37 protein-coding genes, 2 tRNA genes, 3 rRNA genes and 2 pseudogenes (2 of these 44 only partly in view) are annotated in these 57671 nt (G+C 55.7%); 29 read left to right on the top strand and 15 right to left on the bottom strand.

Annotation, left to right across the window (positions count from 1 at the left end; all coding sequences use genetic code 11):
- Positions 1 to 350 carry the 5' end (the start) of an acyltransferase gene (locus ACQG1K_RS21545; protein ID WP_022649743.1) on the bottom strand. It extends 646 nt beyond the left edge of the window, so 350 of the gene's 996 nt are visible here — the first part of the coding sequence; it begins with the start codon at positions 348 to 350; its stop codon lies off the left edge, out of view.
- Between the two features lie 184 nt (positions 351 to 534).
- Between ACQG1K_RS21545 and ACQG1K_RS21540 the strand changes: the two genes are divergently transcribed.
- The 3 genes from ACQG1K_RS21540 to glyS all read left to right on the top strand — a co-directional run bounded on the left by ACQG1K_RS21540 (position 535) and on the right by glyS (position 3991).
- Positions 535 to 840 carry a YsaB family lipoprotein gene (locus ACQG1K_RS21540; RefSeq protein WP_022649742.1) on the top strand — a complete coding sequence of 102 codons (306 nt, stop codon included), beginning with the start codon at positions 535 to 537 and terminating at the stop codon, positions 838 to 840.
- Between the two features lie 160 nt (positions 841 to 1000).
- The gene (gene glyQ / locus ACQG1K_RS21535; protein ID WP_003860141.1) at positions 1001 to 1912 is read left to right on the top strand and encodes a glycine--tRNA ligase subunit alpha; all 912 of its coding nucleotides are present in this window, start codon (positions 1001 to 1003) and stop codon (positions 1910 to 1912) included.
- 9 nt (positions 1913 to 1921) lie between these two features.
- A complete protein-coding gene (glyS, locus tag ACQG1K_RS21530; protein WP_367076306.1) occupies positions 1922 to 3991 on the top strand; it encodes a glycine--tRNA ligase subunit beta in 2070 nt (689 codons plus the stop codon).
- A 189-nt stretch (positions 3992 to 4180) separates the two neighbouring features.
- Here glyS and fadA read toward each other — a convergent pair whose 3' ends face one another.
- Positions 4181 to 5344: an acetyl-CoA C-acyltransferase FadA gene (gene fadA, locus ACQG1K_RS21525; RefSeq protein ID WP_155025107.1), complete on the bottom strand. Its 1164-nt coding sequence runs from the start codon at positions 5342 to 5344 to the stop codon at positions 4181 to 4183.
- A gap of 9 nt (positions 5345 to 5353) precedes the next feature.
- On the bottom strand, positions 5354 to 7543 hold the full coding sequence (gene fadB / locus ACQG1K_RS21520; RefSeq protein WP_023307160.1) for a fatty acid oxidation complex subunit alpha FadB: 2190 nt from the start codon (positions 7541 to 7543) through the stop codon (positions 5354 to 5356).
- Between the two features lie 190 nt (positions 7544 to 7733).
- On the opposite strand from fadB, the gene pepQ reads away from it, so the two are divergent.
- The 11 genes from pepQ (at position 7734) to birA (ending at position 19275) form a co-directional block, all read left to right on the top strand.
- Entirely contained in the window at positions 7734 to 9065 is a 1332-nt protein-coding gene (gene pepQ / locus ACQG1K_RS21515; RefSeq protein WP_426721016.1) for a Xaa-Pro dipeptidase, read from the top strand.
- Positions 9065 to 9679, top strand: a complete 615-nt coding sequence (locus tag ACQG1K_RS21510; protein ID WP_015572737.1) for an IMPACT family protein — start codon at positions 9065 to 9067, stop codon at positions 9677 to 9679. Before pepQ ends, ACQG1K_RS21510 begins: the two co-directional genes overlap by 1 nt.
- Positions 9680 to 9720: 41 nt before the next feature.
- On the top strand, positions 9721 to 11172 hold the full coding sequence (gene trkH, locus ACQG1K_RS21505) for a Trk system potassium transporter TrkH (protein WP_022649737.1): 1452 nt from the start codon (positions 9721 to 9723) through the stop codon (positions 11170 to 11172).
- A gap of 10 nt (positions 11173 to 11182) precedes the next feature.
- The gene (hemG, locus tag ACQG1K_RS21500) at positions 11183 to 11728 is read left to right on the top strand and encodes a menaquinone-dependent protoporphyrinogen IX dehydrogenase (protein ID WP_022649736.1); all 546 of its coding nucleotides are present in this window, start codon (positions 11183 to 11185) and stop codon (positions 11726 to 11728) included.
- 355 nt (positions 11729 to 12083) lie between these two features.
- Positions 12084 to 13625, top strand: a 16S ribosomal RNA gene (locus ACQG1K_RS21495).
- Positions 13626 to 13695: 70 nt separating this feature from the next.
- A tRNA-Ile gene (locus ACQG1K_RS21490) sits at positions 13696 to 13772 on the top strand.
- Between the two features lie 42 nt (positions 13773 to 13814).
- Positions 13815 to 13890 (top strand) — tRNA-Ala (locus tag ACQG1K_RS21485).
- 171 nt (positions 13891 to 14061) lie between these two features.
- A 23S ribosomal RNA gene (locus tag ACQG1K_RS21480) occupies positions 14062 to 16966 on the top strand.
- Positions 16967 to 17037: 71 nt separating this feature from the next.
- Positions 17038 to 17153 (top strand): 5S ribosomal RNA (rrf, locus tag ACQG1K_RS21475).
- The 16S, 23S and 5S rRNA genes sit together here with 2 tRNA genes alongside, the layout of an rRNA operon.
- Before the next feature lie 134 nt (positions 17154 to 17287).
- Positions 17288 to 18316: a UDP-N-acetylmuramate dehydrogenase gene (murB, locus tag ACQG1K_RS21470; protein WP_063152554.1), complete on the top strand. Its 1029-nt coding sequence runs from the start codon at positions 17288 to 17290 to the stop codon at positions 18314 to 18316.
- Positions 18313 to 19275, top strand: a complete 963-nt coding sequence (birA, locus tag ACQG1K_RS21465; RefSeq protein ID WP_367076334.1) for a bifunctional biotin--[acetyl-CoA-carboxylase] ligase/biotin operon repressor BirA — start codon at positions 18313 to 18315, stop codon at positions 19273 to 19275. Before murB ends, birA begins: the two co-directional genes overlap by 4 nt.
- A 33-nt stretch (positions 19276 to 19308) precedes the next feature.
- Here the strand turns inward: birA and bcsG are convergent, their stop codons facing one another.
- Genes bcsG through bcsE form a run of 3 tightly spaced genes read right to left on the bottom strand, consistent with a single transcriptional unit; the run spans position 19309 to position 22734 of the window.
- Complete coding sequence (gene bcsG / locus ACQG1K_RS21460) at positions 19309 to 20988, bottom strand: cellulose biosynthesis protein BcsG (RefSeq protein WP_023298844.1); 1680 nt, start codon at positions 20986 to 20988, stop codon at positions 19309 to 19311.
- Positions 20981 to 21175, bottom strand: a complete 195-nt coding sequence (bcsF, locus tag ACQG1K_RS21455) for a cellulose biosynthesis protein BcsF (protein ID WP_022649733.1) — start codon at positions 21173 to 21175, stop codon at positions 20981 to 20983. Before bcsF ends, bcsG begins: the two co-directional genes overlap by 8 nt.
- A complete protein-coding gene (bcsE, locus tag ACQG1K_RS21450; RefSeq protein ID WP_367076332.1) occupies positions 21172 to 22734 on the bottom strand; it encodes a cellulose biosynthesis c-di-GMP-binding protein BcsE in 1563 nt (520 codons plus the stop codon). Before bcsE ends, bcsF begins: the two co-directional genes overlap by 4 nt.
- A gap of 174 nt (positions 22735 to 22908) precedes the next feature.
- Between bcsE and bcsR the strand changes: the two genes are divergently transcribed.
- The 9 genes and pseudogenes from bcsR (at position 22909) to ACQG1K_RS21405 (ending at position 38768) form a co-directional block, all read left to right on the top strand.
- Positions 22909 to 23097: a cellulose biosynthesis protein BcsR gene (gene bcsR, locus ACQG1K_RS21445; RefSeq protein WP_022649731.1), complete on the top strand. Its 189-nt coding sequence runs from the start codon at positions 22909 to 22911 to the stop codon at positions 23095 to 23097.
- 11 nt (positions 23098 to 23108) lie between these two features.
- Entirely contained in the window at positions 23109 to 23861 is a 753-nt protein-coding gene (gene bcsQ / locus ACQG1K_RS21440; protein ID WP_023298843.1) for a cellulose biosynthesis protein BcsQ, read from the top strand.
- Positions 23858 to 26472, top strand: a pseudogene (gene bcsA / locus ACQG1K_RS21435) (UDP-forming cellulose synthase catalytic subunit). The gene bcsQ and the pseudogene bcsA overlap by 4 nt, the downstream one beginning before the upstream one ends.
- 10 nt (positions 26473 to 26482) lie before the next feature.
- On the top strand, positions 26483 to 28906 hold the full coding sequence (bcsB, locus tag ACQG1K_RS21430; RefSeq protein WP_071993648.1) for a cellulose biosynthesis cyclic di-GMP-binding regulatory protein BcsB: 2424 nt from the start codon (positions 26483 to 26485) through the stop codon (positions 28904 to 28906).
- A 6-nt stretch (positions 28907 to 28912) separates the two neighbouring features.
- Complete coding sequence (bcsZ, locus tag ACQG1K_RS21425) at positions 28913 to 30019, top strand: cellulose synthase complex periplasmic endoglucanase BcsZ (RefSeq protein WP_045622444.1); 1107 nt, start codon at positions 28913 to 28915, stop codon at positions 30017 to 30019.
- A complete protein-coding gene (gene bcsC, locus ACQG1K_RS21420; protein WP_367076330.1) occupies positions 30001 to 33483 on the top strand; it encodes a cellulose synthase complex outer membrane protein BcsC in 3483 nt (1160 codons plus the stop codon). Before bcsZ ends, bcsC begins: the two co-directional genes overlap by 19 nt.
- 120 nt (positions 33484 to 33603) lie before the next feature.
- A complete protein-coding gene (hmsP, locus tag ACQG1K_RS21415) occupies positions 33604 to 35610 on the top strand; it encodes a biofilm formation regulator HmsP (RefSeq protein WP_367076328.1) in 2007 nt (668 codons plus the stop codon).
- A 159-nt stretch (positions 35611 to 35769) separates the two neighbouring features.
- Entirely contained in the window at positions 35770 to 37056 is a 1287-nt protein-coding gene (gene dctA, locus ACQG1K_RS21410) for a C4-dicarboxylate transporter DctC (RefSeq protein WP_022649724.1), read from the top strand.
- Between the two features lie 221 nt (positions 37057 to 37277).
- Positions 37278 to 38768, top strand: coding sequence for a M16 family metallopeptidase (locus ACQG1K_RS21405; protein WP_367076326.1), 1491 nt, complete (start codon positions 37278 to 37280; stop codon positions 38766 to 38768).
- Positions 38769 to 39268: 500 nt separating this feature from the next.
- On the opposite strand, the gene ACQG1K_RS21400 is transcribed toward ACQG1K_RS21405, so the two are convergent.
- Entirely contained in the window at positions 39269 to 40198 is a 930-nt protein-coding gene (locus ACQG1K_RS21400) for a sugar kinase (protein ID WP_022649722.1), read from the bottom strand.
- Between the two features lie 230 nt (positions 40199 to 40428).
- Here ACQG1K_RS21400 and pdeH point away from each other — a divergent pair, with 230 nt between their 5' ends.
- Together pdeH and ACQG1K_RS21390 are read left to right on the top strand one after the other, a co-directional pair.
- Positions 40429 to 41202 (top strand): cyclic-guanylate-specific phosphodiesterase, encoded by a 774-nt coding sequence (gene pdeH, locus ACQG1K_RS21395; RefSeq protein WP_015571521.1) that lies wholly within the window; start codon positions 40429 to 40431, stop codon positions 41200 to 41202.
- A gap of 65 nt (positions 41203 to 41267) precedes the next feature.
- Positions 41268 to 43310, top strand: a complete 2043-nt coding sequence (locus ACQG1K_RS21390) for an AsmA family protein (protein WP_367076323.1) — start codon at positions 41268 to 41270, stop codon at positions 43308 to 43310.
- 93 nt (positions 43311 to 43403) lie between these two features.
- On the opposite strand, the gene ACQG1K_RS21385 is transcribed toward ACQG1K_RS21390, so the two are convergent.
- From ACQG1K_RS21385 to ACQG1K_RS21375, 3 genes and pseudogenes are all read right to left on the bottom strand, one after another.
- Positions 43404 to 44726, bottom strand: coding sequence for an MFS transporter (locus ACQG1K_RS21385; protein ID WP_022649720.1), 1323 nt, complete (start codon positions 44724 to 44726; stop codon positions 43404 to 43406).
- Between the two features lie 260 nt (positions 44727 to 44986).
- Positions 44987 to 46012, bottom strand: a pseudogene (yhjD, locus tag ACQG1K_RS21380) (inner membrane protein YhjD).
- A gap of 50 nt (positions 46013 to 46062) precedes the next feature.
- Positions 46063 to 46962: a LysR family transcriptional regulator gene (locus tag ACQG1K_RS21375; RefSeq protein WP_032621978.1), complete on the bottom strand. Its 900-nt coding sequence runs from the start codon at positions 46960 to 46962 to the stop codon at positions 46063 to 46065.
- A gap of 119 nt (positions 46963 to 47081) precedes the next feature.
- On the opposite strand from ACQG1K_RS21375, the gene ACQG1K_RS21370 reads away from it, so the two are divergent.
- Together ACQG1K_RS21370 and ACQG1K_RS21365 are read left to right on the top strand one after the other, a co-directional pair.
- Complete coding sequence (locus tag ACQG1K_RS21370) at positions 47082 to 47840, top strand: SDR family NAD(P)-dependent oxidoreductase (RefSeq protein ID WP_367076321.1); 759 nt, start codon at positions 47082 to 47084, stop codon at positions 47838 to 47840.
- Between the two features lie 174 nt (positions 47841 to 48014).
- The gene (locus ACQG1K_RS21365; RefSeq protein ID WP_022649715.1) at positions 48015 to 48617 is read left to right on the top strand and encodes a response regulator transcription factor; all 603 of its coding nucleotides are present in this window, start codon (positions 48015 to 48017) and stop codon (positions 48615 to 48617) included.
- Here the strand turns inward: ACQG1K_RS21365 and ACQG1K_RS21360 are convergent.
- A complete protein-coding gene (locus ACQG1K_RS21360; protein ID WP_022649714.1) occupies positions 48596 to 48934 on the bottom strand; it encodes a lysozyme in 339 nt (112 codons plus the stop codon). The two genes, ACQG1K_RS21365 and ACQG1K_RS21360, sit on opposite strands and share 22 nt — an antisense overlap.
- Positions 48935 to 49005: 71 nt before the next feature.
- The gene (locus ACQG1K_RS21355; RefSeq protein WP_022649713.1) at positions 49006 to 49545 is read right to left on the bottom strand and encodes a GNAT family N-acetyltransferase; all 540 of its coding nucleotides are present in this window, start codon (positions 49543 to 49545) and stop codon (positions 49006 to 49008) included.
- A 146-nt stretch (positions 49546 to 49691) separates the two neighbouring features.
- Between ACQG1K_RS21355 and ACQG1K_RS21350 the strand changes: the two genes are divergently transcribed.
- Positions 49692 to 51278, top strand: a complete 1587-nt coding sequence (locus tag ACQG1K_RS21350) for an STY4199 family HEPN domain-containing protein (RefSeq protein ID WP_032626868.1) — start codon at positions 49692 to 49694, stop codon at positions 51276 to 51278.
- Between the two features lie 47 nt (positions 51279 to 51325).
- Here ACQG1K_RS21350 and ACQG1K_RS21345 read toward each other — a convergent pair whose 3' ends face one another.
- From ACQG1K_RS21345 to ACQG1K_RS21335, 3 genes are all read right to left on the bottom strand, one after another.
- Entirely contained in the window at positions 51326 to 52975 is a 1650-nt protein-coding gene (locus tag ACQG1K_RS21345; protein ID WP_063152548.1) for an alpha,alpha-trehalase, read from the bottom strand.
- A 182-nt stretch (positions 52976 to 53157) separates the two neighbouring features.
- Entirely contained in the window at positions 53158 to 54510 is a 1353-nt protein-coding gene (gorA, locus tag ACQG1K_RS21340) for a glutathione-disulfide reductase (RefSeq protein WP_271074493.1), read from the bottom strand.
- Positions 54511 to 54581: 71 nt separating this feature from the next.
- Positions 54582 to 55424, bottom strand: coding sequence for a 23S rRNA (adenine(2030)-N(6))-methyltransferase RlmJ (locus ACQG1K_RS21335; RefSeq protein WP_023298830.1), 843 nt, complete (start codon positions 55422 to 55424; stop codon positions 54582 to 54584).
- 208 nt (positions 55425 to 55632) lie between these two features.
- On the opposite strand from ACQG1K_RS21335, the gene prlC reads away from it, so the two are divergent.
- On the top strand, positions 55633 to 57671 hold the 5' portion of the coding sequence (gene prlC, locus ACQG1K_RS21330; protein ID WP_038416884.1) for an oligopeptidase A. It continues 4 nt past the right edge of the window; 2039 of the gene's 2043 nt are visible here — the first part of the coding sequence; it begins with the start codon at positions 55633 to 55635; its stop codon lies beyond the right edge, outside the window.

Genomic DNA, 57671 nt, shown 5'->3' with positions numbered 1-57671 from the left:
TGATAGAACACCGGTTTTTGCAACAAATTGAGCAGGGAACGTTCAGCATTAATTGAAGTGAACAGGATGATATAGAGCAGCGAAATGGCGCTGTAAAACAGCAAACAGGAGACAATACGGATGAAATGTCTCGGCTGCGCGCTACGCTCGCCAAAAAAGAGAAAACCGGAAATCATAAAGAACAGCGGGACGCTCACGCGTGAGGCTGAGTTCAGAATATTGGCGACATCCCAGTTAACAGGGCTGATACTGTGCGCGTTCGTGACATACCAGGTCGTAGTGTGGATCATCACCACCATCAGACAGGCTATTCCCCGCAGGTTATCAATCCAGTTAATTTTAGACTGCATCAGTTCCTCTGTATTCCTGATAAAGAAAGTGTGACTGCGATTGCGTAAAACTTTTCCCTTGGAAAATTCTGAGTTTAACCAGGCTGTCTTGTCGGGAGCTGGCGAGATTCGCAGAATGTTGAACATTAATCTATAAACGTGTTGCTACTAAAAATAACAGCCACTGACCAGGGCGGTAATAAAAATGATGATGAAGCGTGGGGCGTCACTCTTTCTGCTGCTTTTATTAGCAGGGTGCAGTGCTTCTCAGGAGGCTCCAGTCCAAAAAGCGCAGCAGGGGAAAATGAGCCCGGAGCGTTCCCTGAATATGGAACAGCTGTGCAGGGATCAGGCGGCTCACCGCTATAATTCCGAAGCACAGAAAATTCATATTAACGGCTTCGAGCGCTTTCAGGGCAGCTATGAACTGAAAGGCTATACGGCGCGTAAAGAGGGCTTTGTCTGCTCTTTTGATGCAGACGGCCAGTTTTTACATCTCTCAATGCGCTAAATTGCTCGTATAAGCAGCAACCAGAGCCTTCGCAGGTTCTGGCTGTAGGGCTTATTCCCCAATTTTCCCTAAACAACCCCGTTTCGTACTGTATATCTTGCAGCCAGCGGGTATACTGATCCCTTCCATTTAAAACCACACGTATCCAGCACGAAATACTATGCAAAAGTTTGATACCAAGACCTTCCAGGGCCTGATCCTGACCTTACAGGATTACTGGGCTCGTCAGGGCTGCACCATTGTTCAACCTTTGGACATGGAAGTTGGCGCAGGCACCTCACACCCGATGACCAGCCTGCGCGCGTTAGGGCCAGAGCCAATGGCGACCGCCTATGTTCAGCCATCCCGTCGTCCGACCGATGGCCGTTACGGCGAAAACCCGAACCGTTTGCAGCACTACTATCAGTTCCAGGTGGTGATTAAGCCATCACCCGACAACATTCAGGAACTGTACCTCGGGTCATTGAAAGAGCTGGGTATGGATCCGACCATTCACGACATTCGTTTCGTGGAAGATAACTGGGAAAACCCAACGCTGGGTGCCTGGGGTCTGGGTTGGGAAGTGTGGCTGAACGGCATGGAAGTGACCCAGTTCACCTACTTCCAGCAGGTTGGCGGTCTGGAATGTAAACCGATCACCGGCGAAATCACCTATGGTCTGGAACGTCTGGCCATGTACATTCAGGGCGTAGACAGCGTTTACGACCTGGTCTGGAGCGACGGCCCGCTGGGTAAAACCACCTACGGCGACGTGTTCCATCAGAACGAAGTGGAGCAATCCACCTATAACTTCGAATACGCGGACGTGGACTTCCTGTTCACCTGCTTCGAGCAGTACGAGAAAGAAGCCCAGCAGCTGCTGGCGCTGGAGACTCCGCTGCCTCTGCCTGCCTACGAGCGTATTCTGAAGGCTGCCCACAGCTTCAACCTGCTGGATGCCCGCAAAGCGATCTCCGTGACTGAACGTCAGCGCTACATTCTGCGTATTCGTACCCTGACCAAAGCCGTTGCTGAAGCTTACTACGCGTCCCGTGAAGCCCTTGGCTTCCCGATGTGCAACCGAAACAAATAAGAGGCGGCCATGTCTGAGAAAACTTTCCTGGTGGAAATCGGCACTGAAGAGCTGCCACCAAAAGCCCTGCGCAGCCTGGCTGAATCTTTCGCTGCGAACGTCACTGCTGAGCTGGATAACGCTGGCCTGGCGCACGGTAAAATTGAGTGGTTTGCTGCACCGCGTCGTCTGGCGCTGAAAGTGGCAAATCTGGCGGCGTCTCAGCCGGATCGCGAAGTTGAAAAACGTGGCCCGGCCATTGCCCAGGCGTTCGACGCGGAAGGCAAGCCGAGCAAAGCGGCTGAAGGCTGGGCGCGCGGCTGCGGTATCACCGTCGATCAGGCCGAACGTCTGACCACCGACAAAGGTGAATGGCTGCTGTATCGTGCCCATGTGAAAGGCGAAAGCGCGGAAGCGCTGCTGCCAGATATGATTGCGACCTCGCTGGCTAAGCTGCCGATTCCTAAGCTGATGCGCTGGGGCGCGTCTGACGTTCACTTTGTGCGTCCGGTTCACACCGTGACCCTGCTGCTGGGCGATACCGTTATTCCGGCGACCATTCTGGGCGTGGCGTCCGATCGCGTGATCCGCGGCCACCGCTTTATGGGCGAGCCGGAGTTCACCATCGACAATGCTGATCAGTACCCGCAGATCCTGCTGGAGCGCGGTAAGGTCATTGCTGACTACGAACAGCGTAAAGCCAAAATCAAAGCTGACGCCGAAGAAGCGGCGCGCAAAATTGGCGGTAATGCCGATCTGAGCGATAGCCTGCTGGAAGAAGTGACCTCTCTGGTCGAATGGCCGGTTGTGCTGACCGCGAAATTCGAAGAGAAATTCCTGGCCGTTCCGGCTGAAGCGCTGGTGTACACCATGAAGGGTGACCAAAAGTACTTCCCGGTTTACGCCAACGACGGCCAGCTGCTGCCAAACTTCATCTTCGTCGCGAACATCGAATCGAAAGATCCGAGCCAGATTATCTCCGGTAACGAGAAAGTGGTGCGTCCACGTCTGGCGGACGCCGAGTTCTTCTTCAACACCGACCGTAAAAAACGTCTGGAAGATAACCTGCCGCGTCTGCAAACCGTACTCTTCCAGCAGCAGCTGGGTACGCTGCGCGACAAGACTGACCGTATCGCGGAGCTGTCCGGCTGGATTGCCCGTGAAATTGGCGCCGACGTTAACCACGCTACCCGCGCGGGCCTGCTCTCCAAGTGCGACCTGATGACCAATATGGTGTTCGAATTTACCGACACCCAGGGCGTGATGGGCATGCACTACGCGCGTCATGACGGCGAAGCGGAAGACGTGGCTGTGGCCCTGAACGAGCAGTATCAGCCGCGCTTTGCCGGTGACGATCTGCCGTCTAACCCGGTTGCCTGCGCCGTGGCGATTGCCGATAAGATGGACACCCTGGCGGGTATCTTCGGTATCGGTCAGCATCCGAAAGGCGACAAAGACCCGTTTGCGCTGCGTCGTGCTGCGCTGGGCGTGCTTCGCATCATCGTAGAGAAGAACCTCAATCTCGATCTGCAAACGCTGACCGAAGAAGCGGTCCGTCTGTACGGCGATAAGCTGACCAACGCGAAGGTTGTGGATGATGTTATCGACTTTATGCTCGGTCGTTTCCGCGCGTGGTATCAGGACGAAGGTTACTCCGTTGATACCATTCAGGCGGTGCTGGCGCGTCGTCCGACCCGTCCGGCAGATTTCGATGCGCGTATGAAGGCGGTATCCCACTTCCGTACGCTGGAAGCGGCGTCTGCGCTGGCCGCGGCCAACAAGCGTGTATCCAACATCCTCGCGAAATCCGACGAGTCGCTGAACGAACGCGTAAACGCTGCAACCCTGAAAGAGCCGGAAGAGATTTCTCTGGCGATGCAGGTTGTGGTGCTGCGCGACAAGCTGGAGCCGTATTTCGCGGAAGGTCGCTACCAGGAAGCACTGGTGGAGCTGGCGGAGCTACGTGACGTCATCGATGCCTTCTTCGAGAAGGTGATGGTGAATGTGGAAGATAAAGAGCTGCGTATTAACCGTCTCTCGATGCTTGAGAAACTGCGTGAGCTGTTCCTGCGCGTGGCGGATATTTCGCTGCTGCAATAATGTAAAAAACCCGCCCCTGACAGGCGGGAAGAACGGCAACTAAACTGTCTCTCTTCGCCAATGGCGCCATAACTGCGTTGGCTGCGCTCGTTCACCCGAATCACTTACTAATGTAAGCTCATCGGGATTCGCTCGCTTGCCGCCTTGTTCTGACGTCATTGGCTTTAAGATACTTTTCCTTATTTACATTTACACTCTCTCAAACACCGTCGCGATCCCCTGACCCAACCCGATACACATCGTCGCCAGTCCGAACTGGGCATCTTTGCGTTCCATCAGGTTGATCAGCGTGGTGCTGATACGCGCCCCGGAGCAGCCCAGCGGGTGACCGAGGGCGATCGCGCCGCCATTGAGGTTAATCTTCTCGTCGATCTGATCCATCAGCCCCAGATCTTTAATGCACGGCAGGATCTGCGCGGCGAACGCTTCATTCATCTCAAAGAGGTCGATATCATTTGCGCTCAGCCCCGCTTTTTTCAGCGCCAGTCTTGACGCCGGGACCGGACCGTAACCCATGATGGAAGGATCGCAGCCCACTACTGCCATCGAACGCACGCGGGCGCGTGGCGTCAGGCCTAATTCGCGGGCGCGGCTTTCGCTCATCACTAACATGGCGGCGGCACCGTCGGACAGGGCAGACGAGGTGCCCGCCGTTACCGTGCCGGTGACCGGATCAAACGCCGGACGCAGGGTAGAAAGCGCTTCAACAGTGGTTTCAGGACGGATAACTTCGTCGTAGCTGAACTGCTTCAGTACGCCGTCTGCGTCGTGACCGCCGGTTGGGATGATCTCATTCTTAAAGGCACCAGACTGCGTGGCGGCCCAGGCGCGGGCATGCGAGCGCGCGGCAAAGGCATCCTGCATTTCACGGCTGATGCCGTGCAGACGGGAGAGCATCTCGGCGGTCAGGCCCATCATACCGGCGGCTTTCGCCACGTTACGGCTCATGCCCGGATGGAAATCGACCCCGTGGCTCATCGGCACGTGGCCCATGTGCTCCACGCCGCCCACCAGACAGGCCTGCGCATCGCCGGTCATGATCATCCGTGCCGCGTCGTGCAGCGCCTGCATCGACGAACCGCAAAGACGGTTGACGGTGACCGCCGGAACCGAATGCGGGATCTCCGCCAGCAGAGACGCGTTACGGGCGATGTTGAAACCCTGCTCCAGCGTCTGCTGGACGCAGCCCCAGTAAATATCGTCCAGCGCAGCAGGGTCCAGCGCCGGGTTACGCGCCAGCAGGCTACGCATCAGGTGCGCCGAGAGATCTTCCGCACGCACGTTACGGAATGCACCGCCTTTTGAACGGCCCATCGGGGTGCGAATTGCATCAACAATGACAACCTTTTCCATTGTGACTCCTTAAGCCGTTTTCAGCGTGCCAACCGGACGGGCTGGCTCAACTGCTGGATAGTAGGGTTCGTTATGGCGCGCTTTGTTACGCAGACCTTCCGGCACCTCATAAAGCGGACCGAGGTGCTGATATTGCTGAGCCATATCGAGATAGCGAGCGCTGCCGAGCGTATCCAGCCAACGGAACGCGCCGCCGTGGAACGGAGGGAAGCCGAGGCCGTACACCAGCGCCATATCCGCTTCTGCCGGGCTGGCGATAATGCCTTCTTCGAGGCAACGCACTACTTCGTTGATCATCGGGATCATCATCCGGGCGATGATCTCATCGTCAGTGAAGTCGCGTTTTGGCTGACTGACGTCGGCCAGCAGGCCATCCACCGCCGGATCTTCTTCTTTCTTCGGTTTGCCTTTGCTGTCTTCTTTATAGCGCCAGAAGCCCAGACCGTTTTTCTGCCCAAAGCGGTTGGCGTCGAACAGGGCGTCAATGGCGTCGCGATAATCTTTCTGCATGCGCTGCGGGAAGCCCGCCGCCATCACCGCCTGCGCGTGATGGGCAGTGTCGATGCCGACAACGTCCAGCAGGTACGCCGGGCCCATCGGCCAGCCGAACTGTTTTTCCATCACTTTGTCGATTTTGCGGAAGTCTGCGCCGTCGCGCAGCAGCTGGCTGAAACCGGCGAAGTACGGGAACAGCACGCGGTTAACGAAGAAGCCCGGGCAGTCGTTAACGACGATTGGCGTTTTGCCCATCTTGCTCGCCCACGCCACCACTTTGGCGATGGTTTCGTCGGAGGTTTTTTCCCCTCGGATCACTTCGACCAGCGGCATGCGGTGCACCGGGTTAAAGAAGTGCATCCCGCAGAAGTTTTCCGGACGCTTCAGCACGCTTGCCAGCTCGCTGATAGGAATAGTGGAGGTGTTGGAGGCCAGTACGGTCTCAGGACGCACCTTGTCTTCGGTTTCGGCCAGCACCGCTTTTTTCACTTTCGGGTTCTCGACGACCGCTTCAACCACCACGTCCACACGGTCGAAACCGCTGTATTCCAGTACTGGCTGGATGGTGGAGATCACGCCTGCAAGCTTCAGACCGTCAATTTTGCCGCGCTCAAGCTGTTTATTCAGCAGCTTGGCCGCTTCGGTCATGCCCAGCGTCAGGGATTTCTCGTTGATGTCTTTCATCACTACCGGCACGCCTTTCCAGGCAGACTGGTAGGCGATGCCGCCACCCATAATGCCCGCTCCGAGTACCGCCGCGTGTTTTGGCGTTTCAACGTTTTTGGTGAGTTGTTTGGCTTTGCCCTTCACGAACTGATCGTTAAGGAAGATACCAACCAGCGCGCGGGCTTCGTTGGTGTGCGCCAGCGGGACAAAGCTCTGGTTTTCCAGCTTCAGGGCTTCATCACGGCCCAGACGGGCTGCCGCTTCAATGGTTTTCACCGCCGTGATCGGCGCCGGGTAGTGTTTACCCGCCGTCTGCATCACCATGCCCTTGGCGATGGTGAAGCTCATGGTGGCTTCAATTTTGCTGAGCTTCAACGGCTCCAGCTTTGGCTGACGTTTGGCTTTCCAGTCGAGATCGCCGTTAATCGCCTGACGCAGAATGGCGACAGCGCCTTCAATCAGTTTTTCAGGCTTAACCACGCCGTCCACCAGACCGATTTTCTGCGCCTGTTCCGCGCCGACATCTTTACCTGCGGCAATGATTTCCAGCGCGCTGTCGGCACCCAACATGCGCGGCATACGCACCGAGCCACCAAAGCCCGGCATAATGCCCAGTTTGGTTTCCGGCAGGCCGATGCGCAGGTCTGGGGTCGCCAGACGGTAATCAGTGGCTAACACGCATTCGCAGCCGCCGCCCAGCGCGTAACCGTTAACGGCAGAAAGGGTCGGGACAGGCAGATCTTCCAGACGATTAAAGACGCTGTTCGCAAAGTGCAGCCATTGGCTCAGCTGTTCTTCGGGCACCAGGAACAGCGACAGGAATTCGGTGATATCCGCGCCAACGATAAAGGCCGCTTTGTTGGAGCGCAGCAGCAGCCCTTTCAAATCTGATTGCTTTTCAAGTACATCCAGCGCCTGGCCAAGACTGGCCACCGTCGCGGTATCAAGCTTGTTCACTGAGCCGGGGGCATCGAACACCAGTTCGGCAATGCCATCTTCCAGCCAGTCTACGTACAGGGTGTCGCCTTTGTAGAGCATGTCGGTCTCCTGAATCCAGCAATTGGATCTGGTCATACCAGATGAAACGGAGTGTGGAATTTATGTTAATAAAATGCAAATTAGTCATTAAGAAATTGCTGCGCTGATCACGGTCGGTGGAAATCACGCAGCCGGAGTGAGGTGTGCTAAGATGCGATGACTTGAGGTCAAAAAAACGAAAGGAAGAATGATGGACTCACTGGCTTCGCTTTATAAAAATCATATCGTTACCCTACAGGAACGTACCCGCGATGTACTGGCCCGCTTCAAGCTGGATGCCCTGCTGATCCACTCCGGCGAGCTGATGAATACTTTTCTTGATGACCACGCTTATCCCTTCAAGGTTAACCCGCAGTTTAAAGCCTGGGTGCCTGTCACGCAGGTTCCAAATTGCTGGCTGCTGGTGGATGGCGTGAACAAGCCGAAACTGTGGTTCTACCTGCCGGTCGATTACTGGCACAACGTGGAGCCGCTGCCGACCTCATTCTGGACCGAAGAAATTGACGTGATTGCGCTGCCAAAAGCAGACGGCATTGGCAGCCAGTTGCCAGCGGCGCGTGGGAACATCGGCTACATTGGTCCGGTTCCTGAGCGTGCGCTGGGTCTGGATATTCCGGCAGATAAACTCAACCCGAAAGGCGTGCTGGATTATCTGCACTACTATCGCGCCTACAAGACCGACTACGAACTTTACTGCATGCGTGAAGCGCAAAAAACGGCGGTGAATGGCCACCGTGCGGCGCACGAAGCGTTCCAGTCCGGTATGAGCGAGTTCGATATCAATCAGGCCTACCTGACGGCGACCGGCCACCGCGATACCGACGTGCCGTACAGCAACATCGTGGCGCTGAATGAACATGCCTCGGTTCTGCACTACACCAAACTGGATCATCAGGTTCCGGCTGAGATGCGCAGCTTCCTGTTGGACGCGGGGGCTGAGTACAATGGCTATGCGGCAGACCTGACCCGTACCTGGGCGGCGAATGCGGATACTGATTTTGCGCAATTGATCAAAGACGTGAACGACGAACAGCTGGCGCTGATTGGCACCATGAAGGCCGGAACCAGCTATGTGGATTATCACATCCAGTTCCATCAGCGCATCGCTAAACTGCTGCGTAAGCATCAGATTGTCAAAGACATGAGCGAAGAGGCGATGGTTGAGAACGATTTGACCGGGCCATTTATGCCGCACGGTATCGGCCACCCGCTGGGTTTACAGGTTCATGACGTCGCGGGCTTTATGCAGAATGATACCGGTACGCACCTGGCGGCACCGTCTAAATATCCTTATCTGCGCTGCACCCGCGTTCTGGCGCCGCGTATGGTATTGACCATCGAGCCGGGTATCTACTTTATTGAATCCCTGCTGGCGCCGTGGCGCGAAGGGCAGTTCAGCAAGCACTTCAACTGGGAGAAAATTGAAGCGCTGAAGCCGTTTGGCGGCATTCGTATCGAAGATAACGTGGTTATTCACGAGAACAGCATTGAGAACATGACGCGAGATCTGAAGCTGGCCTGATGGAAAGCTGGCTGATACCGGCCGAGCCGGTCACCTTTGTTGAGGAAATCAAGAAAAGCCGCTTTATCACGCTGTTGGCGCATACTGACGGCGTGGAGGCGGCGAAGGCGTTCGTCGAGTCCGTCCGCGCGCAGCACCCCGATGCCCGCCATCACTGTGTGGCGTGGGTCGCAGGGCCGCCAGACGACTCACAGCAGCTCGGGTTTTCTGACGACGGTGAACCGGCGGGTACGGCCGGAAAACCGATGCTATCCCAGTTGATGGGCAGCGGCGTGGGTGAAATCACCGCCGTCGTGGTCCGCTACTACGGGGGCATTTTGTTAGGCACCGGAGGGCTGGTTAAGGCCTACGGAGGGGGTGTCCAGCAGGCGCTTAATCTGCTGATAACAACCCGCAAAACGCCACTTACGGAATATACTTTGTTATGCGATTACGCCCAGCTATCGGGTATCGAAGCACTGCTTAAACAGTTTAACGGCGTCATCGCACACAGTGATTATCAGGCAATGGTGCAATTACGCGTGGCGCTTCCTCAGGCGGAACTGGCTGCTTTTTCAGCAAAACTCGCTGATTTTAGTCGCGGTTCATTGCAATTACTGCCGATTGAAGAATAATCCCCACCTCACAATTTTGAATACCTAAGGAAGCGGCAGAGATGCATTTTCGTGCCATTACCCGAATCGTTGGATTGCTGGTCATACTTTTCTCCGGGACAATGATCATTCCCGGACTGGTGGCGCTCATCTACCGGGACGGCGCGGGGCGTGCATTTACGCAAACCTTTTTTGTCGCGCTGACGATTGGCTCCCTGCTGTGGTGGCCAAACCGCCGTGAGAAAGGTGAACTGAAATCCCGGGAGGGTTTTCTGATCGTGGTCCTGTTCTGGACGGTACTGGGAAGCGTGGGTGCGCTGCCGTTTATCTTCTCTGAACAACCGAATCTCACCGTCACGGATGCGTTTTTTGAATCGTTCTCCGGATTAACGACCACCGGGGCCACCACGCTTGTGGGGCTGGATTCACTCCCGCATGCAATTCTCTTTTACCGGCAGATGCTCCAGTGGTTCGGCGGTATGGGGATCATCGTGCTGGCGGTGGCTATCCTGCCGATTCTGGGCGTCGGGGGGATGCAGCTTTACCGGGCTGAAATGCCTGGCCCGTTGAAAGATAACAAGATGCGCCCGCGTATTGCGGAGACGGCGAAAACCCTTTGGCTTATTTATGTCCTGCTGACGGTGGCCTGCGCGCTGGCGCTGTGGTTTGCCGGGATGCCTGCGTTTGATGCCATCGGGCACAGCTTTGCCACTATCGCTATCGGCGGGTTCTCCACCCACGATGCCAGCGTTGGGTACTTCGACAGCCCGACGATCAATACCATCATTGCCATCTTTTTGCTGATCTCAGGCTGTAACTACGGTCTACACTTCTCGTTGCTTAGCGGCCGGAGCCTGAAGGTGTACTGGCGCGACCCGGAATTCCGGATGTTTATTGGCGTCCAGTTGACCCTGGTGATCATCTGTACCCTGGTACTGTGGTTCCACGATGTCTATAACTCGGCGGTCACGACCCTGAACCAGGCCTTCTTCCAGGTGGTATCGATGGCGACAACCGCCGGTTTCACCACGGACAGTATTGCGCGTTGGCCGCTGTTCCTGCCGGTGCTGCTGTTGTGCTCTGCGTTTATCGGCGGCTGTGCCGGGTCGACGGGCGGCGGCCTGAAGGTGATCCGTATTCTGCTGCTGTTCAAGCAGGGGAACCGTGAACTTAAACGTCTCGTCCACCCGAATGCGGTTTACAGCATCAAGCTGGGCAATCGTGCACTGCCGGAGCGTATCCTCGAAGCGGTGTGGGGATTCTTCTCCGCTTATGCGCTGGTCTTTATTGTCAGTATGCTGGCGATTATCGCCACGGGCGTGGATGATTTCTCTGCCTTCGCCTCTGTGGTGGCAACGTTAAACAACCTGGGGCCGGGGCTGGGTGTCGTGGCAGATAATTTCGCCAGTATGAACCCGGTGGCAAAGTGGATCTTAATCGCCAATATGCTGTTTGGTCGTCTTGAGGTCTTTACGCTGCTGGTGCTGTTTACCCCAACATTCTGGCGTGAGTAAGGAGACATTGGTGAAAACGTTAATTCTATTCTCAACGCGTGATGGGCAAACGCGTGAGATTGCTTCATATCTGGCTTCTGAACTCAAAGAGCTGGGCATTTATTCTGATGTGGTGAACCTGAATCGCACTGAACAGATTGCCTGGCAGGATTACGACCGTGTGGTCATTGGCGCTTCAATTCGTTACGGTCATTTCCATCCGGCGCTGGATCGCTTTGTGAAAAAGCATACGGCGGAGCTCGCTAAGCTGCCCGGCGCGTTTTACTCGGTCAACCTGGTTGCCCGTAAAGCAGAGAAGCGTACACCGCAGACTAACAGCTATACGCGCAAGTTTTTGCTGAGCTCGCCATGGCAGCCCGATATCTGTTCTGTCTTTGCGGGCGCGCTGCGTTACCCGCGTTACCGCTGGTATGACCGCTTTATGATCCGCCTGATCATGAAGATGACGGGCGGGGAAACGGATACGCGTAAAGAAGTGGTTTATACCGACTGGGATCAAGTGGCCAGTTTTGCCCGTGAAATTGCACGTTTAACGGACGATTCGCGGGTTAAATAAGCGTTGAGTTTGAAAAGTGAGCGAACGAAAAGTTTTTTGTATTTAGTGCTTGTCACTTCAGAAGAACTTCCTATAATGCGCCTCCACTGACACGGAACAACGGCACGCAAGCCGCCGGGTCAGCAGAGAAAAGCAAAATAAACGCTTGACTCTGAAGCGGGAAAGCGTAATATGCACACCCCGCGCCGCAGCGAAAACGTAGCGGCACTGCTCTTTAACAATTTATCAGACAATCTGTGTGGGCACTCAAAGTGACATGGATTCTTAATGTCCTCGGACACTAAATGAATACCAAGTCTCAACGAGTGAACACGTAATTCATTACGAAGTTTAATTCATTGAGCATCAAACTTTTAAATTGAAGAGTTTGATCATGGCTCAGATTGAACGCTGGCGGCAGGCCTAACACATGCAAGTCGAACGGTAACAGGAAGCAGCTTGCTGCTTTGCTGACGAGTGGCGGACGGGTGAGTAATGTCTGGGAAACTGCCTGATGGAGGGGGATAACTACTGGAAACGGTAGCTAATACCGCATAACGTCGCAAGACCAAAGAGGGGGACCTTCGGGCCTCTTGCCATCGGATGTGCCCAGATGGGATTAGCTAGTAGGTGGGGTAACGGCTCACCTAGGCGACGATCCCTAGCTGGTCTGAGAGGATGACCAGCCACACTGGAACTGAGACACGGTCCAGACTCCTACGGGAGGCAGCAGTGGGGAATATTGCACAATGGGCGCAAGCCTGATGCAGCCATGCCGCGTGTATGAAGAAGGCCTTCGGGTTGTAAAGTACTTTCAGCGGGGAGGAAGGCGACAGGGTTAATAACCCTGTCGATTGACGTTACCCGCAGAAGAAGCACCGGCTAACTCCGTGCCAGCAGCCGCGGTAATACGGAGGGTGCAAGCGTTAATCGGAATTACTGGGCGTAAAGCGCACGCAGGCGGTCTGTCAAGTCGGATGTGAAATCCCCGGGCTCAACCTGGGAACTGCATTCGAAACTGGCAGGCTAGAGTCTTGTAGAGGGGGGTAGAATTCCAGGTGTAGCGGTGAAATGCGTAGAGATCTGGAGGAATACCGGTGGCGAAGGCGGCCCCCTGGACAAAGACTGACGCTCAGGTGCGAAAGCGTGGGGAGCAAACAGGATTAGATACCCTGGTAGTCCACGCCGTAAACGATGTCGACTTGGAGGTTGTGCCCTTGAGGCGTGGCTTCCGGAGCTAACGCGTTAAGTCGACCGCCTGGGGAGTACGGCCGCAAGGTTAAAACTCAAATGAATTGACGGGGGCCCGCACAAGCGGTGGAGCATGTGGTTTAATTCGATGCAACGCGAAGAACCTTACCTACTCTTGACATCCAGAGAACTTTCCAGAGATGGATTGGTGCCTTCGGGAACTCTGAGACAGGTGCTGCATGGCTGTCGTCAGCTCGTGTTGTGAAATGTTGGGTTAAGTCCCGCAACGAGCGCAACCCTTATCCTTTGTTGCCAGCGGTCCGGCCGGGAACTCAAAGGAGACTGCCAGTGATAAACTGGAGGAAGGTGGGGATGACGTCAAGTCATCATGGCCCTTACGAGTAGGGCTACACACGTGCTACAATGGCGCATACAAAGAGAAGCGACCTCGCGAGAGCAAGCGGACCTCATAAAGTGCGTCGTAGTCCGGATTGGAGTCTGCAACTCGACTCCATGAAGTCGGAATCGCTAGTAATCGTGGATCAGAATGCCACGGTGAATACGTTCCCGGGCCTTGTACACACCGCCCGTCACACCATGGGAGTGGGTTGCAAAAGAAGTAGGTAGCTTAACCTTCGGGAGGGCGCTTACCACTTTGTGATTCATGACTGGGGTGAAGTCGTAACAAGGTAACCGTAGGGGAACCTGCGGTTGGATCACCTCCTTACCTTAAAGAACCTGCCTTTGTAGTGTCCACACAGATTGTCTGATGAAAAACAGCAGTAAAAAATCTCTGCAGGCTTGTAGCTCAGGTGGTTAGAGCGCACCCCTGATAAGGGTGAGGTCGGTGGTTCAAGTCCACTCAGGCCTACCAAACTCCTTTTAAAGGATGAGCGGTACAGAGATTACAAACGATGGGGCTATAGCTCAGCTGGGAGAGCGCCTGCCTTGCACGCAGGAGGTCTGCGGTTCGATCCCGCATAGCTCCACCATCCTTTACTGCGAACACAAGAAAACTTCAGAGTGAACCTGAAAAGGTGCACTGCGAAGTTTTGCTCTTTAAAAATCTGGATCAAGCTGAAAATTGAAACGACACACAGCTCATGTGTGTTCGAGTCTCTCAAATTTTCGCAATCATGAAGTGAAACATCTTCGGGTTGTGAGGTTAAGCGACTAAGCGTACACGGTGGATGCCCTGGCAGTCAGAGGCGATGAAGGACGTGCTAATCTGCGAAAAGCGCCGGCGAGGTGATATGAACCTTTGACCCGGCGATGTCCGAATGGGGAAACCCAGTGCAATCCGTTGCACTATCGTTAACTGAATACATAGGTTAACGAGGCGAACCGGGGGAACTGAAACATCTAAGTACCCCGAGGAAAAGAAATCAACCGAGATTCCCCCAGTAGCGGCGAGCGAACGGGGAGCAGCCCGGAGTCTGAATCAGCTTGTGTGTTAGTGGAACGGTCTGGAAAGTCCGACGGTACAGGGTGATAGTCCCGTACACGAAAGCACACTTGCTGTGAACTCGAAGAGTAGGGCGGGACACGTGGTATCCTGTCTGAATATGGGGGGACCATCCTCCAAGGCTAAATACTCCTGACTGACCGATAGTGAACCAGTACCGTGAGGGAAAGGCGAAAAGAACCCCGGCGAGGGGAGTGAAAAAGAACCTGAAACCGTGTACGTACAAGCAGTGGGAGCCTCTTTATGGGGTGACTGCGTACCTTTTGTATAATGGGTCAGCGACTTATATTCTGTAGCAAGGTTAACCGTATAGGGGAGCCGAAGGGAAACCGAGTCTTAACTGGGCGTTAAGTTGCAGGGTATAGACCCGAAACCCGGTGATCTAGCCATGGGCAGGTTGAAGGTTGGGTAACACTAACTGGAGGACCGAACCGACTAATGTTGAAAAATTAGCGGATGACCTGTGGCTGGGGGTGAAAGGCCAATCAAACCGGGAGATAGCTGGTTCTCCCCGAAAGCTATTTAGGTAGCGCCTCGTGAACTCATCTTCGGGGGTAGAGCACTGTTTCGGCTAGGGGGCCATCCCGGCTTACCAACCCGATGCAAACTACGAATACCGAAGAATGTTATCACGGGAGACACACGGCGGGTGCTAACGTCCGTCGTGAAGAGGGAAACAACCCAGACCGCCAGCTAAGGTCCCAAAGTCATGGTTAAGTGGGAAACGATGTGGGAAGGCACAGACAGCCAGGATGTTGGCTTAGAAGCAGCCATCATTTAAAGAAAGCGTAATAGCTCACTGGTCGAGTCGGCCTGCGCGGAAGATGTAACGGGGCTAAACCATGCACCGAAGCTGCGGCAGCGACACTATGTGTTGTTGGGTAGGGGAGCGTTCTGTAAGCCGTTGAAGGTGTCCTGTGAGGGGTGCTGGAGGTATCAGAAGTGCGAATGCTGACATAAGTAACGATAAAGCGGGTGAAAAGCCCGCTCGCCGGAAGACCAAGGGTTCCTGTCCAACGTTAATCGGGGCAGGGTGAGTCGACCCCTAAGGCGAGGCCGAAAGGCGTAGTCGATGGGAAACAGGTTAATATTCCTGTACTTGGTGTTACTGCGAAGGGGGGACGGAGAAGGCTATGTCAGCCGGGCGACGGTTGTCCCGGTTTAAGCATGTAGGCGGAGGTTCCAGGTAAATCCGGTACCTTGTTAACGCTGAGGTGTGATGACGAGGCACTACGGTGCTGAAGTGATAAATGCCCTGCTTCCAGGAAAAGCCTCTAAGCATCAGGTAACACGAAATCGTACCCCAAACCGACACAGGTGGTCAGGTAGAGAATACCAAGGCGCTTGAGAGAACTCGGGTGAAGGAACTAGGCAAAATGGTGCCGTAACTTCGGGAGAAGGCACGCTGATATGTAGGTGAAGTCCCTGCGGACGGAGCTGAAATCAGTCGAAGATACCAGCTGGCTGCAACTGTTTATTAAAAACACAGCACTGTGCAAACACGAAAGTGGACGTATACGGTGTGACGCCTGCCCGGTGCCGGAAGGTTAATTGATGGGGTTAGCGGCAACGCGAAGCTCTTGATCGAAGCCCCGGTAAACGGCGGCCGTAACTATAACGGTCCTAAGGTAGCGAAATTCCTTGTCGGGTAAGTTCCGACCTGCACGAATGGCGTAATGATGGCCAGGCTGTCTCCACCCGAGACTCAGTGAAATTGAACTCGCTGTGAAGATGCAGTGTACCCGCGGCAAGACGGAAAGACCCCGTGAACCTTTACTATAGCTTGACACTGAACACTGGTCCTTGATGTGTAGGATAGGTGGGAGGCTTTGAAGCGTGGACGCCAGTCTGCGTGGAGCCAACCTTGAAATACCACCCTTTAATGGCTGGTGTTCTAACGTAGACCCGTAATCCGGGTTGCGGACAGTGTCTGGTGGGTAGTTTGACTGGGGCGGTCTCCTCCCAAAGAGTAACGGAGGAGCACGAAGGTTGGCTAATCCTGGTCGGACATCAGGAGGTTAGTGCAATGGCATAAGCCAGCTTGACTGCGAGCGTGACGGCGCGAGCAGGTGCGAAAGCAGGTCATAGTGATCCGGTGGTTCTGAATGGAAGGGCCATCGCTCAACGGATAAAAGGTACTCCGGGGATAACAGGCTGATACCGCCCAAGAGTTCATATCGACGGCGGTGTTTGGCACCTCGATGTCGGCTCATCACATCCTGGGGCTGAAGTAGGTCCCAAGGGTATGGCTGTTCGCCATTTAAAGTGGTACGCGAGCTGGGTTTAGAACGTCGTGAGACAGTTCGGTCCCTATCTGCCGTGGGCGCTGGAGAATTGAGGGGGGCTGCTCCTAGTACGAGAGGACCGGAGTGGACGCATCACTGGTGTTCGGGTTGTCATGCCAATGGCACTGCCCGGTAGCTAAATGCGGAAGAGATAAGTGCTGAAAGCATCTAAGCACGAAACTTGCCCCGAGATGAGTTCTCCCTGAGACTTTAAGTCTCCTGAAGGAACGTTGAAGACGACGACGTTGATAGGTCGGGTGTGTAAGCGCAGCGATGCGTTGAGCTAACCGATACTAATGAACCGTGAGGCTTAACCTTACAACGCCGAAGCTGTTTTGGCGAAGAGAGACAGACACGATTTTCAGCCTGATACAGATTAACAGAATTTGCCTGGCGGCTTTAGCGCGGTGGTCCCACCTGACCCCATGCCGAACTCAGAAGTGAAACGCCGTAGCGCCGATGGTAGTGTGGGGTCTCCCCATGTGAGAGTAGGGAACTGCCAGGCATCAAACAAGTGAAGAGGCCATCCGAAAGGATGGCCTTTTTGCGTTTCTGCACCTGCTTCCTTTCCATAAACTAATCACCCATCCCTTCGTATATACGGTAAACTATCCCGGTTTTTGCATCAGGATAGCGTCTATGAATCACTCCCTTAAGCCCTGGAATACCTTTGGTATTCAACGGAATGCTAATCAAATTGTACGTGCCGACAGTGCTCAGCAGTTGCTGAATGCCTGGCAAAACGCAACAGAAAACGGTGAACCCGTACTTATTCTGGGCGAAGGAAGTAATGTCCTGTTTCTCGATGATTTTGCGGGGACGGTAATCGTTAATCGCATCATGGGGATTGAGCGTAATGAGAGCGCTGACAGCTGGCATTTACACGTGGGTGCTGGCGAAAACTGGCACCATCTGGTGCAATATACCCTTGAAAAAGGGATGCCCGGACTGGAAAACCTGGCCCTGATCCCGGGCTGTGCAGGATCATCTCCTATTCAAAACATCGGTGCCTACGGCATCGAACTGAAACACGTCTGCGAATATGTCGACTGCATCGAACTGGCTACGGGAAATGCTCAACGCTTAACCGCAGAGCAGTGCCGTTTTGGCTATCGCGACAGCATTTTCAAGCACGACTATCAGGATCGTTTTGTCATTGTGGCCGTTGGCCTGCGTCTGCCGAAAGCATGGAAACCCGTTCTGACTTACGGCGATCTGGCCCGTCTCGATCCGGCTACCGTCACACCGCGTGAGGTTTTTGATTCCGTTTGCCACATGCGAATGACCAAACTGCCCGATCCGAAAGTTAATGGAAATGCGGGCAGTTTCTTCAAAAATCCGGTGATCGGCAGCGAAAATGCGAAAGCGTTTCTCGCTGGCTGGCCAACGGCCCCGCATTATCCTCAGGCGGATGGCAGCGTGAAGCTGGCCGCAGGCTGGCTTATCGATCAATGTGAATTAAAAGGTACTACGCTCGGTGGCGCTGCTGTTCATCGTCAGCAGGCACTGGTGCTGATCAACCAGTCCAACGCGACAAGTGAGGATGTCGTCAACCTGGCGCATCATGTTCGCCAGCGCGTGGGCGAAAAATTTAACGTCTGGCTGGAGCCTGAAGTTCGCTTTATTGGCCGAACGGGCGAAGTGAATGCCGTGGAGACCATTGCGTGAAGGACAATACTATTCCGTTAACTCTCATCGGTATTCTTGCTGATGGCGAGTTTCATTCTGGCGAGCAGCTGGGCGAACAGCTGGGCATGAGCCGCGCTGCCATCAATAAACATATTCAAACGCTCCGCGACTGGGGCGTGGATGTGTTTACGGTGCCGGGAAAAGGCTACAGCCTGCCGGAACCAATCCAGTTACTGAATGAAGAGATCATCCGCAGCCAGATTGGACACGGTAACGTCGCGGTATTGCCGGTCATTGATTCGACGAACCAGTATCTGCTGGATCGCCTGAGCGAGCTGAAATCCGGTGATGCCTGCGTTGCCGAGTACCAACAGGCAGGACGTGGCCGCCGGGGGCGTAAGTGGTTTTCGCCATTTGGCGCCAACCTCTACCTTTCCATGTACTGGCGGCTTGAACAGGGGCCAGCTGCGGCCATCGGGCTGAGCCTGGTCATCGGCATTGTGATGGCAGAGGTGCTGCATGATTTGGGTACCGATCAGGTGCGGGTAAAATGGCCCAACGATCTGTATCTCAACGATCGAAAGCTGGCGGGGATCCTGGTCGAACTGACGGGAAAAACAGGCGATGCCGCACAGATCGTCATTGGGGCGGGGCTGAACATGGTGATGCGAAACGTGCAGAACGATGTCGTGAACCAGGCCTGGACCAACCTACAGGAAGCGGGGATCACCATCGATCGCAATACGCTTGCCGTCCGCATGATCAATGAGTTGCGTAGTTCGCTGACGCTCTTTGAACAAGAGGGGTTAGCGCCATTCCTGTCCCGCTGGGAAAAGCTGGATAACTTTATTAACCGACCGGTGAAGCTGCTGATTGGGGATAAAGAGATTTACGGCACATCACGCGGCATTGACGCGCAGGGCGCGTTGCTGCTTGAACAGGATGGCGTGATTAAGCCCTGGGTGGGCGGTGAAATTTCGTTACGAAGTGCAGAGTAACCCTCTCCCCACAGGGGGAGAGGGTGTAGCAGGTCACTGCGGATACGGCACCCAATCCCCGGCATTCAGTCGGACATAAGGCTTATTCTGATACTGGATCACCACCGCATTGGCGTTTTCCGATACCTCCGCCGTCTGCGGCAGCCCGCTGGTGAGCTGATCCCAGTTCACGCTATCTTCCACAAACAGCTTACCGTCTACAGCGCGAGCAACCAGTTCCGAGATGGCCAGATAGCTGCTTGGCTGGGTGATCTCAACTGGCGCGCCCTGATGCGGTGCCTTCATGCCAAAGAACTTAATCCCGGCCGGAACGTTTGTGATGGACGGGCTTGGGATATCGCGCAGACCAGACACCTGCATCCTGTCGCCTTTCAGCGCTCCACCATGTTCCGGGACCACCACCACCATCACTTTACGGCCTGATTTTTCCAGCTCGTTGAAGAACGCGTTCAGCTCGTCGAAGAACTTCTGCGCACGGGCCTTGTAATCGGCCGTTTTGCTTACGCCCGGATAATGGTTCCCGTCGTGAAGCGGCAGCGTATTATAGAACGTCGCGCTACGCGTCCCTTCCTCTTTACCGACGGTGTCAAACCAGCGCTGAAGTACGGCGGTATCGTCATAGACCGGCGAGCCATCGAAGCCCAGTAACGTCACTGGCAGCCCTTTCTGGTCCATCAGTGGGGCCTGCATGCCACCCTGTTCACGCACTTCTTTCAGGAAGTTACCGAACTGACCGTTATGGCCCATCATCAGGTGTTGGGTAAAGCCCAGTTTTGCCAGGTTATCAAACAGGTAACACTGGTTAGCTGCCGGCTGGTAGAGGTTCTTATGCGAGGGCTGCCCACAGCTCGCGCGCAGCAGGCGGATAGCCGCTGGGCCGCTGTACGACGTGGCCGAGTTGAAGTCTTTGAACTGAATATCGAAATGCGACCACAGCGGGTGCGACATCAAACCAGCCGCGTCAACGTCAGCCCAGGACAGAGAACAGATGTTAATGACCAGCAACTCAAACGGCTGAGCATCGGCAGGCAGCGCGTCCGGGAATTTCGTCTGGCGCTTATCTTCCGCAGCGTAAAAACTGGAGAGCCACGCGTTCAGGTTCGTGGATGTCGGCGGCGCCGTCTGCGCTGGAATATCCCCAACCACAGGCGTATCCCCTGCTGTCGCGACGGTAGCGGCGGCGGAACCGCCCGTGGTGGTTACGGTTGTCGTCGGCTGACCGGCTGGCCACAGCGAGAAGCTCGGGCCCGTCAGCGTCAGTACGTTTAGCCAGATCATAATCGCGACGACAAACACCGTCACCCGGATCCACTGAGACAGGAACAGCCAGGCAACCAGCAGGACAAATACCGCGCCAATCATCTGCCAGTTAATAAAGCGCTCAACCAGATCGAGCATATAGTCCGCACTGAAACCTGCGACCTGGGAGCCCTGGCTCATAATGCTTTCGGGGCCGGGTAGCCAGGTATCATGCCAGAACAGGGCGAAACCGATAGGGATAGCAATCCAGTGACGTATACGGTGCAGCCTGAGGTTTGGAATTGGCATCAGCAGGAATGCCATAAACACCAGATTAAGCAGCGGGTGGAAATTAAGATAGCCTGCCCACAGCAGACCAAACTTCACCAGAAAGTAGAAATTCCAGCCGGACAGACCGCGCCAGTATTGCCAGAGTGGCGATGGCGCTGAAGAGGTATAGGTAGAATTAGTCATGTTTTCGGTTTGCCTTGACGTTTGAAGCGCGAGTCAGTGTGCCGGCGGGTTTAATATAGCGAGGTTTGACGAACAGTAATCTGATCGTATCGCGAATACGGCGCAGGGAATGGCGTGCATAGTAGCCAAGCGGCAAAAAAATCAGCGCGCACAGAACAACCAGTTGGATGATATCGCTGATATTCATAATGGAACGCTCTCCTTGTTCTCATCCATTAAGCGTAGCGGCTCAGGAACCCGACGCCATACATGCCCGTCATGTTTCGCGTTCAGAACCGGTTTGGCACCACTTGTAACAGGCAACGGTTTGGCCCATTTTTCAGGTGCCAGGGCTCGCATCTGGACAAGCTCAGCGCTGATCAAATTATCTTCAAACCAGACCATGCGGTTCGAGAAAATATCCCCGGTAGGCAGCGGGAAGATATGGTTCAGGGCGGTATCCAGATCGTTCACCCGACAGAAGGAGAGGAACAGCACCAGGCGATTATCGCCAATGGTCATGATATCCCCGATACGATTAGGGCGGCACAAGGTGAGCGCCTGCTCAACGCGAATGCCCGGCACAGGACGCAGGGCAACCATCACCCCTTTTCCGTCTGCCGGTAAAAGCGTATTGCTCATCATGTTGCCCACCGCATCGCAGAAGGTGTCCCATTTCTGGTAGCCGCGCAGTTTCATCGGCTGCGTCATTGAAAGCAGGGTGCTGATATCTTCCGGAACATATCGATTAAACTGCTGGCCCTGAATGCTTTCGATCAGCGTCAGACAGCGCGACAGGGGAGCATTCCAGGGAATGACCATATTCGCGCCGCAGCCCAGTAATAAGCGCTCATCGGTGGCGCGCAGGCTGGTATTATTTTCACGTACCACGATTTTTAACGCGCTGCCGCGCTGGCGACGTAATGTGTGAATGTGCCGTGCCAGCGTTTCGATTTGGTTATTCTGGATCAACGAGAAGATAATGGTCGCCGCCTGCGTGGTGCGCGCCTCATCAAATAAGGCCTCGTTGGTTTCGAATAGTGACCAGTGCTCAGACAGTGCAGGCGCACCTTCCAGTACCGCAATATGACTCAGAACGCGCTTTTCATCACTGCGTGGCTGAACCACCGTCTCTTCCTGTTGAGCAAGATGCCACTCGTCCCCGACATTTTTGAGGGTAAGCTGCTGTCGGGAGCTCACCCCTTTTTCATTGCACCAGAAAGCCACGTCGTAAAGATGGCTGTCAGTCTGGACACGAATACTGGCCAGGCCATAGAGGGAACGGTATTCACTCATTAAAAGTGAAAAAAGTTTGTCGTTATTACTGCCCGGGTTAACAACCAATAAGGTGCAATTTTGATTTTTTGCCCATCTGCTGATTCTTCCCAGCCATTTCAGCAGTTTTTCAGACGGGATATTTTGTAGACCGTTTTGAGAACATTTAAGAATCAGTAAATAGTGTTCAGGAACAATAGAGCACTGAATATCGCGGGGCAAAAAGTATAAACTGTCGGCCTCCGCTGGCATGGAAAATAATCGTACTGTCTGGGGTCCACGGTCAGTTTCGAGCCTGATGATTGACTTTGGCTCATCGCCCATCGTAATGACGGCCACGCGGTAATCCTTACCCTGCGCCGCTATCGTCTGGTTTACCAGACTGATGGCATCTTCATTATGATCCGTATTAACCCACCAGACTCCTCCGACTGGCATGTGGCGCAATTCGTCCCATAATGACTGGATGCCAATAGAAAATATGGAGTCCACGGTGTCCCTCTTTTCGTCGAATTTCTATGTCTCTCAGTTTACTAGCGAAAGCGTAGAAATAAACCTAACATTGAAATTAAAGAACATCAGATTTAGCATGTAAATGAAATTTCGTGGGCAGGACGCCTCGCTGCATCTGAATCTTATGATTTTACTCAAAGGGATGAAATAAGAATGCAAAATAACGAACCCGCAACTCCAGTCGACCCAAGCCTGGGTTACACATTCCAAAACGATTTTCTGGCGCTCACGCAGGCTTTTTCATTGCCTGAAATAGATTACACCGATATTTCCCAGCGGGAACAGTTGGCTGCGGCTATTAAACGTTGGCCGTTATTAGCTGAGTTTGCCCAACAACAATAAGGAAGCCATTGATGGCCGTACTAGGATTACAGGGCGTCCGTGGTGGAGTGGGTACAACTTCCGTAACCGCGGCGCTGGCGTGGTCATTACAGGTTTTAGGTGAATCAGTACTGGTTATTGATGCCTGCTCCGATAATTTGCTGCGCATGTCATTCAATGTCGACTTTACACATGAAAACGGCTGGGGGCGCGCGCTTCTGGACGATAAAGACTGGCGGGATGCGGGTTTGCGCTATACCTCCCAGCTCGATTTGCTTCCCTTTGGTCAGATGACGGAAACCGAACGCGGGAATGAAGCTGCGTTTCAGCGCCTGTTCTCTCGCTTCACCACCGCTTTGCAGAGTCTGAAAGAGAGCGGACACTATCAGTGGATCCTGCTGGACCTGCCGCACGGCGCCGCGTCGCTGACCCGCCAGCTTCTGTCGCAGTGCGACCATGTGCTCTCCATTGCGAACGTAGATGCGAATTGTCATATCCGTCTGCATCAACAGGCAATGCCTGCCAATGCCCATATTCTGATTAACGATCTGCGCATTGGCAGCCAGATCCAGGACGATCTGTACCAGGTCTGGCTCCAGAGTCAGCGCCGCCTGTTGCCAATGGTTATTCATCGTGACGAAGCGATGGCGGAGTGCCTCGCTTCCAAACAACCGCTTGGGGAGTACCGTAGTGATTCACTGGCGGCAGAAGAGATCCTGACGCTGGCCAACTGGTGTCTGCTGCACTTTGCGAAACGGCCGGAGCCTGCCGGGAGTTCAGTATGAGCCGCCTGACCAACTGGTTGCTCATCCCGCCGGTCAGTTCGCGCTTAAGTGAACGCTACCGCCATTACCGTCATCACGGCGCCTCATCGCTGAGCGCTGCGCTGGGCTGCTTATGGATGATTCTGGCGTGGATGTTCATCCCCCTCGAACATCCACGCTGGCAACGTATTCGTGCGCGCCACGGTGAACTCTATCCGCATATCAACCCTGACAAGCCGCGTCCGCTCGATCCCGCGCGCTACGCTATACAGTCCATCTGGCTTCTGGCGACCTCAACGGGTGCGGAGAAAAAAACGTCCCGCTGGCGCAGCTTCGATCGCGTGCAGAACTTACGTGAACACTATCACCAGTGGCTTAACCGGCTACCCGACCGGGTTGGCGATAGAACAGGTCATTTAGATAATCACAAAGAGCTCGGGCACCTTCACCCGGGCTTACGGCGTTTTATTCTCGGCGTGGTGGTGGTGTTCTCGCTCATACTGGCGCTGGTCTGTATTACCCAGCCCTTCAACCCGCTGGCACAGTTTACCTTCCTGATCCTGCTATGGGGCGTGGCGCTGCTGGTGCGGCGCATTCCGGGGCGTTTTTCTGCCCTGATGCTGATCGTGCTGTCGCTGACCGTTTCCTGCCGCTACATCTGGTGGCGATATACCTCAACGCTGAACTGGGACGATCCGGTCAGCCTGGTGTGTGGGTTAGTGCTGCTGTTTGCTGAGACTTACGCCTGGATCGTGCTGGTGCTGGGTTACTTCCAGGTTATCTGGCCGCTGAATCGACAGCCGGTGCCGCTGCCAAAAGACACGACCCAGTGGCCAACGGTGGACCTCTTCGTGCCGACCTACAACGAAGACCTGTCGGTGGTGAAAAACACCATTTACGCCGCGCTGGGTATCGACTGGCCGAAGGATAAAATCAAAATCTGGATCCTCGATGACGGTGGCCGCGCCGAGTTCCGCCAGTTCGCGGACGAAGTAGGGGTCGAGTACATCGCCCGTACCACGCATGAACACGCTAAGGCCGGTAACTCAACAATGCGCTGAAATATGCCAAAGGGGAGTTCGTCTCTATTTTCGACTGCGACCACGTGCCAACGCGCTCGTTCCTGCAAATGACCATGGGCTGGTTCCTGAAGGAGAAAGAGCTGGCGATGATGCAGACGCCGCACCACTTCTTCTCACCGGACCCGTTTGAACGTAACCTCGGTCGTTTTCGTAAAACCCCGAACGAGGGCACACTGTTCTATGGTCTGGTGCAGGACGGGAACGACATGTGGGACGCAACATTCTTCTGCGGCTCCTGTGCGGTGATCCGCCGTAAACCGCTGGATGAAATTGGCGGGATCGCCGTCGAGACGGTCACGGAAGATGCGCACACTTCGCTGCGTCTGCACCGTCTTGGCTATACCTCCGCCTACATGCGCATTCCTCAGGCGGCGGGGCTGGCCACGGAATCCCTGTCGGCGCACATCGGCCAGCGTATTCGCTGGGCGCGCGGCATGGTGCAAATTTTCCGCCTCGATAACCCGCTGATGGGTAAAGGACTGAAACTGGCGCAACGGCTGTGCTACGTCAACGCCATGTTCCACTTCCTGTCGGGTATTCCTCGGCTTATCTTCCTCACTGCGCCGCTGGCGTTCCTGCTTCTTCACGCTTACATCATCTATGCGCCTGCGCTGATGATTGCCCTGTTCGTTCTGCCGCACATGATCCACGCCAGCCTGACGAACTCGAAGATTCAGGGGAAATATCGCCATTCGTTCTGGAGTGAAATCTACGAAACGGTGCTGGCCTGGTATATCGCGCCGCCAACCATGGTGGCGCTGATTAACCCGCATAAAGGGAAATTCAACGTCACCGCGAAGGGCGGGCTGGTGGAAGAGGAGTATGTCGACTGGGTGATCTCCCGGCCCTATATCTTCCTGGTGCTGCTGAATATTGTGGGCGTGATTGTTGGGGTCTGGCGCTACTTCTACGGCCCGGAAAACGAAATTCTGACGGTCTTCGTGAGTATGGCGTGGGTGTTTTATAACCTGATTATCCTCGGTGGCGCGGTGGCGGTATCGGTGGAGAGCAAACAGGTTCGCCGCGCGCATCGCGTCGAAATCAGCATGCCAGCGGCCATTGCCCGCGACGATGGACATCTCTTCTCCTGTACCGTACATGACTTTTCGGATGGCGGTCTGGGTATCAAGATCAACGGTCAGGCGAAGGTGCTTGAGGGGCAGAAGGTCAACCTATTGCTTAAGCGCGGCCAGCAGGAGTATGTCTTCCCGACGCAGGTGGTGCGTGTGAGAGGAAATGAAGTGGGTCTGCAACTGATGCCGCTGACTAAAAAGCAACACATTGATTTTGTGCAGTGTACGTTTGCCCGCGCGGATACGTGGGCTCTCTGGCAGGACAGCTTCCCTGAGGATAAGCCTCTGGAAAGCCTGCTGGATATTCTTAAGCTGGGGTTCCGTGGCTATCGTCACCTTGCAGAATTTGCCCCGTCGTCGGTGAAATTAATTTTCCGGTCACTTACTTCACTGGTTTCCTGGGTCGTGTCGTTCATTCCGCGTCGACCTGAGCGAGATGAAGCGAAGCAGGCGGACCCGGTTATGGCTCAACAATGATGATAACGCGATGAAAACAAAACTTTCCTGGTTATGTGCAGTGGCAATGGGGATGAGTGCGCTCCCTGCAACAGTGGCTAACGCGGCGCCTGATAACGCAGCGACCACACCCGCGCCAACGGTGCCTGTCGTCGCGCAAGCGACCGATCCGGTAGTGACGGCGGCGCCGGGGCAGACGGAAAACGTCGTCCCGAATCAGCCGACGACGGGGAATACGCTGCCCGCCGACAACCCGGTGGTTGGGCAGGTTATGTCTGGCGTGCCGGGAGCCAGTGCACCGGTGGTTGCGGAAAATACGCCGTCGCGTGACGTTAAGCTGACGTTCGCCCAGATCGCGCCACCTCCGGGCAGCATGGTTCTGCGCGGCATCAACCCAAATGGCGGTGTCGAATTCGGTATGCGTAGCGATGAAGTCGTGTCGAAAGCGATGCTCAACCTGGAATACACGCCATCGCCGTCGCTGCTGCCGGTGCAATCCCAGCTTAAGGTCTATCTGAATGATGAGCTGATGGACGTCCTGCCCGTCACCAAAGAGCAACTGGGTAAGAAAACCCTGGCTCAGGTACCGATTAACCCGCTGTTTATCACCGACTTTAACCGCGTGCGTCTGGAATTTGTCGGCCATTACCGCGATGTCTGTGAAAACCCGGCCAGCAGCACCTTGTGGCTGGATGTTGGTCGTAACTCTTCGCTTCAGATGACCTATCAGCCGCTGGCGTTGAAAAATGATCTCTCCGCCTTCCCGGTGCCTTTCTTCGACCCGCGTGATAACCGTCCACTGAACCTGCCAATGGTGTTTGCGGGCTCTCCTGATGTGACCGAACAGCTGGCGGCCTCTATCGTGGCATCCTGGTTTGGTTCCCGCTCCGGCTGGCGTGGCCAGAGTTTCCCGGTTATGTACGACAAAATGCCGGACAAAAACGCGATTGTGTTTGCCACCAACGCCAAACGCCCGGCATTCCTGCGGGACCATCCAGAGGTGAAAGCGCCCACCATCGAGATGATCAGCCATCCCGACAATCCGTACGTGAAGCTGCTGGTGATCTTCGGGCGTGATGATAAAGATCTGGTGCAGGCGGCAAAAGGCATTGCTCAGGGCAATATCCTGTTCCGCGGTAATAGCGTCGTGGTGGATGAGGTGAAACCGCTGCTGGCACGTAAGCCTTATGATGCGCCGAACTGGGTCCGCACCGACCGCGCGATTACCTTCGGCGAGCTGAAAACCTATGAAGAGCAATTGCAGTCAACCGGGCTTGAACCTTCTCCTGTCAGCCTGTCGCTGAACCTGCCGCCGGATCTCTATCTGCTGCGCACCAACGGTATTGATATCAACCTGAACTACCGTTACACCGCGCCGGTAACCAAAGACAGCTCGCGCATGGATATCAGCCTCAACAACCAGTTCCTGCAATCCTTCAGCCTGACCAGCAGCCAGGAGACAAACCGGTTGATGCTTCGTCTGCCTGTATTGCAGGGGCTGCTGGATGGCAAAACCGATGTGTCGATCCCGGCGCTGAAGCTCGGTGCGGTGAACCAGCTCCGGTTTAACTTCCAGTATATGAACCCGATGCCGGGTGGATCGGTGGAAAACTGTATTACCTTCCAGCCGGTGCAAAACCACGTGGTGATTGGTGATGATTCCACAATCGACTTCTCGAAGTATTACCACTTTATCGCGATGCCGGATCTGCGTGCGTTTGCTAACGCCAGTTTCCCGTTCAGCCGCATGGCTGATCTCTCTGAATCGATTGTCGTGATGCCAAAAGCGGCCAACGAAGGCCAGGTTGCCACGCTGCTGGACACCATGGGCACCGTCGGGGCGCAAACCGGCTTACCGGCTATCAACGTGACGGTGACGGATGACGGTAGCCAGATCCAGAACAAAGATGCCGATATCATGGTCATCGGCAACATTCCGGACAAGCTGAAAGACGAGAAGCGCGTCGATCTGCTGGTGCAGGCGGCTCAGTCATGGGTCAACACGCCGCTGCGTCAGACCGAGTTCCCGAGCATCATGCCGGACAGCGGCGATCGTCAGGCCAATATCAGGACGACCGTAAGCTCAACGGGTCCGATGGCTGCGATTGTCGGCTTCCAGTCTCCGTATAACGACCAGCGCAGCGTGATCGCCCTGCTGGCGGACAGCCCGCGCGGCTATGAGCTGCTCAACACGGCCATGAACGACAGCGGTAAACGGGCGGCAATGTTCGGTTCCGTCTCGGTGATCCGTGAGTCGGGGGTAAACAGCCTGCGCGTGGGGGATGTCTACTACGTCGGTCATCTGCCGTGGTTCGAACGCCTGTGGTACGCCCTCTCTAACCACCCGGTGCTGCTGGCCGTGCTGGCTGCGCTCAGCGTTGTATTGCTGGCATGGGTATTGTGGCGTCTGCTGCGAATCATCAGCCGTCGTCGTCTTAACCCGGACCATGAGTAAGCCGTGATGAAAATCTTTCGCGGGTGTGTAGTCGCAGCGTTGATGCTGGCGGCGGCGAATCTTCACGCCGCCTGTCGCTGGCCTGCCTGGGAGACGTTCAAACAGGATTATATGAGCGAAAGTGGGCGCGTCATTGATCCCAGTGACGCGCGCAAAATCACCACCTCCGAAGGGCAAAGCTATGGACTGTTCTTTGCCCTGGCAGCAAACGATCGCAAGACGTTCGATCTGCTGCTGACATGGACGCGCGATAACCTTGCCGAGGGGGATTTAGCCCAACATCTCCCGGCGTGGCTATGGGGAAAAAAGGACGACAACACCTGGGCGGTTATCGACCCTAACTCCGCGTCCGATGCCGATATCTGGATTGCCTGGTCGCTGCTGGAAGCCGGGCGGCTGTGGAAAAATCCCGATTACACGCGCACGGGTAAGGCGCTGTTGACGCGCATTGCCAGTGAGGAAGTGGTGAAGGTGCCGGGGCTGGGTTCTATGCTGCTGCCGGGTAAAGTCGGTTTTGCCGAAGAGAGTGTCTGGCGCTTCAACCCCAGCTACCTGCCGCCGCAGCTTGCGAGCTATTTCACCCGTTTCGGCGCACCGTGGACAACGCTCCGTGAAACCAACCTGCGTCTGCTGCTGGAGACCGCGCCAAAAGGATTTTCCCCGAACTGGGTGAAATACCAGAAAAAGGGCGGCTGGCAGTTGAAGCAGGATACGACCCTGATCGGCAGTTACGATGCGATTCGCGTCTATCTGTGGGTAGGGATGATGAACGATAACGATCCGCAAAAAGCCCGGCTACTGGCGCGTTTCAAGCCCATGGCGACCACCACAATCAAACAAGGCTTACCGCCGGAAAAAGTGGACGTAGCGACCGGGAAACGTACCGGAGATGGTCCGGTAGGGTTTTCTGCCTCCCTGCTTCCATTTTTACAAGAACGGGACGCGCAGGCGGTGCAACGCCAGCGTGTCGCCGATCGTTTTCCCGATAACAATGCTTATTACAGCTACGTTCTGACCCTCTTTGGACAAGGGTGGGATCAGCATCGTTTTCGTTTCACCGCGCAAGGTGAATTACTACCGGATTGGGGCCAGGAATGCGCACGTTCACACTAAATCTACTCGCCTTATCGCTTGGCCTGGCGCTCATGCCCCTGGCCCAGGCCGCCAACTCCCCGCAGCAGAGACAGCTGCTGGAACAGGTTCGTCTGGGGGAATCCACCCAGCGTGAGGATTTGGTGCGCCAGTCGCTCTATCGCCTTGAGCTGATCGACCCCAACAACCCGGACGTGATTGCGGCTCGCTTCCGCTACCTGTTACGACAGGGGGATACGGCGGGCGCGCAAAAAGAGCTGGATCGCCTGAAAGGAATGGCACCCGATTCCAGTGCGTATCAGTCCTCCCGTACGACCATGCTGCTCTCCACGCCGGATGGTCGCCAGGCCCTCCAGCAGGCTCGCCTGCTCGCCACCACCGGGCACACGCAGGAAGCTATTGCCGCGTATGACAAACTGTTTGACGGTAATCCGCCCAGCGGCGACATCGCGACGGAGTACTGGAACGTGGTGGCGAAAGAGCCTTCCCGCCGCAATCTGGCCATTAATCAGCTGAAGAAAATCAACGCCAGCAGTCCGGGCAACGCCCCGCTACAGGCTTCGCTGGCGCAGCTTCTGTTCCAGAGTGGACGGCGTGATGAAGGGTTTGCGGTTTTACAGGAGATGGCCAAATCGAACAATGGCCGCAGTCAGGCGTCGGACATGTGGTACCAGCAGATCAAAGATCAGCCGGCCAGTAGCGCCAGCGTTACCGCGCTGCAACAATACCTGAGCGTGTTCAGCGATGGCGATAACGTGACGGCGGCGCGCGCCCAGCTTGAAGCGCAGCAAAAACAGCTCGCCGATCCGGCGTTTCGCGCCAAAGCCGAAGGGTTAGCCGCAGTGGATGCCGGGCAGGGCAGTAAAGCGGTAACGGAGTTGCAGAAAGCAGTCAGCGCCAACCACGCCGACAGTGAAGCCGTAGGCGCGCTGGGGCAGGCCTATTCGCAGAAAGGCGATCGCGCCCGCGCGGTTGCGCAGTTTGAAAAGGCGATCGCCCTCGATCCGCAGAGCGACAACCGGGGCAAATGGGACAGCCTGCTGAAGGTTAACCGATACTGGCTGCTGATCCAGCAGGGTGATAACGCCCTGAAAGCCAACAAGACAGCCCAGGCGGAACGCTATTATCAGCAGGCGCGCAACATTGACAATACGGACAGCTACGCGGTCCTGGGGCTGGGTGACGCGGCGGCGGCGCGGAAAGATAACGACGCGGCTGAACGCTATTATCGCCAGGCATTGCGGATGGACAGCGGCAACAGCAACGCGGTACGCGGTCTTGCCAATATTTATCGCGCGCAGTCTCCGGAGAAGGCGACGCAGTTTATTCAGTCGCTCTCTGCCAGCCAGCGCCGCAGCATTGATGATATTGAACGTAGCCTGACGAACGAGCAGCTCTCGGCTCAGGCTGAACAGCTGGAAAGCCAGGGAAACTATGCGCAGGCCGCAGAAATTCAGCGCCGACGCCTTGCGCTTTCCCCGGGCGACGTGTGGATCACCTACCGACTGTCACGCGATCTGTATAGCGCGGGTCAGCGCAGCCAGGCAGATAACCTGATGCGCCAGCTGGCAAGCCAGAAACCGGGCGATCCGGATCAGGTTTACGCCAGCGGGCTGTACCTGTCCGGTAACGATCTGGACCGGGCCGCGCTGGCGCATCTGAACACGCTGCCGCGCGACAAGTGGAACGGCAACATCCAGGCGCTGGCGGACCGCCTGCAAAGTAACCAGGTGCTGGAAACCGCCAACCGCCTGCGCGACGGTGGAAAAGAGCAGGAGGCGGAAGCGCTGCTTCGCCAGCAGCCCCCGTCCACCCGTATTGACTTAACGCTGGCGGACTGGGCTGAACAGCGTGGCGATCATGAGGCCGCGAAAACCGCCTACAACACCGTCCTGCAACGGGAACCGCAGAACGAAGACGCAATTCTCGGCCTGACCGAAGTCAATCTTGCTCAGGGCAACAGGGACGCCGCTCGCGCTGAGCTGGCGAAACTGCCCGCGGCACAAAACGGCGAACCGCTCTCCCTCAATATGCAGCGCCGGATCGCCATGGCGCAGGCCGGTCTGGGTGATCCTGCCGCGGCAGAAAAGACCTTCAACGCCATTGTTCCTCAGGCAAAATCGCAGCCGCCTTCTATGGAAAGCGCGCTGGTGATGCGTGATGCCGCCCGTTTCCAGGCGCAAAACGGCCAGCCTCAGCAGGCGCTGGAAACCTGGAAAGATGCGATGGTCTCATCGGGCATCACGACGACCCGTCCGACCGATAACGACAGCTTTACGCGTCTTACGCGTAACGATGAGAAAGATGACTGGCTGAAGCGCGGCGTGCGCAGCGATGCAGGCGATCTTTATCGTCAGCAGGATCTGAACGTCACGCTGCAACACGACTACTGGGGATCCAGCGGCACGGGGGGCTATTCCGACCTGAAAGCGCACACCACTATGCTCCAGGTGGATGCGCCGCTATCGGATGGCCGCATGTTCTTCCGTAGCGATCTGGTCAATATGAACGCCGGTTCCTTTGATACGGACAATGGAACCTACGATCCAACGTGGGGTACCTGCGCCGAAACGCCATGTCACGGCAGCACGAACCAGTCGGCCAACGGCGCCAGCGTGGCCGTCGGCTGGCAGAACAAAACCTGGGCGTGGGACATCGGTACAACGCCGATGGGCTTCGACGTGGTCGATGTGGTGGGCAGCCTGAGCTACAGCAACGACTTGGGGCCGATTGGCTACACCCTGAACGCCCATCGTCGTCCGATTTCCAGCTCTGTGCTGGCCTTCGCCGGGCAAAAAGATCCCAATACCGACACCACCTGGGGCGGCGTGCGTGCTACCGGTGGCGGCGTGAGCATGAGCTACGACAAAGGCGAAGCTAACGGGATCTGGTCAAGCCTGAGTGCCGACAGCCTCACCGGGAAGAATGTCGAAGATAACTGGCGGGTCCGCTGGATGACCGGCTATTACTACAAGCTTATCAATCAGAACAACGAGCGTCTGACGGTCGGTGTGTCCAACATGCTCTGGCATTACGATAAGGATTTAAGTGGCTATTCGCTGGGCCAGGGCGGTTACTACAGTCCCCAGGAGTATGTGTCGTTCGCCTTACCGGTGAACTGGCGTAAACGCACAGAGAACTGGTCATGGGAACTGGGCGGTTCCGTCTCATGGTCCCATTCAAAAACAAAGGATGTGATGCGTTATCCGTTGCAGGGGCTGATCCCGGACAATGAGCCAGGCCGTTATACCGATAAAGGTGTGATGGGAACCGGAAGTAGCTCGTCAGGGACGGGTTATACCGCAAGGGCGATTGTTGAACGCCGTGTGACGTCCAACTGGTTTGTCGGTCTGGGCGTCGATATTCAGGAAGCGAAAGACTATACCCCGAGCCATGCGCTGCTCTATGTTCGGTATTCTGCCGCAGGCTGGCAGGGTGATATGGACTTACCGCCGGAACCGCTGGTGCCTTATGCAGACTGGTGATCGGATTTTTGCTTAATCTAATTGTAAGTCTCTCTTAAAAGTGCAGCTATCGGGTATACTCGGGCGCACCAGGTTTACGCCCTGGTGCGCCCTGCGCTTCGAGTTTTGTGGAGAGTCATTTTGCGTGTCAGCCGTTCCTTAACGATCAAACAGATGGCGATGGTGTCTGCCGTCACAATGCTGTTTGTCTTCATCTTCTGCGTCATTTTGCTGTTTCATTCCGTACAGCAGAATCGCTATAACACGGCTTCGCAACTGGAAAGTATTGCCCGCTCGGTGCGGGAACCCCTGTCGGCCTCGATCCTGAAAGGGGATATCCCCGAGGCGGAATCCATCCTGAAGCGCATTCAGCCCGCCGGTATCGTGAGCCGCGCCGACGTCGTGCTGCCGAACCAGTTCCAGGCGCTGCGGATGAGCTTTATCCCGGAGCGTCCCGTCCCGATGATGGTGATGCGCCTGTTTGAACTGCCGGTGCAGATTTCCCTGCCTCTCTATTCCCTGGAAAGACCGGCTAACCCGCAGCCGCTGGCCTATCTGGTACTACAGGCGGACTCGTACCGCATGTATAAATTCGTCATGAGTTGGGTTGCTACGTTAGTGACTACTTACTTACTTTTGACCTTAATGTTGAGCGTGGCGCTGACGTGGTGCATCAACCGGTTAATTGTGCATCCGTTGCGCCGCATAGCCCGGGAGCTGAATGACCTCTCTCCGCAGGAGCACATGGGGCATCAGCTTCCCTTGCCGCGTCTGCATCACGACGATGAAATCGGCATGCTGGTCCGCAGTTACAATATCAACCAGCAGCGTGTCCTGCGTCAGCAGGAAGAGGTCAGTAATAACACCACCCGTTTCCCGGTTTCCGACCTGCCAAACAAAGCGTTTTTAATGGCCCTGCTGGAGCAGACCGTCGCTCGCCAGCAGACCACCGCGCTGATGGTGATTGCCTGCGAGACCTTGCAGGACACGACGGGCGTGCTGAAAGAGAGCCAGCGCGAGATGCTATTACTGACGCTGGTGGAAAAAATCAAATCTGTGCTGGCGCCGCGCATGGTACTTACCCAGGTCAGCGGCTATGACCTGGTGGTGATTGCGCACGGTGTAAAAGAGCCGTGGCACGCTATTACGTTAGGTCAGCAAGTACTCACTGTCATAAATGAGCGGCTACCCATTCAGGGTATCCAGCTACGCCCAAGTGCCAGCATTGGTATCGCAATGTACTACGGTGGTCTGACCGCCGAGCAGTTATACCGTCGGGCTTTCTCAGCAGCGTTTACCGCGCGCCGAAAAGGCAAAAACCAGATCCAGTTCTTTGATCCGGAGCAAATGGAAAAAGCCCAGCAGCGCCTGACGGAAGAGAGCGACATTCTGACGGCGATGGACAATCGCCAGTTTGCGCTCTGGCTACAGCCGCAGGTGGATTTGCGCACGGGTGAAGTGACCAGCGCCGAAGCGTTGCTGCGCATGCAGCAGCCGGACGGCACGTGGGAGCTGCCTGAGGGGATGATCGAACGTATCGAGTCCTGCGGCCTGATGGTCACCGTCGGATACTGGGTGCTGGAAGAGTCGTGCCGCCAGCTTGCGGCCTGGCAACAACGGGGCATCACGCTGCCGCTGTCGGTGAATCTTTCTGCGCTACAGCTGATGCACCCGACTATGGTGCCGGATATGCTCGAGTTGATCCATCGCTACCGCATCCAGCCCCACACGTTGATCCTGGAAGTCACCGAGAGCCGTTGTATTGACAATCCTGACGACGCTGTCGCCATTCTGAAACCGCTGCGTAATGCCGGGATCCGCATTGCGCTTGACGATTTTGGTATGGGGTATTCCGGCCTGCGTCAGCTCCAGCACATGAAAACCCTGCCGGTGGACGTCCTGAAAATCGACAAAACCTTTGTGAAAGGGCTGCCGGAGGATTGCAGCCTGGTGCAGGCCATTATCCAGATGGCGCACAGCCTGAACCTGCACGTGACTGCCGAAGGTATTGAGGCCGAAGCCCAGCGCGAGTGGCTGGCTGCGGCGGGTGTGGAGAGCGGTCAGGGCTTCCTGTTTGGCCGCGCCGTGCCGACGGATACCTTTGAGCGACGCTATCTCGCCGACGATGGCAATAACGCAAAAGTGTAATTTTGTTGCTGGCTTGTGCGAGCCAGCTCAAAGTTCTTAACATTTGTGTTTCAAATTTGAACCCCGTTTATTTCTGTCCTGTTATGTGGGTGTTATTTTAAAGCCGCAGGTTAACCATAACCTTACAAAGCCTGTAGTTATTCTTTCCAGGGACACCCTATGAAAACCTCACTCTTCAAAAGTCTTTACTTCCAGGTCCTGACAGCCATCGCCATCGGTATTCTGCTCGGTCACTACTACCCGGAGCTGGGCGCGCAAATGAAACCGCTTGGCGACGCGTTCGTTAAACTCATCAAAATGATCATCGCGCCGGTCATCTTCTGTACCGTGGTGACCGGTATCGCTGGCATGGAAAGCATGAAGGCGGTCGGGCGTACGGGGGCGGTTGCCCTGCTGTACTTCGAGATTGTCAGTACCATCGCGCTGATTATCGGCCTGATTATTGTCAACGTGGTACAACCTGGCGCGGGCATGAACGTTGACCCGGCCACGCTGGATGCGAAAGCGGTGGCGGTTTACGCTGAACAGGCGAAAGATCAGGGGATTGTTGCCTTCCTGCTGGACGTGATCCCGAGCAGCGTGATTGGCGCGTTCGCCAGCGGAAATATCCTCCAGGTACTGCTGTTTGCCGTGCTGTTTGGCTTTGCCCTGCACCGTCTTGGCAGCAAAGGTCAGCTGATTTTTAACGTCATTGAAAGCTTCTCGCAGGTTATCTTCGGCATCATCAACATGATTATGCGTCTGGCCCCGATTGGTGCCTTTGGCGCGATGGCCTTCACCATCGGGAAATACGGCGTCGGCACGCTGGTACAGCTTGGCCAGCTGATTATCTGCTTCTATATCACCTGTATTCTGTTTGTGGTGGTGGTGCTCGGCTCCATCGCTCGTGCGACCGGCTTCAGCATCTTCAAATTTATCCGTTACATTCGTGAAGAGCTGCTGATTGTCCTCGGCACATCCTCTTCTGAGTCTGCGCTGCCGCGTATGCTCGATAAAATGGAAAAGCTGGGCTGCCGTAAGTCAGTGGTGGGGCTGGTTATTCCTACGGGCTACTCCTTTAACCTGGACGGCACCTCGATTTACCTGACGATGGCGGCGGTCTTTATTGCTCAGGCCACCAACAGCCACATGGATATCTTCCATCAGATTACGCTGCTGGTCGTCCTCCTGCTCTCCTCGAAAGGGGCGGCGGGCGTAACGGGTAGCGGATTTATCGTGCTGGCGGCCACTATCTCAGCGGTTGGCCATCTGCCGGTGGCGGGTTTGGCCCTGATCCTCGGTATCGACCGCTTTATGTCTGAAGCCCGCGCGTTAACCAACCTGATTGGTAATGGTGTAGCGACGGTTGTGGTGGCGAAGTGGGTAAAAGAGCTGGATCACAAGAAACTTAACGATACGCTGAATAATCGCACATCTGAGGACAAAACCCCCGGTTTATCCTCTTAATCCCTCATAAATGCCCGTATTCCCTTGTGGGGATGCGGGCACCTGCGCATAATAACCGCTCATACCTGTCATATTTCGACAAAATTTTTTTGGGTATATTTCGCTTCCGCCCGTGACGTTTAGCCGAACACGCTGTCTAATCGGAAGGTTTTCATCGTCATCTTTGAGTGCTCACGTCGCGAGACACTCTCTTTAACCAGGAATGTTGATCAGGGGTTCACATGCAGGGCACAAAAATTCGACTCTTAACCGGCGGTTTGCTGATGATGGCAGCAGCCAGTTATGTGCAGGCAGATGCGCTCCAGCCAGACCCGGCCTGGCAACAGGGAACACTGGCGAACGGATTCCAGTGGCAGGTGTTATCCACTCCGCAACGTCCGAGCGATCGCATTGAAATTCGTCTGGCTGTGAATACCGGCTCCCTCACTGAAAGCACCCAGCAGACCGGCTTAAGCCATTTTATTCCTCGACTGGCGCTCACCCAGAGCGGCAGTTTTCAGGCGGTTCAGGTGCGTTCTTTATGGCAACAGGCCATCGATCCTAAACGTCCGCTGCCCCCGGCTGTGGTCTCCTATGACTACACCATGTTTAATCTGAGCCTGCCCAACAACCGTAACGATCTGCTTAAAGAAGCGCTTACCTATCTATCCGATGCCACCGGCAAACTGGCGATTACGCCTGAGACCGTAAACTATGCGTTGAGCAACAGCGACATGGTGGCGACCTGGCCGACGGATACCAAAGAAGGCTGGTGGCGCTACCGCCTGAAAGGGTCCACGCTGCTTGGACACGACCCGGCAGAACCGCTGAAACAGCCGGTGGATCCAGAGCAGGTGAAATCTTTCTACCAGCAGTGGTACACCCCGGATGCCATGACCCTCATTGTAGTGGGCAACGTGGACAGCCGTGCGGTGATAGAGCAGATCAACAAAGCCTTTGGCGATCTAAAAGGGAAGCGTGAAACGCCCGCCCCTGTTCCTACTTTGTCCCCGCTGCGTCCTGAGACGGTCAGTATCATGACGGATACCGTGCGTCAGGATCGTCTTTCGATGATGTGGGATACCGCCTGGCAGCCGATCCGCGAGTCCTCGGCGCTGTTGCGTTACTGGCGTGCGGACCTGGCGCGTGAAGCGCTGTTCTGGCATGTTCAGCAGACGCTCAGCAAGAACAACGTGAAAGACATTGGTCTGGGCTTTGACTGCCGCGTGCTGTTCCAGCGCGCCCAGTGCGCCATTAACGTCGAATCGCCGGGTGATAAGCTGAATGCCAATCTCGGTGTGGTGGCGAAAGAGCTGGCTAAAGTGCGTAAAGAGGGCCTGTATGAAGAGGAATTTAACGCCCTGGTGGCGCAGAAATCCCTCGAATTGCAGAAACTGTTTGCCACCTATGCCCGCGCCGATACCGATATCTTAATCAGCCAGCGCATTCGCTCCTTACAGAATCAGGTCGTGGATATCGCGCCGGAGCAGTATCAGAAATTGCGTCAGGATTTCCTGAACGGTCTGACCGTGGAGATGCTGAATCAGGATCTGCGGCAGCAGCTGTCTCAGGATATGGCGTTGATTCTGTTGCAGCCGAAAGGTGAGCCGGAATATGACATGAAAGAGTTAAAGGCCACCTGGAACGCCATCATGGCGACGCCGTCGCAGCCAGTACAGGCGGCGGCCGATGATTTGCACCAGGATGCGAGCGATATTCCGCAGGGCCAGTAAGGCCCTGCGTTCCCTCTCCCTGTGGGCTGAGGGATCCCCAGTAATTTTTTTATGCAGAAGCAATAAAGTTGCTTTCTAAATGACTGAGGGCTGTCAGCGATGCCCTGGTCCGGCTGTAAATCGCTGAGGCGTTTGCCTTCCGGCCGGGGCGAGGCGCAGGGATGCGCCGAGAGGGCGGCTTTACAGGGACGTTGCCTCCGCCCGTACCCGATAAGCCGGAAGGAATAAGCCGAGGGCACCGCGAAGCGGCGATTTTCCGCCGGGAGCCCGGGTCGCCAGGGTGGTGGCGACTGAGCCACCCTGGCACGTTCACCGGTCATGTCGTTACAGAGTAGCAAGGAACATAAAGTGAACGGAATGACCACCACCGCCGTATGTTCCCCTCACCCTAACCCTCTCCCCGGAGAGGCGAGGGGATTGCTCAGTGCTCGCATTAATTTGTGGGGAACCCTCAGCCCTGTGGGAGAGGGTTAGGGTGAGGGCATCAGCCCGCCCATTCCTTAAGCAGGCATCGCCTCGCGCGGAATAATCGCTCCGCGATACTGAATCACCGTGCTGGCCGTCAAGTGTCCGCGCTGCGCTGCCGCTTCTGGCGTACCTCCCGTCAAACGTACCGCCAGATACCCCGCGCTGAAAGAATCGCCCGCCGCAGTGGTATCGATCACTTTCTCTTTCGCCAGCTTCACCGCCGGCACCTCTGTCACGGCTTCACCCGCCACCGCCACCAGGCAAGACTCCGCCCCGCGCTTAATCACCACTTCGCTGACCCCAGCGGCCTGCGTCCGAGCGATGACCTCATCAACCGGCTTTTCACCCCACAGGGCATCTTCATCGTCCAGCGTCAGGAAGGCGATATCGGTGCATTCCAGCATCTGCTGATACACCTGCTGCGTCTCTTCGCGGCTGGCCCAGAGGCGCGGACGGTAGTTGTTATCGAAAATCACCTTACCGCCGTTGGCACGGCATTCGCGCAGCAGTGACAGCAGCTTTTCACGGCTCTGCTGGCTCAGGATCGCCAGGCTGATCCCGCTCAGGTAGAGGTAATCGAAGGTGGCCAGCTCTTCGCAAATCGCAGCGGCGGCATCGCTTTCCAGCCAGAATTTGGCAGCCGCTTCATTACGCCAGTAATAGAAGGTGCGCTCGCCGGTACTGTCGGTTTCGATGTAGTACAAACCCGGCAGACGGTTTTCCATTCGCTGGATCAGCGAAGTTTCAACGTTTTCACCCTGCCAGGCCTCCAGCATCTGCTGGCTGAAGCTGTCCGTTCCCAGCGCGGTAACGTAGCTCACGCTCAGCGCGTCGGGGGCGACCTGACGGGCAATGTAAACGGAGGTGTTCAATGTATCGCCGCCAAAACCGCGGCTGACTTCCGCGCCTTTCTGGGACAGCTCAATCATGCATTCGCCAATCACGGCAATTTTCTTAGACATAGTCGTGAACCTGAACAGAGTAATTAAGGGTAGTGTGCGCTGTGTGTTTTTTACGGTCAACCATATTAAAACGACGTTCCATTATTTTTTTTGAGCCAGCGCGTGTTCCGGCATATTTCTGTCATCTTAATTTCATTTTCCCGCTGAATTGAACATAAAGTTCTCACCTGGCGGGCCGATAACTCAGTGACGAGTCCAGAAAGGCTATCCCATACAACAGGACATCCGAAATGAAGTCAGAGCAGGTTATCCAGCGGCTGAGCACTACGCCTGAGGCAAGTATTGAGAACTTGCAGGAGCATCGCTACTGGCTGCAATGTGAGCGAGCGTATACCTATCAGCCTATCTACCGTACTGACGGTCGGTTAATGGCAATTGAGGTGTTAACGGTCGTCACTCATCCATCGAACCCTTCGCAGCGTATCGCGCCGGACCGCTATTTTGCGGAGGTTGCCGTGCGTCAGCGCATTGACGTGCTGGAAGAGCAGTTGAGAATGCTGGCGACGAAGCAGGCGTTCTTCGAGCAGCACGGTATTCTGGCTTCGGTGAACGTGGATGGCCCAACCCTGATGGCGTTACGTCAGAATGCGACGCTGCAGGCGCTGATTGCCACCTTGCCGTGGATGCGCTTCGAGCTGGTGGAACATGTTCAGCTGCCGCAGGACTCCTCATTTGCCTCGATGTGTGAGTTTGGCCCGCTGTGGCTGGATGATTTCGGTACCGGTATGGCCAACTTCTCCGCCCTGAGCGAAGTGCGTTATGACTACATCAAAGTGGCCCGCGATCTGTTTATCATGCTGCGCCAGACACCGGAAGGACGGAACCTGTTTACGATGCTCCTGCAACTGATGAACCGCTATTGCCAGGGCGTCATTGTGGAAGGCGTAGAGACGCTGGAAGAGTGGCGCGACGTGCAAAATTCTCCGGCAGCGGCGGCACAGGGTTATTTCCTCTCTCGTCCTGTCCCCATGGATACCCTGGAAAAGGTGATAACCACCCTCTGATCTGCCCGCTTCCCTTTGTCTGAACTATAGTTTTAAAGGCAAGTTCATCAGGAAAGGGGACAACAATGACAAAAACAACCAGGGTGATTTCCTGGACAGCAGGGATTTTCTTGTTGCTGATCGTGGTCTTAATCATCATTATCGCCACGTTTGACTGGAACCGCCTCAAACCGACCATCAACCAGAAAGTCTCGACCGAGCTAAACCGCCCCTTCGCAATACGTGGCGATTTGGGGGTCGTGTGGGAGCGTCAGAAAGAGGAAACCGGCTGGCGAAGCTGGGTGCCCTGGCCGCACGTTCACGCTGACGACATCATTCTTGGCAACCCGCCGGACATCCCCGAAGTGACCATGATCCACCTGCCGCGCGTGGAAGCCACGCTGGCGCCGTTAGCCCTGTTAACCAAAACGGTGTATCTGCCGTGGATCAAACTTCAGCAGCCCGACGCGCGGCTGATTCGCCTGTCGGAGAAAACCAATAACTGGACGTTCGATCTCGCCAGCAGCGGCGATAAAGATCCGAATGCGCAGCCCTCTTCATGGTCCTTCCGCCTCGACAATATTCTGTTCGATCGGGGGCGGATCGCCATTGACGATAAAGTAAGTAAGGCTGACGTGGAGATCCTCGTCGATCCGCTGGGCAAGCCGCTGCCGTTTAGCGAAGTGACGGGCAGCAAAGCCAAAGGCGATGACAGCAAAGCTGGCGATTACGTCTTCGGCCTGACAGCGAAAGGGCGCTACAACGGCCAGCCGCTGACCGGTAAAGGCAAAATCGGCGGCATGCTGGCGCTCAGGAGTGAGGGCACGCCGTTCCCGGTGCAGGCGGACTTCCGCTCGGGCAATACCCGCGTGGCGTTCGTGGGCACGGTTAACGACCCGATGAACATGGGCGGCGTCGACCTCCAGCTTAAGTTTGCCGGGGATTCGCTGGGTGAACTGTACGATCTCACCGGCGTGCTGCTGCCGGATACCCCGCCGTTTGAAACGGACGGGCGGCTGGTCGCAAAAATCGACGCTGAAAAATCGTCCGTCTTTGACTACCGGGGGTTCAACGGCCGCATCGGCGATAGCGATATACAGGGCACGCTGACCTACACCACCGGAAAACCGCGCCCGAAACTGGAGGGGGACGTTGAATCCCGCCAGCTGCGTCTGGCCGATCTTGGTCCGCTGATTGGCGTAGATTCGGGTAAAGGCACGAAGTCAAAAGAGGTCAAAAAGGACGCTCAGCCTGCGGGTAAAGTGCTGCCCTATGACCGCTTCGAAACCGACAAGTGGGACGTAATGGATGCGGACGTGCGCTTCAAAGGACGTAAAATTGAGCATGGCAGCACGCTGCCGTTGAGCAACCTCTCGACCCATATCATCCTGAAAAACGCCGATCTGCGCCTGCAACCGCTGAAGTTTGGCATGGCCGGGGGAACCATTTCCTCGAATATCCACCTGGAGAGGGATAAAAAGCCGATGCAGGGAAGGGCGGAGATCCAGGCGCGTCGTCTGAAGCTGAAAGAGCTGATGCCGGACGTGGAGTTGATGCAGAAAACCCTCGGTGAGATGAACGGCGATGCGGACATTCGCGGCACGGGTAACTCTGTGGCCGCGCTGTTAGGCAGCGGAAACGGCAACCTGAAGCTGCTAATGAACGACGGGCTGGTGAGCCGTAACCTGATGGAGATCCTGGGGCTGAACGTCGGTAACTTCATCGTCGGACAAATCTTCGGAGACGATGAAGTGCGCGTGAACTGCGCGGCGGCAAACGTGGACCTGGTCAACGGTGTGGCGCGTCCGCAGATTTTCGCATTCGACACGGAAAACGCGGTTATCAACATCACCGGTACCGCCAGCATGGCGTCCGAGCAGCTGGATTTAACCATCGATCCGGAAAGTAAAGGCATTCGCATCATCACCCTGCGCTCGCCGCTCTACGTTCGCGGGACCTTCAAAGATCCGCAGGCGGGCGTGAAGGCCGGGCCGCTGATTGCGCGCGGTGCGGTTGCCGCCGCCCTCGCCACGCTGGTCACCCCTGCGGCGGCGCTGCTGGCGTTGATTTCGCCGTCAGAAGGCGAAGCGAATCAGTGTCGGACGATTTTGTCGCAGATGAAGAAGTAAGGTGTGGCCTGTTCTTGCCGGGTGACGCTGCGCTTACCCGGCCTACATGTGAATCGTAGGCCGGGTAAGGCGTAGCCGCCACCCGGCATTCGCTTACAGAGTCTGATGCTTAGTTTCGTGCGTCAGCAGCAGCGCAATCAGCGTCAACGCTGCCATGGCCGCCAGATAGACACCCACATAGAACAGACCATAGTTCGCCTGAAGCCACGTGGCGATATACGGGGCCACCGAGGCGCCCAGAATAGACGAAACGTTATAGGAGAACGACGCGCCGGTATAACGCACTTCAGTCGGGAACAGCTCCGGCAGTAGCGCGCCCATTGGGCCAAAGGTCAGCCCCATCAGGCTCAGACCAATCAGCAGATACGCCATCACCAGCGCAGGGCTACCTGAACCCAGCAGCGGCGGGAAGACAAACAGTGCGAACAGGATGATCAGCGAGGTGATGACGATCATGCTTGAACGACGGCCAAATTTATCCGCCAGCAGGCCCGCGATGGGCACCATCACGCCAAATCCAATAACCGCCATCATCAGCATCCACAGCACTTCGTTACGCGGCAGGCCCAGTCCGACCGGTACGGCGGCGGTACTGTAGGTCATGGAGTACACGGTCATGATATAGAACAGCGTGTAGGTCGCCAGCATGATGAACGTACCCAGCACGGTCACGCGGAGGTGTTTGGTCAGCAGCGTCCCCAGCGGAACTTTAACCTGCTTTTTCGCCGCGGCGACTTTAGCGAAGACCGGCGTCTCGTGCAGCGACACGCGCACGTACAGGCCAATCAGCACCAGCACGGCAGAGAAGACGAACGGAATACGCCAGCCCCAGCTCATGAACTGTTCATCGGTCAGCAGCCAGGAGAGGAGCAGGAAGGTGCCGTTCGCGAAGAAGAAGCCAATCGGCGCGCCGAGCTGTGGGAAAGAGCCATACAGGGCACGCTTACGCGCCGGGGCGTTCTCGGTCGCCAGCAGCGCCGCGCCGCCCCATTCCCCGCCCAGCCCCAGGCCCTGACCAAAGCGCGCCAGCGCCAGCAGCACAGGCGCCAGAATGCCGATAGTTTCATAGGTCGGCAGCAGGCCGATGGCGACGGTGGAGATCCCCATCGTCAGCAGCGAGGCAACCAGCGTCACTTTACGACCGACGCGATCGCCAAAGTGGCCAAAGACCGCTGAACCTATAGGACGCGCAACGAAGGCGATAGCAAAGGTAGCTAAAGACTGTAGCGTGGCTGCCGTCGGGTCGCCCTGCGGGAAGAAAATATGCGGAAAGACAATGACCGCAGCGGTGGCGTAAATATAAAAGTCGAAGAACTCAATGGCGGTGCCAATCAGCGATGCGACGACGACTTTATTGCGGGAGTTGACCGGAACGTGTTCCGCCCCTTCGTTAAGAGTGGTGGCTGTTGCTTGCATAATATTTTCTTATTTTTGGACGAACGAAGGGCCATATTAGGCACAGCAAAAGCGACATTTCAATCTGTAACAAAGGCGTGACATGGTCATAAAAGCAACAAAAAGCGGATAATTTTCAGGCCAGCGAAAACACTTCCATGAAATGCTTCACACATTTTAAATATCAGTCATTAAAACTGGTTTTGAGTTAAATAAAAGTTACGGTCTGGATTTATATGCTGAAATGATGAATCGGGCTGAAATATCAGCCCGACAGGACATCAGTGGTGGGTTTTTCCCGGCATGCGCGGGTCGTCTTTATACTCTGCGGTGGCGATCCACGCGGCACAGAACAGCGTCAGGCGTGCGAAGAAATAGAAGAAGGCCATCAGCCCCAGCACCGAACCAAAGGCCGCGCCGGAGGGGGACTTCACCAGCGATGGCAGCGTATAGGTCATCACAATTTTGATCACCTCAAAGCCAATGGCGGCAATCAACGTCCCACGGATCAGCGCCTTCTTGCGCGGCCGATGGCGGGGCAAACGCCAGAAGATCCAGAAGAACAGCAGGTAGTTAGCAAAGATGGAGATAGCAAGCCCTATACCGCGCCAGGCCGGTTTCAGCCATTCAATGTAGTCCAGATACAGCGCGGAGATAATCATCTGCTGCGCAGAACCGGCGACCGAGGTGATAGAGAGCGTGATGACCAGCGCCACCAGCAGACCAATCAGCGAGATAAAGTCGCGCAAATACTTCACCCATATCTTCTCCTGATCCTGCGGCGTACGCTCCCAGACGTCACGCGACTGGGCGCGAATGGCTTCACGCAGGTTGCCCATCCAGTTAACCCCGGAATAGAGCGCAATCAGCAACCCGACGATACCCACGGTGGTACGCTGCTGCACGGCGGTATTGATGGTGCTTTTGAGCGTCGTGGCGAGCGTCTGGTCGCTGACGTTGGTCAGGATCTTATTGAAGATGTCCTGCAACAGCGTCGGGTGAGACGCCAGAACAAAACCGGCGGCAGCAAACGACACCATCAGGATGGGGATCATCGACAGGAAAGAGAAGTAGGTGATCGCCGCGCCAAACTGATTTCCCATGCGGTCGTTAAAGCGCTCAGCGGCGCGGATCAGGTGAGCAATCGCGGGTATCTACTGAATTTTTTCGGCTATGCCGGTCACGGTGCCCAGCGCTTTGCTGGTCGTTCCAGGCTCCTTCGGCGCTTCAGGCTCGTTATCCATCTTTTTGATGGGTTCATAATCTAAATGTTGAGTCGGTCGTTGCGGGTTATTTTCCGGCGTCACGCGCATTTTCCTTTTCGTTGAGCTGGATGTTACTGAATTATAGCTTGCGACTAGTCCACGTAACTTTTTGTGAGTTCGGTAAGCCACTCCATAAACACATGCACCCGACGGGAGAGGTTACGGCGGTGGGGATAAATGAGGGAGACGGGCATTGGTTCAGCCCGATATTGCGGCAGGATCTCAACGAGTTTTTTCGTGCGCAGGGCATCACGCACCCCGACGCGCGGGACCTGAATAATGCCAAGCCCGGCGATACAGGCGGCCTGGTAGGTTTCCGTGCTGTTAACCGTCAAAACGCCTCCCGTTTTTATCCACTGGGTCGCGCTGCCGTTGAAATACTCAAAACCCAGAGGACGGGTGCCCAGCGTGGCGGAGTAATGAATGAGGGCGTGTGAGCCCAAATCATCCAGCGTCTCAGGGTAGCCGAATCGCGTGAGATAATCCGGGCTGGCGCAGTTAATCACTGAAAGCTTCCCAAGCGGGCGGGCGATAAGCCCGGAGTCCTTCAAGTTTCCCACGCGAACCACGCAGTCAAATCCTTCGCGGATGACATCGACCAGACGATCGCTGCTGCTTAGCTCAAGCTCAATGCCGGGAAACTGTTGTAAAAATGCAGGCAGTTTCGGAATGACGACATTTCGTGCAATGGCAACGGGCATATCCACACGTAGCCGACCGCTGATGGTGGAAGGGTCGTGCAGAAACATGCCGTCCAGTTCGTCCAGATTCATCAGCAGATCTTTTGCGCGTTCGTAATAAACCATGCCGTCCTGCGTCAGGCTGACGCGGCGGGTAGTGCGGTGCAGCAGTTGAGTGCCAAGCGCGTTCTCCAGCGCCTGGATCTGCCGCGAGACACTCCCCTTCGGCAGGCTTAACGTCTCCGCCGCGCGGGTAAAACTCTCCAGTTCCGCGACGCGAAGGAAAAGCTGCATTGCGTATATTTTATCCATAGATATGGGTCATTGTTGTTTGAAATGAAACAGTGAAGCGTTGTCGGCACTATTTATTGATTTTCTACCATCTAATAAGCTCATTCTCAATCTTCATCGCAGTCGAAACGAGGTGAATTATGCGTGAACGTATTGCATTAGTGACGGGCGGTAGCCGCGGCCTGGGTAAAAATGCGGTTTTGAAGCTTGCTGCGGAAGGGACAGATATCATCCTGACCTGGAACAGCAGTCAGCAGGAGGCGCAGGAAGTTGTACGCGAAATTGAGGGAAAAGGTAGAAAAGCGGCAGCATTGCAGCTTAACGTCGGCGATACGGCAAGTTTTGCGCGCTTCGCTCAACAGGTGAAGGAAACCCTTACACACGTCTGGCAACGTGACACCTTTGACTATTTAGTGAACAACGCAGGTACAGGGTTATTCGCACCCTATACCGAGACGACAGAAGCGCAGTTTGATGATGCGGTGAATATTCACTTCAAAGGTCCGTTTTTCCTCACACAACAGCTGCTGCCGCTCATAAAAGACGGAGGACGGATCCTGAATGTCTCAAGCGGACTGGCCCGTTTTACTCAGCCAGGTTCAGGGACTTACGCGGCAATGAAAGGGGCGATGGAAGTGCTGACCCGCTATCAGGCAAAAGAGCTTGGCGTGCGCGGAATTTCCGTCAATATCATCGCGCCTGGCGCGATTGAAACCGACTTTGGAGGCGGACGCGTAAGGGATAATGCGGAGCTTAACCAGCTGCTGGCCTCGCAGACGGCGCTGGGACGGGTGGGCCTGCCCGATGATATCGGTGACGCCATTGCGGCGTTGCTCAGTGACAAACTGGGCTGGATGAATGCGCAACGTATTGAAGTTTCAGGCGGTATGTTCCTGTAATGTTCAGACTTAAGGGGGAGGGAACCCTCTTAAGGAAATCCTTAAAGCAAGTGTGTCTAAATGATGAAAGATATAAAGAGAGCTGGGTGAATTGTAACCTCTCCATTCATTGAGTTTTTTCTTAAAAAATGCCTCTGTAGAATCCCCCTTCGCTATTCTCAGAGGAGTAATACGATGCGAGTAATCATGTTTGACAGGCAGTCATTATTTATTCATGGAGCGAAGTGCAGTTTGCAGAAATTAATTCCGGAAATAGATTTGACAGGAACTCGTCAGACTGATGAATTATGGGCACACTTATCCGCGTCACCTTCCGCTATCGTCATGATAGATGGGTATTTAATTCATGATAACGGTGTGGCTTTACCGGAAGAGATTATGAATCGTTTTCCAACAGCGCGCGTGGTGCTGGTGTTAACGAAAAAAGAGCCTCGCTGGGTTGAGCAAATGCTACAGCGCAACGTGGTGGCAATAATCCCTCGTAATGCGAATCCCGAACGCTTTTCCGCCGTGCTGGATTCTGTATCGCGAGGGATGGTCTGTTTTCCCGGCGAGTGGATGAACCAGCACTCCTCTCATGATGAGCTGTCATTGTTAAGTGAGCGCCAGCGTGAGGTATTGAAATTACTGGCGGCCGGAGAGTCAAATAAAGAGATAGGTCGTAATCTCAATATCAGTGCGGCAACGGTAAAAGCCCATCTTGAGACGCTTTTCCGTCGTCTTGATGTCAAAAACCGGACGCAGGCCGCGATGTACTATACCCGGGCGACGGCCTGAAGGATCTTCTCTGGCAGAGGGGAATCTTCCCCAAAACTGAAGAGCGTTAATACCAGTGCATCATGCTGCTGTTGGGTTAATGGGCGTTTGTTCATTTCCCGCAGCAGCGACTCACATAAATGAATATCATTGAAAAGCAAATTCTCCGCCTCAGTCGGCGTGATGAGGCCGTTAAATTTTTCCCACTGGCGAATCACGTGACCGTAACCTATAACCCATATTCCCTTTTCGTCACGGTATTTCTCCAGGGAAAGACCCTGCTGTTTTTTAATTAATGCGATTGCAGCAGAAGATATCTGCATTGCATAACCCGTCATAAGCGTTTCCTCTTTATGGCGGAACTATAAAGGGAAAACAGCCCGGGGAATATCCGCCAAATGGCCGTTGATCAGGTTTTACTGAACGGATATTCCTTTTTCAGTAAACCGAATAGCCAGTCGTTATGCCATTGCCCTGAAAGGAAATAACTCTCGCGCAACTCACCTTCCAGCTGAAAACCTGTTTTTTCCAGCAGTCGCCTTGAGGCGATATTTCCCGCCGTCACGGTCGCGGTGAGCCGACGGATATTGCCCTGGGTCAGCGCGAAATCACACACCGCCCGCAGAGATTCAAAGCCGTAACCTTTCCCCTGCGCAGAGGGCGCAAAGAGAAAACCGACTTCGGCACAATCTGCTTCCCGGTGCACATAGCCGGTTACGCCCAGCGGCGTCTGGCTGGCCGTCTCACGCACCACAAGGCAGAGCCAGTGCGAGCTGCCCGGTGCCCACGGCAACAGACGAGACACAAAGGCCTCCCGAATGTCAGCCTCGCTACGCTCATGGGCGACAAAACGCATCACGTCAGGATTTTGCTGTAGCGACAGAAAAAAGGGCCAGTCTTGCTCTTGCAGCGGCAAGCAGGTGAGACGCGCGGTGGTTAAGGCGGGCATGACGATCCTCCGGAGACATTGCAAATGATTATAGGGTTGTCACTTTATTTCAACAGAAAGTCAGGTATGTTTAACCTCCTATAAATAAAAAGAAAAACGACTTTTAATGCCGCTTTGGCGGTACTCATTGTCTCTCAAGGAAAACAATGATGATTAGCTCATCGCATCATACCCGCGAACAGTTTGAACACTGTCTGGCGGCGATCCGCCAGGCGTCTGTTGAAATCTTACTTCTGTTGAATGTACATGTTTCTGAAGGAAAAGATCCACGCTGGTTTCTGGAACAACTGGATAGCGCCCGCCTGGGGCTGGGCGGGTGGGGTGCCGTAGCCAGAAAGCTGAACCTGAATGATGCGGAAATGACGGCCTTTACGCTGCAATTACGCTTGCTTCAGCAGCGCGTTCCCCAGTATGAAAGCGGGCAGGATGTCAGCGAAAACCAGCTGATTGCGGCGATGCGCTTCGTCACATCCCTTGAATATCTGCGTCTGCAACAGCCCCTTCTGACCTACGATACCGGGAGGGTGCCAGACAAGGCGAGCCAGCTCCAGGCGCAGAAACAGGTGCGTGCCATTGAGCTGATGATAAAAGGATTGATACAGCAGGCATGGCCCGATCCGGTGCGGCTGAATAATCATCTTAAGACCTTGTTTAATGCTGAACGTGTGCGTCGCTGGCTGAAAAACGGTGAAATTAATGATGTTCTGAGCGGCATGTTATTTAGTGAGCTGGCCCAGCTGCTGGTGGATAAGAAAGAATTTAGCCGCTACTACGCGTCGCTGTTTAACGCCCCGGACATGCTGACGCTGCTGGTAGAACCCCGCAAAACCCTGCAAACCTTCCTCGAAGATATCCGTCAAATCCGCAACAGCATCACCGTGCAGCAGCCGTTGAGCGGGGCGCAAATCCAGCTGCTCGACAGCTATTACACGCAGATCACCCGCTCCGTTCAGCGCGCGTTTGAGGAAGGGCGGACACGCGTTAACCCGGCGGCGCTGATGGCGGTGGATGAAAGCGAGCTGCATGCATTCTGGGAAAAGGCGCAAAAAATAGACCGCACAACAGGCGGCGATCTGTTTGAAGTGCGTGACAGCATAGAGAAACCGACTCAGCGCGCCGCGCGTACGCCAGAGCAGCGCGAACAGCTGATTTCCGGCGTGCTGTGGGGAGCGGTTGGCGTGATGGTTATCGCGATTGTCGTGGGAGGAGCCTGGCTGGTAACCAGCAGTAAACCGCAGCCGACTGTGGCCAGCACGGCATCTCCCGCGCCGGTGCAGGAGATGCGCGAAACGCCTTCCTCGCGAGAAACGCTGACGCGCATGGGTGTAACCTGGGATGAAAACAACTTCCGTTCAGCGATTAGCCGCAACGATACCCGCGTGGCGCTCCTGTTCTTGCAGGGTGGCATGGACTGGAAAATGTCATGGACGGAGGAGGCATTGTCGGCAGGCTACGATGACGTGCTGGAAGTGATGTTGCGCTACCGCCTGCAAATGACAGAGCAAAAGCCCTGCCGACGCTTTATTAATACGCTTAGCCATGCGATGGCGAACGGCGAATCGCTGACGTCTATGCGTAAGCAGTACCTGAAAGCATTCTGTACCGTCCCGGCGGTAGTGAAACGTCAGCAGCACGACGCCGATATGGCAACGCGCCGCGCGAAGACGCAGCCCGATGCCAGTACAAAAAAATGGCAGTCCATCCAGACTGCCATTTATGAGGTGATTCGTTAACTTTTCCCTCTCCCCTCAGGGGAGAGGGTTAGGGTGAGGGGCAAGGCTCAAGGTTCACCATATAACCCAATCAACCGCCGCACCACCCCATTCGTCCAGCCGAAGCCATCCTGCAACGGATACTCCCCCCCGCCACCTTCGCGTGGCGTGCTGCTGGCGATGTGGTACTTCTCAATCAGCTTATGATGGGTTTTGTAGTAATGGTTTACCGTGTGCAGCCAGCTCCAGGCGATCTCATCCCCCAGCGAGTCGTTGCCGTACTGCTTGAACCCCTGGATCGCCATCCATTGTAGCGGTGCCCAGCCGTTCGGCTTATCCCACTGCTCACCTGTTTCATATTCGGTGGCGAGAATACCGCCCGGCGTGAGCAGACGGGCTTTAACGGCATCGGACAGCCGTTCAGCCTGCTCATGCGTCGCCATGCCCACATACAGCGGCACAATGCTGGCCGCAGAGAACAGCGCCAGGGCTTCACGGCGCCAGTCGTAATCACGATAACAGCCGTTCTCTTCGTCCCACAGATAGCGGTTCACCGCCGCGCGCCGGTCGCTGGCTTTCTGGCGAAATAGTTCAGCCGTCTCTTTATCCCCTTTCGACGCTGAGATATTGGCGATAGCGCTCTCCAGTTTGAACAGGAATGCGTTCAAATCGATGGGGATAAATTGCGTCGTGCGGATACTGGCCAGCCGCGCAGGATCGCGCAGCCAGCGGGACGAGTAATCCCATCCTGAGGCTGCCCCGGCGCGCAGGTCGCGATACACCTCGTTCGGCGGGCGACCGGAATGACGGGCGGTTTCAACGTCCTCAATCCAGGATTCATCCCGTGGCGTATCACGATCGTCCCAGTAGCGGTTGAGCAATGAGCCATCCGGCATGCGCACCGCACTGCGATAGGCCTGGTTGAGCAGCAGCGAGTCCGCCCCGTCCATCCAGAAGGCGTACTCCATCTTGAGATGCTCAAGATAGCGCTTCGCCCCGCGCACGCCGTCCTCTTCAAACAGCTCCACCATCAGGGCAAAAACCGGCGGCTGGGAGCGGCTGAGGTAGTAGGTGCGGTTGCCGTTCGGGATATGTCCGTAGCGCTCAATCAGCCAGGCGAAGTTATCGGCCATGCATTTCAGCAGATCGTTACGACCGCTTTCTGCCAGCCCCAGCATGGAGAAATAAGAATCCCAGTAGTAGGTCTCGCTGAATCGCCCGCCGGGCACAATATAGGCCTGCGGCAGCGCCAGCAGCGACGACCACGGGATGTGATCCTGCGGCTCGCGCGTCAGCACCGGCCACAGGTTATCAATGTGTTCTTTCAGGGAGAAGCCGGGATCAGAGACATACTCTTTACTGTAGTCCTCCGGCAGCCAGAAGTGATTCTCCACAAAGCGCGCCAGGTCAAAATCCCGATGACGACGCACTTTACGGTAGCGGATCAGGATATCCAGCGGGTCCATTTTCGGCGCGCAGTCTGGGAAAGTTTTGCTGTCCGCAAACAGCCGTGTCGACTGCACATGTTCGAACAGTTCAAGATAACGATCGGCAGGCGTCAGGGCATCGGAGGCAGGTAGCCCCTCGATCATTTCGGGTTCCGGCTCCGCCTCAATCATTTCATCCAGTTTCAACTCGCAGGGATCGGTCTCGTAGCGCAGCTCTTCTGCAATCTCGAACTCGATGTTCTCGGTAGCCTGTAGTTTCTGGTTGAACATGGTGATAAGGACCTCCGGTTGTGTGTTCTAAAAGACAGGTTTTTCCGGGCGTCTTATAAGCGTAGACATTCGCTTCGGTGGATGTGGAGGGATATGTGCGGTAGATCACGATTTTCGGAGCATTCGTTTTGCAACGATTTATGAATGTTAAAAAAATGCCCCTTTGAAGAGGGGCATCATTATCAACGCATTGTTACAAACTCTTCTGCCGCAGTGGGGTGGATCGCCACGGTGTTATCGAAGTCTTTTTTCGTTGCGCCCATCTTCAGCGCCACTGCGAAGCCCTGCAGGATCTCGTCCATGCCAAAGCCTATGCCGTGGATGCCGACGATCTTCTCGTCCGGGCCCACACAGACCAGCTTCATGCGGCACGGCTGACGGTGCGAGGTGACCGCGGTATACATCGCGGTAAACGCCGATTTATACACTTTCACCTGATTGTCGCCGTACTGCTCGCGCGCCTGCGGCTCGGTTAAGCCGACGGTGCCGATTGGCGGGTGGCTGAAGACCACGGTCGGGATGTTGCTGTAATCCAGATGTTCGTCCGGCTTGTTGTTAAACAGACGCTCGGAAAGACGACGCCCCGCGGCCACGGCAACCGGCGTCAGTTCTACGGCACCTGTGTTATCACCAACGGCATAAATACCCGGTACGCTGGTGTTCTGGAACTTATCAACGACGATGTAGCCTTTTTCATTGGTTTTCACCCCGGTTGCGGCCAGGTTGAAGTTGTCGGTGGCCGGTTCACGACCAATCGCCCAGATCAGGCAATCAACGGTCTGGCTGCGGCCATCTTCCAGCTCCAGGGTCAGGCTACCGTCCGCATTTTTAACCACCGCTTTTGGCACGGCGTTGGTGTGCAGGGTTGGGCCTTCGGCGTTCATCACCTCGACCAGCGTGTCGACGATTAGCGGATCAAAGCTACGCAGCGGCGCGTGTTTACGCACAAACAGGTGCGCTTCCGCCCCAAGGCCGTTAATCACGCCAGCAAGCTCAACCGCGATGTAACCCGCGCCTACAATGGCAACGCGCTCTGGCAGAGCAGGCAGCTCGAAGAACCCGTCGGAGTCGATGCCGTATTCCGCGCCCGGAATGTTCGGATGGCTCGGACGGCCACCGGTGGCGATCAGGATGTGATCGGCAGTGATCGTCTCGCCGTTCACTTCGATCGTCTTCGCATCCACGAAACGGGCGAAGCCGCGGATCACGTCGACGTTATTCTTGCCCAGCACGTTATCGTACGAGGTGTGAATACGGTCGATATAGGCGGTACGGCTGGCGATCAGCTTATCCCAGTCGAAGTGGTTGATGGTGGTGTCAAAGCCGTAGTCCGGGCCATACATATGGATAGCTTCACGGATTTGCGCGGCATGCCACATCACTTTCTTCGGTACACAACCCACGTTTACGCAGGTGCCGCCGAGTTCTTTGGCTTCAATCAGCGCACACTTCTGGCCGTACATGGCCGCACGGTTGATGGAGGCGATGCCGCCGCTGCCGCCGCCGATTGCGATGTAGTCATAATGCTTAGTCATAGCTTTTGTCCTTAATCGTGAATTGCCGCGATTGTATACCTGAAATCAATAGGTTCCACCGATGGCTGCGATTACTCCGGCACGATCCAGCTTACGGTGGTGTGGCCCGTACCGGCTGGCACCAGCGTTTTGTGCAGCCACGGCAGCACGTTGTTCATCTGCGCTTCGAGCTTCCACGGCGGGTTAATCACAATCATGCCGGACGCGGTCATGCCGCGCTGGTCGCTGTCGGGCCGCACCGCCAGCTCAATCTGCAGGATTTTGCGGATGCCGGTCGCCTCCAGATCCTTGATCATGCGCTTAATTTGCGCGCGTAGCACTACCGGATACCACAGGGCATAGGTTCCGGTCGCAAAGCGTTTGTAACCTTCGTTGATACCGGCCACCACCGCCTGATAGTCGGTTTTGATTTCGTACGGCGGGTCGATCAGCACCAGGCCGCGACGCGAAACCGGCGGTAGTTTGGCTTTTAGCTGCTGGTAGCCATCGGCTTTGTCCACGCGGGCGCGGTTATCTTTCTGAAACTCAGCGCGCAGCAGCGGGAAGTCGCTTGGGTGCAGCTCGGTCAACTGGAGGCTGTCCTGCTCGCGCAGCAGCTGGCGGGCAATCAGCGGAGAGCCAGGGTAATAGCGCAGCTGGCCGTTGCGGTTGAAATGATTCACCACGCCGATGTACGGCTCCAGTTCGGCAGGCAGATCGTCCTGCTGCCAGATACGGGCGATGCCTTCCAGATATTCACCGGTACGCTCGGCATGTTCGCCGCTCAGCTGATAACGGCCCGCCCCCGCGTGGGTGTCCAGGTAGAGAAACGGCTTGTCTTTCTCTTTAAGCGCTTCAATGATCAGGCTCTGAACGGTGTGTTTAAGGACGTCGGCGTGGTTGCCAGCGTGGAAGCTGTGGCGATAACTGAGCATGGGTAATGATTTTCCGCTGAATTGACGATTTTCCACAGTTTACAGCAGAACGGCACAGATTACCCGTAGGCCCGGTAAGCGCAGCGCCACAGGGCGTTTTTCGACAACCTCCGGCATTGAAATCCTCTACACTTAACCCCATTACAGAAAACAATATGCACAGCGCCGGATGCGCGCTTCATTCATCTATTTCAACAGGACAGCGTTTATGACCAATCCATTACTGACGCCTTTTTCGTTGCCACCGTTTTCTAAAATCCTCCCTGAGCATGTGGTTCCAGCCGTTACCCAGTCGCTGGAAAACTGCCGCGCGGCGGTAGAGAACGTGGTCGCGCAGGGCGCGCCGTACACCTGGGAAAATCTGTGTCAGCCGCTGGCCGAAGTGGACGACGTGCTGGGGCGCATTTTCTCCCCGGTGAGCCACCTGAACTCGGTGAAAAACAGCCCGGAGCTGCGTGAAGCCTACGAACAGACCCTGCCGCTGCTCTCCGAGTACAGCACCTGGGTCGGCCAGCACGAGGGGCTCTACAAAGCCTACCGCGACCTGCGCGACGGCGACCATTATGCCGAACTGAACACGGCGCAGAAAAAATCGGTCGATAACGCGCTGCGTGATTTCGAACTGTCCGGGATTGGCCTGCCAAAAGAAAAACAGGTTCGCTACGGCGAAATCGCTGCGCGCCTGTCCGAGCTGGGCAACCAGTACAGCAACAACGTCCTCGACGCCACCATGGGCTGGACGAAGCTGATTACCGATGAATCCGAACTGGCCGGTATGCCGGAAAGTGCGCTGGCGGCGGCAAAAGCCCAGGCCGAAGCGAAAGAGCAGGAAGGCTTCCTGTTAACGCTGGATATCCCAAGCTATCTGCCGGTGATGACCTACTGCGACAACCAGGCCCTGCGCGAAGAGATGTACCGCGCCTACAGCACCCGCGCCTCCGATCAGGGGCCGAATGCCGGTAAGTGGGATAACAGCCCGGTGATGGCGGAGATCCTCGCCCTGCGCCACGAGCTGGCACAGCTGCTGGGCTTCGACAGCTACGCGGATAAATCCCTCGCCACCAAAATGGCCGAGAACCCACAGCAGGTGCTCGACTTCCTGACCGATCTGGCGAAACGCGCCCGTCCTCAGGGTGAAAAAGAGTTAGCTCAGCTGCGCGCCTTTGCGAAAGCGGAGTTCGGCGTGGACGAGCTTCAGCCGTGGGATATCGCATACTACAGCGAAAAACAGAAACAGCACCTCTACAGCATCAGCGACGAACAACTGCGTCCGTACTTCCCGGAAAACAAAGCCGTCAACGGTCTGTTCGAGGTAGTAAAGCGCATCTACGGCATTACCGCGAAAGAGCGTACCGACATCGACGTCTGGCATCCGGACGTGCGCTTCTTCGAGCTGTATGACGAGAACAACGAGCTGCGCGGCAGCTTCTATCTCGATCTCTACGCGCGTGAGAACAAGCGCGGTGGGGCGTGGATGGACGACTGCGTGGGCCAGATGCGTAAAGCGGATGGTTCCCTGCAAAAACCTGTCGCCTACCTGACCTGTAACTTCAACCGTCCGGTGAGCGGCAAACCTGCGCTGTTTACCCACGATGAAGTGATCACCCTGTTCCACGAGTTCGGTCACGGCCTGCACCACATGCTGACCCGCATCGAAACCGCTGGCGTCGCCGGTATCAGCGGTGTGCCATGGGATGCGGTCGAGCTGCCAAGCCAGTTTATGGAGAACTGGTGCTGGGAGCCGGACGCGCTGGCGTTTATCTCTGGTCATTACGAAACGGGCGAACCGCTGCCGAAAGAACTGCTGGATAAAATGCTGGCGGCGAAAAACTACCAGGCGGCGATGTTTATCCTGCGTCAGTTGGAGTTCGGCCTGTTCGACTTCCGCCTGCACGCCGAGTTCAGCCCGGAGCAGGGGGCGAAAATCCTCGAAACCCTGGCTGAGATTAAAAAGCAGGTTGCCGTCATTCCAGGCCCGACCTGGGGACGCTTCCCGCACGCGTTCAGCCATATCTTCGCAGGCGGGTACGCCGCAGGCTACTACAGCTACCTGTGGGCCGACGTGCTGGCGGCGGATGCCTTCTCGCGCTTCGAAGAAGAGGGGATTTTCAACCGCGAAACCGGTCAGTCGTTCCTCGACAACATCCTGACCCGCGGCGGTTCAGAAGAGCCTATGGAGCTGTTCAAACGCTTCCGTGGCCGTGAGCCGCAGCTGGATGCGATGCTGGAGCATTACGGAATCAAAGG

The sequence above is a fragment of the Enterobacter cloacae complex sp. 402C9 genome (assembly GCF_050030745.1).
Lineage (GTDB): Bacteria > Pseudomonadota > Gammaproteobacteria > Enterobacterales > Enterobacteriaceae > Enterobacter > Enterobacter intestinihominis.
This window is presented reverse-complemented; position numbering and strand designations above follow the sequence as displayed.

What these genes read in the sequence shown, in the direction of transcription:
- dctA (WP_022649724.1), top strand. Translation starts at nt 35,770, where the DNA reads ATGAAAACCTCACTCTTCAAAAGTCTTTACTTCCAGGTCCTGACAGCC.
- murB (WP_063152554.1), top strand. Translation starts at nt 17,288, where the DNA reads ATGAATCACTCCCTTAAGCCCTGGAATACCTTTGGTATTCAACGGAAT.
- ACQG1K_RS21375 (WP_032621978.1), bottom strand. Translation starts at nt 46,962, where the DNA reads ATGGATAAAATATACGCAATGCAGCTTTTCCTTCGCGTCGCGGAACTG.
- bcsZ (WP_045622444.1), top strand. Translation starts at nt 28,913, where the DNA reads ATGAAAATCTTTCGCGGGTGTGTAGTCGCAGCGTTGATGCTGGCGGCG.
- glyS (WP_367076306.1), top strand. Translation starts at nt 1,922, where the DNA reads ATGTCTGAGAAAACTTTCCTGGTGGAAATCGGCACTGAAGAGCTGCCA.
- pdeH (WP_015571521.1), top strand. Translation starts at nt 40,429, where the DNA reads ATGAAGTCAGAGCAGGTTATCCAGCGGCTGAGCACTACGCCTGAGGCA.
- ACQG1K_RS21540 (WP_022649742.1), top strand. Translation starts at nt 535, where the DNA reads ATGATGATGAAGCGTGGGGCGTCACTCTTTCTGCTGCTTTTATTAGCA.
- bcsB (WP_071993648.1), top strand. Translation starts at nt 26,483, where the DNA reads ATGAAAACAAAACTTTCCTGGTTATGTGCAGTGGCAATGGGGATGAGT.
- bcsR (WP_022649731.1), top strand. Translation starts at nt 22,909, where the DNA reads ATGCAAAATAACGAACCCGCAACTCCAGTCGACCCAAGCCTGGGTTAC.
- bcsG (WP_023298844.1), bottom strand. Translation starts at nt 20,988, where the DNA reads ATGACTAATTCTACCTATACCTCTTCAGCGCCATCGCCACTCTGGCAA.
- bcsQ (WP_023298843.1), top strand. Translation starts at nt 23,109, where the DNA reads ATGGCCGTACTAGGATTACAGGGCGTCCGTGGTGGAGTGGGTACAACT.
- gorA (WP_271074493.1), bottom strand. Translation starts at nt 54,510, where the DNA reads ATGACTAAGCATTATGACTACATCGCAATCGGCGGCGGCAGCGGCGGC.
- ACQG1K_RS21400 (WP_022649722.1), bottom strand. Translation starts at nt 40,198, where the DNA reads ATGTCTAAGAAAATTGCCGTGATTGGCGAATGCATGATTGAGCTGTCC.
- trkH (WP_022649737.1), top strand. Translation starts at nt 9,721, where the DNA reads ATGCATTTTCGTGCCATTACCCGAATCGTTGGATTGCTGGTCATACTT.
- fadA (WP_155025107.1), bottom strand. Translation starts at nt 5,344, where the DNA reads ATGGAAAAGGTTGTCATTGTTGATGCAATTCGCACCCCGATGGGCCGT.
- pepQ (WP_426721016.1), top strand. Translation starts at nt 7,734, where the DNA reads ATGGACTCACTGGCTTCGCTTTATAAAAATCATATCGTTACCCTACAG.
- ACQG1K_RS21345 (WP_063152548.1), bottom strand. Translation starts at nt 52,975, where the DNA reads ATGTTCAACCAGAAACTACAGGCTACCGAGAACATCGAGTTCGAGATT.
- ACQG1K_RS21365 (WP_022649715.1), top strand. Translation starts at nt 48,015, where the DNA reads ATGCGAGTAATCATGTTTGACAGGCAGTCATTATTTATTCATGGAGCG.
- ACQG1K_RS21390 (WP_367076323.1), top strand. Translation starts at nt 41,268, where the DNA reads ATGACAAAAACAACCAGGGTGATTTCCTGGACAGCAGGGATTTTCTTG.
- ACQG1K_RS21355 (WP_022649713.1), bottom strand. Translation starts at nt 49,545, where the DNA reads ATGCCCGCCTTAACCACCGCGCGTCTCACCTGCTTGCCGCTGCAAGAG.
- ACQG1K_RS21510 (WP_015572737.1), top strand. Translation starts at nt 9,065, where the DNA reads ATGGAAAGCTGGCTGATACCGGCCGAGCCGGTCACCTTTGTTGAGGAA.
- ACQG1K_RS21370 (WP_367076321.1), top strand. Translation starts at nt 47,082, where the DNA reads ATGCGTGAACGTATTGCATTAGTGACGGGCGGTAGCCGCGGCCTGGGT.
- fadB (WP_023307160.1), bottom strand. Translation starts at nt 7,543, where the DNA reads ATGCTCTACAAAGGCGACACCCTGTACGTAGACTGGCTGGAAGATGGC.
- ACQG1K_RS21335 (WP_023298830.1), bottom strand. Translation starts at nt 55,424, where the DNA reads ATGCTCAGTTATCGCCACAGCTTCCACGCTGGCAACCACGCCGACGTC.
- glyQ (WP_003860141.1), top strand. Translation starts at nt 1,001, where the DNA reads ATGCAAAAGTTTGATACCAAGACCTTCCAGGGCCTGATCCTGACCTTA.
- bcsC (WP_367076330.1), top strand. Translation starts at nt 30,001, where the DNA reads ATGCGCACGTTCACACTAAATCTACTCGCCTTATCGCTTGGCCTGGCG.
- ACQG1K_RS21405 (WP_367076326.1), top strand. Translation starts at nt 37,278, where the DNA reads ATGCAGGGCACAAAAATTCGACTCTTAACCGGCGGTTTGCTGATGATG.
- ACQG1K_RS21360 (WP_022649714.1), bottom strand. Translation starts at nt 48,934, where the DNA reads ATGACGGGTTATGCAATGCAGATATCTTCTGCTGCAATCGCATTAATT.
- bcsF (WP_022649733.1), bottom strand. Translation starts at nt 21,175, where the DNA reads ATGAATATCAGCGATATCATCCAACTGGTTGTTCTGTGCGCGCTGATT.
- ACQG1K_RS21350 (WP_032626868.1), top strand. Translation starts at nt 49,692, where the DNA reads ATGATGATTAGCTCATCGCATCATACCCGCGAACAGTTTGAACACTGT.
- ACQG1K_RS21385 (WP_022649720.1), bottom strand. Translation starts at nt 44,726, where the DNA reads ATGCAAGCAACAGCCACCACTCTTAACGAAGGGGCGGAACACGTTCCG.